Origin of the sequence: Corynebacterium sp. MSK039 (assembly GCF_030232315.1) — a bacterium.
Lineage (GTDB): Bacteria > Actinomycetota > Actinomycetes > Mycobacteriales > Mycobacteriaceae > Corynebacterium.
In genome coordinates this window covers 1-57,671 of record NZ_JASPJL010000008.1, presented here as the reverse complement: position 1 = coordinate 57,671, position 57,671 = coordinate 1, and the positions used below count along the sequence as shown (strand labels likewise).

Annotated in this window: 44 protein-coding genes and 2 tRNA genes (1 of these 46 running past the window's edge); 27 read left to right on the top strand and 19 right to left on the bottom strand. The window is 65.8% G+C overall.

Features of this window, described 5'->3' with window-relative positions; translation table 11 throughout:
• Positions 1–697, bottom strand: partial view of a transglycosylase domain-containing protein gene (locus QP997_RS07055; RefSeq protein WP_284846681.1) — the 5' end (the start) only. 1,544 nt of this gene lie to the left of the window's left edge; only the first 697 of its 2,241 coding nucleotides appear in the window; its start codon is at positions 695–697; its stop codon lies beyond the left edge, outside the window.
• A 265-nt stretch (positions 698–962) separates the two neighbouring features.
• Between QP997_RS07055 and QP997_RS07050 the strand changes: the two genes are divergently transcribed.
• From QP997_RS07050 to QP997_RS07035, 4 genes are all read left to right on the top strand, one after another.
• A complete protein-coding gene (locus QP997_RS07050) occupies positions 963–2,090 on the top strand; it encodes an inositol-3-phosphate synthase (protein WP_070761715.1) in 1,128 nt (375 codons plus the stop codon).
• Between the two features lie 159 nt (positions 2,091–2,249).
• The gene (locus QP997_RS07045; protein WP_070757888.1) at positions 2,250–2,720 is read left to right on the top strand and encodes a MarR family winged helix-turn-helix transcriptional regulator; all 471 of its coding nucleotides are present in this window, start codon (positions 2,250–2,252) and stop codon (positions 2,718–2,720) included.
• 36 nt (positions 2,721–2,756) lie between these two features.
• Positions 2,757–3,974: a universal stress protein gene (locus QP997_RS07040; RefSeq protein ID WP_284846680.1), complete on the top strand. Its 1,218-nt coding sequence runs from the start codon at positions 2,757–2,759 to the stop codon at positions 3,972–3,974.
• Between the two features lie 110 nt (positions 3,975–4,084).
• The gene (locus QP997_RS07035) at positions 4,085–4,561 is read left to right on the top strand and encodes a hypothetical protein (RefSeq protein WP_148811401.1); all 477 of its coding nucleotides are present in this window, start codon (positions 4,085–4,087) and stop codon (positions 4,559–4,561) included.
• 116 nt (positions 4,562–4,677) lie between these two features.
• Here the strand turns inward: QP997_RS07035 and leuS are convergent, their stop codons facing one another.
• Positions 4,678–7,713: a leucine--tRNA ligase gene (gene leuS / locus QP997_RS07030; RefSeq protein ID WP_284846679.1), complete on the bottom strand. Its 3,036-nt coding sequence runs from the start codon at positions 7,711–7,713 to the stop codon at positions 4,678–4,680.
• A 40-nt stretch (positions 7,714–7,753) separates the two neighbouring features.
• Between leuS and QP997_RS07025 the strand changes: the two genes are divergently transcribed.
• The 3 genes from QP997_RS07025 to QP997_RS07015 all read left to right on the top strand — a co-directional run bounded on the left by QP997_RS07025 (position 7,754) and on the right by QP997_RS07015 (position 10,338).
• Entirely contained in the window at positions 7,754–8,392 is a 639-nt protein-coding gene (locus tag QP997_RS07025) for an SdpI family protein (RefSeq protein ID WP_284846678.1), read from the top strand.
• Positions 8,393–8,487: 95 nt separating this feature from the next.
• Positions 8,488–9,288 (top strand): hypothetical protein, encoded by an 801-nt coding sequence (locus QP997_RS07020; RefSeq protein WP_284846677.1) that lies wholly within the window; start codon positions 8,488–8,490, stop codon positions 9,286–9,288.
• A gap of 36 nt (positions 9,289–9,324) precedes the next feature.
• A complete protein-coding gene (locus tag QP997_RS07015; RefSeq protein WP_284846676.1) occupies positions 9,325–10,338 on the top strand; it encodes a ribokinase in 1,014 nt (337 codons plus the stop codon).
• 194 nt (positions 10,339–10,532) lie between these two features.
• On the opposite strand, the gene QP997_RS07005 is transcribed toward QP997_RS07015, so the two are convergent.
• Entirely contained in the window at positions 10,533–10,799 is a 267-nt protein-coding gene (locus QP997_RS07005; protein WP_284846675.1) for a hypothetical protein, read from the bottom strand.
• Positions 10,800–11,118: 319 nt separating this feature from the next.
• Here QP997_RS07005 and QP997_RS07000 point away from each other — a divergent pair, with 319 nt between their 5' ends.
• A complete protein-coding gene (locus QP997_RS07000; RefSeq protein WP_284846674.1) occupies positions 11,119–12,198 on the top strand; it encodes a nucleoside hydrolase in 1,080 nt (359 codons plus the stop codon).
• Positions 12,199–12,603: 405 nt separating this feature from the next.
• On the top strand, positions 12,604–14,007 hold the full coding sequence (locus QP997_RS06995; protein ID WP_502870440.1) for an MFS transporter: 1,404 nt from the start codon (positions 12,604–12,606) through the stop codon (positions 14,005–14,007).
• 35 nt (positions 14,008–14,042) lie between these two features.
• Here the strand turns inward: QP997_RS06995 and QP997_RS06990 are convergent, their stop codons facing one another.
• Genes QP997_RS06990 through QP997_RS06980 form a run of 3 tightly spaced genes read right to left on the bottom strand, consistent with a single transcriptional unit; the run spans position 14,043 to position 17,848 of the window.
• Positions 14,043–15,575: an aldehyde dehydrogenase family protein gene (locus QP997_RS06990; RefSeq protein WP_284846672.1), complete on the bottom strand. Its 1,533-nt coding sequence runs from the start codon at positions 15,573–15,575 to the stop codon at positions 14,043–14,045.
• A gap of 32 nt (positions 15,576–15,607) precedes the next feature.
• Positions 15,608–16,216 carry a hypothetical protein gene (locus QP997_RS06985; protein WP_284846671.1) on the bottom strand — a complete coding sequence of 203 codons (609 nt, stop codon included), beginning with the start codon at positions 16,214–16,216 and terminating at the stop codon, positions 15,608–15,610.
• 18 nt (positions 16,217–16,234) lie between these two features.
• Positions 16,235–17,848 carry a GMC family oxidoreductase N-terminal domain-containing protein gene (locus tag QP997_RS06980; protein ID WP_284846670.1) on the bottom strand — a complete coding sequence of 538 codons (1,614 nt, stop codon included), beginning with the start codon at positions 17,846–17,848 and terminating at the stop codon, positions 16,235–16,237.
• A 116-nt stretch (positions 17,849–17,964) separates the two neighbouring features.
• Here QP997_RS06980 and QP997_RS06975 point away from each other — a divergent pair, with 116 nt between their 5' ends.
• Entirely contained in the window at positions 17,965–19,002 is a 1,038-nt protein-coding gene (locus QP997_RS06975; protein ID WP_284846693.1) for a bile acid:sodium symporter family protein, read from the top strand.
• A gap of 19 nt (positions 19,003–19,021) precedes the next feature.
• Here QP997_RS06975 and QP997_RS06970 read toward each other — a convergent pair whose 3' ends face one another.
• Both QP997_RS06970 and QP997_RS06965 read right to left on the bottom strand, forming a co-directional pair.
• Positions 19,022–19,594, bottom strand: a complete 573-nt coding sequence (locus QP997_RS06970; protein ID WP_070761702.1) for an NUDIX hydrolase — start codon at positions 19,592–19,594, stop codon at positions 19,022–19,024.
• 168 nt (positions 19,595–19,762) lie between these two features.
• The gene (locus QP997_RS06965) at positions 19,763–21,334 is read right to left on the bottom strand and encodes a CCA tRNA nucleotidyltransferase (RefSeq protein WP_502870439.1); all 1,572 of its coding nucleotides are present in this window, start codon (positions 21,332–21,334) and stop codon (positions 19,763–19,765) included.
• Between the two features lie 11 nt (positions 21,335–21,345).
• On the opposite strand from QP997_RS06965, the gene QP997_RS06960 reads away from it, so the two are divergent.
• The 7 genes from QP997_RS06960 (at position 21,346) to QP997_RS06930 (ending at position 33,419) form a co-directional block, all read left to right on the top strand.
• A complete protein-coding gene (locus tag QP997_RS06960) occupies positions 21,346–22,281 on the top strand; it encodes an NUDIX hydrolase (RefSeq protein WP_284846669.1) in 936 nt (311 codons plus the stop codon).
• 9 nt (positions 22,282–22,290) lie between these two features.
• Positions 22,291–25,170: a hypothetical protein gene (locus QP997_RS06955; protein ID WP_284846668.1), complete on the top strand. Its 2,880-nt coding sequence runs from the start codon at positions 22,291–22,293 to the stop codon at positions 25,168–25,170.
• Positions 25,171–25,277: 107 nt separating this feature from the next.
• Positions 25,278–29,732, top strand: coding sequence for a murein biosynthesis integral membrane protein MurJ (locus QP997_RS06950; RefSeq protein ID WP_284846667.1), 4,455 nt, complete (start codon positions 25,278–25,280; stop codon positions 29,730–29,732).
• Positions 29,733–29,848: 116 nt separating this feature from the next.
• Positions 29,849–30,535 carry an RNA polymerase sigma factor gene (locus QP997_RS06945; protein ID WP_284846666.1) on the top strand — a complete coding sequence of 229 codons (687 nt, stop codon included), beginning with the start codon at positions 29,849–29,851 and terminating at the stop codon, positions 30,533–30,535.
• 85 nt (positions 30,536–30,620) lie between these two features.
• A complete protein-coding gene (trxB, locus tag QP997_RS06940; RefSeq protein ID WP_284846665.1) occupies positions 30,621–31,685 on the top strand; it encodes a thioredoxin-disulfide reductase in 1,065 nt (354 codons plus the stop codon).
• 127 nt (positions 31,686–31,812) lie between these two features.
• Positions 31,813–32,136 (top strand): thioredoxin, encoded by a 324-nt coding sequence (gene trxA, locus QP997_RS06935; protein ID WP_284759039.1) that lies wholly within the window; start codon positions 31,813–31,815, stop codon positions 32,134–32,136.
• 56 nt (positions 32,137–32,192) lie between these two features.
• Positions 32,193–33,419 (top strand): N-acetylmuramoyl-L-alanine amidase, encoded by a 1,227-nt coding sequence (locus QP997_RS06930; protein WP_284846664.1) that lies wholly within the window; start codon positions 32,193–32,195, stop codon positions 33,417–33,419.
• An 11-nt stretch (positions 33,420–33,430) separates the two neighbouring features.
• Here the strand turns inward: QP997_RS06930 and QP997_RS06925 are convergent, their stop codons facing one another.
• From QP997_RS06925 to rpmH, 8 genes are all read right to left on the bottom strand, one after another.
• The gene (locus tag QP997_RS06925; protein ID WP_284759036.1) at positions 33,431–34,255 is read right to left on the bottom strand and encodes a hypothetical protein; all 825 of its coding nucleotides are present in this window, start codon (positions 34,253–34,255) and stop codon (positions 33,431–33,433) included.
• A 363-nt stretch (positions 34,256–34,618) separates the two neighbouring features.
• Entirely contained in the window at positions 34,619–36,046 is a 1,428-nt protein-coding gene (locus tag QP997_RS06920) for a ParB/RepB/Spo0J family partition protein (protein ID WP_284846663.1), read from the bottom strand.
• A 90-nt stretch (positions 36,047–36,136) separates the two neighbouring features.
• Positions 36,137–37,069 carry a ParA family protein gene (locus QP997_RS06915; RefSeq protein WP_371260077.1) on the bottom strand — a complete coding sequence of 311 codons (933 nt, stop codon included), beginning with the start codon at positions 37,067–37,069 and terminating at the stop codon, positions 36,137–36,139.
• A gap of 78 nt (positions 37,070–37,147) precedes the next feature.
• Entirely contained in the window at positions 37,148–37,963 is an 816-nt protein-coding gene (gene rsmG / locus QP997_RS06910) for a 16S rRNA (guanine(527)-N(7))-methyltransferase RsmG (protein WP_284846662.1), read from the bottom strand.
• A 119-nt stretch (positions 37,964–38,082) separates the two neighbouring features.
• A complete protein-coding gene (gene yidC, locus QP997_RS06905) occupies positions 38,083–39,057 on the bottom strand; it encodes a membrane protein insertase YidC (protein WP_284846661.1) in 975 nt (324 codons plus the stop codon).
• Between the two features lie 15 nt (positions 39,058–39,072).
• Positions 39,073–39,342: a membrane protein insertion efficiency factor YidD gene (yidD, locus tag QP997_RS06900; protein ID WP_083317298.1), complete on the bottom strand. Its 270-nt coding sequence runs from the start codon at positions 39,340–39,342 to the stop codon at positions 39,073–39,075.
• Between the two features lie 154 nt (positions 39,343–39,496).
• Positions 39,497–39,880, bottom strand: coding sequence for a ribonuclease P protein component (gene rnpA, locus QP997_RS06895; RefSeq protein ID WP_284846660.1), 384 nt, complete (start codon positions 39,878–39,880; stop codon positions 39,497–39,499).
• 158 nt (positions 39,881–40,038) lie between these two features.
• Entirely contained in the window at positions 40,039–40,176 is a 138-nt protein-coding gene (rpmH, locus tag QP997_RS06890; protein ID WP_012361251.1) for a 50S ribosomal protein L34, read from the bottom strand.
• A 616-nt stretch (positions 40,177–40,792) separates the two neighbouring features.
• Here rpmH and dnaA point away from each other — a divergent pair.
• From dnaA to QP997_RS06860, 6 genes are all read left to right on the top strand, one after another.
• Positions 40,793–42,553 carry a chromosomal replication initiator protein DnaA gene (gene dnaA / locus QP997_RS06885; protein WP_284846659.1) on the top strand — a complete coding sequence of 587 codons (1,761 nt, stop codon included), beginning with the start codon at positions 40,793–40,795 and terminating at the stop codon, positions 42,551–42,553.
• Between the two features lie 843 nt (positions 42,554–43,396).
• Positions 43,397–44,581 carry a DNA polymerase III subunit beta gene (gene dnaN, locus QP997_RS06880; protein ID WP_070757940.1) on the top strand — a complete coding sequence of 395 codons (1,185 nt, stop codon included), beginning with the start codon at positions 43,397–43,399 and terminating at the stop codon, positions 44,579–44,581.
• Positions 44,582–44,614: 33 nt separating this feature from the next.
• Complete coding sequence (recF, locus tag QP997_RS06875; RefSeq protein ID WP_284846658.1) at positions 44,615–45,910, top strand: DNA replication/repair protein RecF; 1,296 nt, start codon at positions 44,615–44,617, stop codon at positions 45,908–45,910.
• Positions 45,907–46,563 (top strand): DciA family protein, encoded by a 657-nt coding sequence (locus QP997_RS06870; protein WP_284846657.1) that lies wholly within the window; start codon positions 45,907–45,909, stop codon positions 46,561–46,563. Before recF ends, QP997_RS06870 begins: the two co-directional genes overlap by 4 nt.
• A 112-nt stretch (positions 46,564–46,675) precedes the next feature.
• The gene (gene gyrB / locus QP997_RS06865) at positions 46,676–48,748 is read left to right on the top strand and encodes a DNA topoisomerase (ATP-hydrolyzing) subunit B (RefSeq protein WP_070761307.1); all 2,073 of its coding nucleotides are present in this window, start codon (positions 46,676–46,678) and stop codon (positions 48,746–48,748) included.
• A 295-nt stretch (positions 48,749–49,043) separates the two neighbouring features.
• A complete protein-coding gene (locus QP997_RS06860) occupies positions 49,044–50,105 on the top strand; it encodes an alpha/beta fold hydrolase (protein WP_284846656.1) in 1,062 nt (353 codons plus the stop codon).
• A gap of 128 nt (positions 50,106–50,233) precedes the next feature.
• Here the strand turns inward: QP997_RS06860 and QP997_RS06855 are convergent, their stop codons facing one another.
• The 3 genes from QP997_RS06855 to QP997_RS06845 form a co-directional block, all read right to left on the bottom strand.
• Positions 50,234–51,085, bottom strand: a complete 852-nt coding sequence (locus QP997_RS06855) for a hypothetical protein (RefSeq protein ID WP_284846655.1) — start codon at positions 51,083–51,085, stop codon at positions 50,234–50,236.
• Between the two features lie 215 nt (positions 51,086–51,300).
• Positions 51,301–52,608 carry a glycoside hydrolase family 1 protein gene (locus QP997_RS06850; RefSeq protein ID WP_284846654.1) on the bottom strand — a complete coding sequence of 436 codons (1,308 nt, stop codon included), beginning with the start codon at positions 52,606–52,608 and terminating at the stop codon, positions 51,301–51,303.
• Between the two features lie 58 nt (positions 52,609–52,666).
• Entirely contained in the window at positions 52,667–54,013 is a 1,347-nt protein-coding gene (locus tag QP997_RS06845; RefSeq protein WP_284846653.1) for an MFS transporter, read from the bottom strand.
• Between the two features lie 137 nt (positions 54,014–54,150).
• On the opposite strand from QP997_RS06845, the gene gyrA reads away from it, so the two are divergent.
• The 4 genes from gyrA to QP997_RS06825 all read left to right on the top strand — a co-directional run bounded on the left by gyrA (position 54,151) and on the right by QP997_RS06825 (position 57,523).
• A complete protein-coding gene (gene gyrA / locus QP997_RS06840; protein ID WP_284846652.1) occupies positions 54,151–56,667 on the top strand; it encodes a DNA gyrase subunit A in 2,517 nt (838 codons plus the stop codon).
• Positions 56,664–57,245, top strand: a complete 582-nt coding sequence (locus QP997_RS06835) for a DUF3566 domain-containing protein (RefSeq protein ID WP_284846651.1) — start codon at positions 56,664–56,666, stop codon at positions 57,243–57,245. Before gyrA ends, QP997_RS06835 begins: the two co-directional genes overlap by 4 nt.
• Positions 57,246–57,348: 103 nt before the next feature.
• Positions 57,349–57,425: transfer RNA gene (locus tag QP997_RS06830), tRNA-Ile, on the top strand.
• Between the two features lie 25 nt (positions 57,426–57,450).
• Positions 57,451–57,523, top strand: a tRNA-Ala gene (locus tag QP997_RS06825).
• The last annotated feature ends 148 nt before the right edge of the window (positions 57,524–57,671 follow it).

Sequence of the window (57,671 nt, the reverse complement as noted above, 5' to 3'; positions counted from 1 at the left end):
AGTTGATGCCGTAGGCGTTGCGCCCGAAGTAGATGGTGTTGAGGTAGGCGCCGAGGATCTCGTCCTTGGACCACTCGCGGGCCATCTTGGAGGAAATCACCAGCTCCTTGGCCTTACGGGAGATGCTGAGCTCATCGCCGACCATGGCGTTTTTCACGTACTGCTGCGTGATGGTGGAGCCACCGCCGGCGCTGCTGTTGCCGGTGAGCTGGCCGAGCGCGGCGCGGCCGAAGCCGGTCAGGGAGAAGCCGGGGTTGTCGTAGAAGTCCCGGTCCTCTGCGGCGAGGACGGCCTCGCGCACGTGCTCCGGGATGTCGGAGACGTCCACGTTGGTGCGGTTGCCCTCGGGCGGGATGATGCGCGCGAGCTCGGTCTCGTTATCGGAGGCCATGATGTAGGAGACCTGGTTGTTGACCAGCTCCTCTGGCTCCGGGACCTTGGTCACGGAGTAGGCGGTGAAGAAGGCCACGACGGGCACGATGATGGCGACCGCGATGAGCGCGGTGAAGCCCACCAGGACTTTCTTGCGGAATTCGCTATCGCGCCAGTGGTTCTTCTTGCGTGCCCGCGCGACGTAGTTACCGCTGCGGACAGAGCGCCCGGAGCCGGACCCGTTCTTCTTCGGGCCTGGCTTCGCGGCGTTGTTCTTGCGGCGCGGCGGCTGAGTGTTCTTACTCAACGAGCTATGTCTCCTCATTGAAAAGGGCAGTCGATTTTCATTACTTTACGCGGTCGCCCCCGTGGTTTGCACCTTTCGCGCGCCACTTTCGCCACAGGGGTTAACTTCCTTCCCATCCGCGTGGCCCGCGCTTTCTCGGAATGTCCTGCTCTCTCGGCCCCCTCCCCTACCGTTTAGGACGTCGCCCCGGGCCAGCACTTGATCGGTTTACTGGCGGCTCTTGATCGGTCAACCGCCTTAAGCACCCCAATCGCCAAGGTCAGCGGCCTTAAGTTGTTCAGCTATGAGCAATAATTCGACTTCCCCTGCAGCGGCCGAGGGCCGCACGGTCAACATCGCGATCGTCGGCCTCGGCAACTGCGCCACCTCCCTGGTTGAGGGTCTTGAGTTTTATAAGGACGCCGCCCCGGATGCTGAGATCCCGGGCCTGATGCACACCGTTTTCGGTGACTACCACGTCGCGGACGTCAAGGTCGTCGCCGGTTTCGACGTCGACGCGGACAAGGTCGGCAAGGACGTCTCCGAGGCGCTGTACTCCGGCCAGAACCAGACGATCAAGATCGCGGACATCCCGCACCTCGGCGTCGAGGTCAAGCGCGGCCCAACCCACGACGGCCTGGGCCGTTACTACCAGGAGTCGATCGAGGAGTCCTCGGTGGAGCCGGTGGACGTCGTCGCTGAGCTGAAGAAGGCGAAGGCGGACGTCGTCGTCAGCTACCTGCCGGTCGGCTCTGAGGAAGCGGACCGCTTCTACGCGCAGTGCGCCATCGACGCTGGCTGCGCGTTCGTCAACGCCCTGCCGGTGTTCATCGCCTCCGACCCGGAGTGGGCACAGAAGTTCCGCGACGCGGGCCTGCCGATCATCGGCGATGACATCAAGTCCCAGGTCGGCGCCACGATCACCCACCGCGTTCTCGCCCACCTCTTCGAGGAGCGCGGCGTGCGCTTGGACCGCACGATGCAGCTGAACGTCGGCGGCAACATGGACTTCAAGAACATGCTGGAGCGCGAGCGTCTGGAGTCGAAGAAGATCTCCAAGACGCAGGCGGTGACGTCCAACCTGAAGACCTCCCCGCTGGCGGGCAAGGTACACGACAAGAACGTGCACATCGGGCCGTCGGACTACGTGGGCTGGCTGGATGACCGGAAGTGGGCCTACGTGCGCCTGGAGGGCTCCGCCTTCGGTGAGGTGCCGCTGAACCTGGAGTACAAGCTCGAGGTGTGGGACTCCCCGAACTCCGCGGGCATCATCATCGATGCTGTTCGCGCGGCGAAGATCGCCCTGGACCGCGGCGTTGCTGGGCCGGTTGAGGCGGCGTCCAGCTACCTGATGAAGTCCCCTCCGACGCAGCTGCCGGACGATGTGGCGCGCACCCAGCTGGAGGAGTTCATCTCCGGCGGGATCGCCTAAACCGCCTCAGCTTCTCGGCTAGGGCTTCCGCCCAGCCGGATTCACCTACCGCTGCCCCCGGGGGCCTACACGAGCCCCCCGGGGGTGTTTTCCCCGTGATAGGGGAATATCTGGTAGTCGATAGTTTTGTACGGCCAACACTCAGGTAGATTGATCTATATGCCACGTTCAAAAATGGACATTGCCCGGGATCTTCGCCCGAGCCTCACGCGTCTCTACCTGCTGTACTTCCGTAAGACGGAGCAGTCGAACATCTCGCAGGCCCAGCTGTCGATCATGATGATCCTGGACAGCGAGGGTCCCATGCGCATTTCTCAGATTGCTGCGATGGAGTCCATCCGCATGCCGACGGCGTCCAACGCCGTCAACCAGCTCGAGACGATGGGGCTGGTCCACCGCGTTCGGGACGTCAGCGACCGCCGCGGCGTGCGCGTTCAGCTCACCGACAAGGGGCGGGAGGAGCTGCACAACCAGGAGGGGGCGCGCAGCATCCAGCTCGCCAGCATGCTGGAGAACCTCAGCGAGGAAGAGCTGCAGACCGTGGACGCTTTCATCCCGGTCATCGACACCATCCTGGAGCGGTACTCTGAGGATGACGAGAGCGCTACTCCAGCCGATCCCGCGAAGTAGCGCTAAAAGCTGAATTGGGACGGGGAGCTCAACGCTGTGGCACCGAAGAAGACGAAGAAGTCCCGCACCGCTAAGAAGGCCTTCCGCCCGCCGACGCTCGCGAAGCCGGTGATCGCGCCGCGTGTGAACCGGGCGCTGCGCGTGCTGGTTGCGTGGCCGCCGCATGCCGGGAGCGTGGGCGAGGACTTGGCGCGCACCGTCGCCTGGCTCGCGCAGGAGAACCCGCTGGTCGTGCGCACCGCGACGGTGATCTCCCAGACCTGGCCGCAGACGGATGCCCCCGCCGCGGCGGCGGATCAGGCGGACCTCTACCCCACCGCCAGCTCGGACCTCTACCCCACCAGCCCGGACACCAGCGGTAGCCACGGCACGCCGGGGGCCGGGGTGGGCGCGGCTGAGGCGCTGGGCGCGCCGGTCGCCGGGTCCGCCAGCCCCACCAGCTTCACTGCGGCCCGGGAGGCCTTCAATACCTGGCTGGAGGCAGAAATGGCTGCGGCGGGCGAGTCCGCGCGTGCCGCGCTGCTGGCCGCCGGGGTGCCCGAGAAAATGCTGGACGAAGAGCAGCTCGCGATGGTCTACAGCGACCACTCCGAGACCAGCCGACTCATCGAGGCCGGTGAGGAGTTCGGGGCGGATGTGATTCTGCTGGGTTCGCAGGCGGATTCGCCGGACGGGCGCTACCGGATGGGCTCCACCGCGGATGCGCTGCTGCACTGCTCCCCGCTGCCGCTGATGCTCGTGCCGCGGAACCTGGACTTCTCCAAGGCCGGGCCGACGCGCGTGAACTGCGCTTATGTGGATACCGAGCAGTCCCAACAGGCACTGCGCCATGCCTCGGATCTCGCGCGGCGGTGGGACGTGCCGCTGCGGCTGGTGGCCTTCTCCCCCGCCGGGGTCTCGTTGGATCCCACGCAGGTGGCCTTCGGTGACGCCGTGGCTGCTGCAGGTGCCGGCGGTGCTGGTGCTAGCGGTGCCGCAGCCCTGTTGGCGGAGGCTTGGCAGGTGCAGGCCAAGGAGCTGCTGGAGCGCGGCCGTAAGCGAGCGCTGTCCCGCCACCCGGATCTGGAGGTCACCACGAAGACCGGCATCGGCGCGAGCTGGGAGGAGGCGGTCGGCGCGATCAAGTGGCGCAAGGGCGACCTGATGGTCATGGGCTCCAGCGTGTTGGGCGATTTCAACCGAGTGTTCATCGGCCCATCCACGAACCAGATCCTGCGGCACGTGCCGGTGCCGGTATTCCTCAGCACAGTCTAGTTGGCCGCGTTGGTCTTCCCCGCTCGAGTGTGGCAGCGGGGTTTAGCTTTGTGGCCGGGATCTCTTAAGGTTGGGAGCTACCAGGAGTTTCACCGAAGGAGAGGGTAATCGTGAGTACGTTAGGCCCGGGGCACCCGGAGAATCGCGCCGAGCTGCCGCCGGAGGACCTTCCGCCGCAGACCGCAGGCCGCCCGAAGCTCACCGAACTCGATTACGAGGCCGATCCCCTCGCCCGCCTGGAGCGCAATAACCGCTCAACGAAGCAGGCGATCATCTACTTCTGTGCCGTCCCGGGCATCGCTGCCGTCCTGGCATTGGGCACGGCAATCATCTCCCGCATCGTGGGCGGCCCCTATTGCGATGCCGATTCCTCCGCCTGGTTGTGCACCGAGGGCTTCCGGCTGTTCTTCCACATCGCCCCAGCTCTGGTGTGCTTTTTCGGGCTCTTCGGCGCGGCGTATATCTGCTACTACAAGTGGAAGCGCCACCAGCGCTGGCGCCCGTGGATCGCGGTGATCTGGTTCATCATGCCCGTGGCGATCGGCTGGTCGGTCAACAGCGCGGCGATGCTGATCCTCAACGCCTAAAACTCAGCGCTCCCCACGTCCCAACGGGGCCCATCCCAACGGGTCCCGAAAGGCAAAGCTCCAGCGCACCCCCCAGCCCCAGGCCGCCCGGTCCCCTCCCCGGGCGGCCTTTCGCCTTACTTCGCCACGATATTGATCATGCGGCCCGGCACGACGATGACCTTCTGCACCGTCTTGCCCTCGATGTGGCCCTGCACGGTCTCATCAGCCAGCGCCGCGGCCTCCAGGTCCTCCCGGGAGGCATCCGCGGCGACCATGATGCGGGCGCGAACCTTGCCCATGATCTGAACCGGCATCTCGATCTGGTCGTCGACCAGCCAGTCCTCTTCCCACGCCGGGTACGGCACGAAGGCCACGGAGGCCTCGTCCTGGGTCAGGCCAGACTCCTGACCGGCACCGCCAGCCAGCAGACCCGAGGCCTCCGCACCACCCAGTGCCTGCCACAGCTCCTCGGCCAGGTGCGGGGCCACCGGTGCGAGCATCAGCGCCAGCGCCTCCGCCGCCGCGCGCGGCACCGCAGCATCCGCCGCGGCACCCTGGGCGCCACCGGCACCTGCCGCGCCGTACTGCTTCGTCAGGTAGTTCACCAGCTCGATCAGCTTCGCGACGGCCGTGTTGTTGTGCAGGTTGGTGTAGTCCTCGTGGACACCCGCCAGCGCGCGGTTCACCGCACGGCGGTCCTCATCCGGCAGCGAGGCCAGCGTGTTGACGTCCTCATCGACGACCGCCTTGCCGGACGTTTCGTCCACGACCAGGCGCCAGGCACGCTGCAGGAAACGCTGCGCGCCGACGACGTCCTTCGTCGCCCACGGGCGGGAGGTATCCAGCGGACCCATGGACATCTCGTAGACGCGCAGGGTGTCCGCACCGTAGTTATCGCAGATCTCGTCCGGGGAGACGGAGTTCTTCAGGGACTTGCCCATCTTCCCGTACTCCTGCTGGACCGGGGTTTCCGCCCCGGTCTCCGGGTTGACGTGCACGAATGCGCCGTCGCGCTCCACGACCTCCGCGGCCGGCATGTACACACCGCGGGAGTCGGTGTAGGCGTAGGCCTGGATGTAGCCCTGGTTGAACAGGCGGTGGTAGGGCTCGAAGGAGCTGACCACGCCCAGGTCGAAGAGCACCTTGTGCCAGAAGCGGGAGTACAGCAGGTGCAGCACCGCGTGCTCCACACCGCCGACGTACAGGTCCACCCCACCGGACGGGTTGCCCTCGCGCGGGCCGACCCAGTAGCGCTCGTTGTCGATGTCTACCAGCGCGTGATCGTTATTGGGGTCGATGTAGCGCAGCTGGTACCAGGAGGAACCGGCCCACTGCGGCATGACGTTCGCGTCGCGGTAGTAGGTCTGGGTGCCGCGGCCATCGCCGAGGTCCAGCTCGACCTCGATCCACTCGCGGGCCTTGGCCAGCGGGGGCTGCGGCTCGGTGTCCTGGTCCTCCGGGTCGAAGGCGACCGGCTTGTAGTCCTCGACCTCCGGCAGCTCCACCGGGAGCATATCCTCCGGCAGCGGGTGGGCGACACCGTCGGCGTCGTAGACGATGGGGAAGGGCTCGCCCCAGTAACGCTGGCGAGCGAACAGCCAGTCGCGCAGCTTGAACTGCACCTTGCCGTGGCCGTAGCCCTTCTCCTCGAGCCACTCGGTGGTGGTGGCCTTCGCCTCTGCCAGGGCGAGGCCGTTGATGTCCAGACCCTCGGTGTTTGCGCTGTTCACGGCCTTGCCGGACTCGGTGTACGCGGCGGTGAGCTGGCCGTCCTCGCCCTTCTCGCCGCCGGCGACGACCTCGCGGATCGGCAGGCCGAAAGCGGTGGCGAAGTCGAAGTCGCGCTCGTCGTGGGCCGGGACCGCCATGATGGCGCCGGTGCCGTAGCCCATGAGGACGTAGTCCGCGATGAAGACGGGCACCTGCTCGCCATTGACCGGGTTGGTGGCATAGGCGCCGGTGAACACACCGGTCTTTTCCTTGTTCTCCTGGCGCTCCAGGTCGGACTTCGCGGCGATGGACGCGCGGTAAGCGGCGACGGCCTCGGACGGGCTGTTCTTGCCGAAGGTCCAGCGCTCATCGGCGTCGGCGTAGGCGGCCTGCGGGGAGCCGGCGGCGTCCTCAGCTGCGGAAACGAGGGTGTCGACGAGCTCGTGCTCAGGGGCGAGCACCATGTACGTCGCACCGAAGAGGGTGTCCGGGCGGGTGGTGAAGACCTCGATCGGGCCCGCGGCGGAAGAAAACGCGAGCTGCGCGCCGCGGGAACGGCCGATCCAGTTGCGCTGCATGGACTTGACCTTCTCCGGCCAGTCGAGGAACTCCAGGTCCTCGAGCAGGCGGTCGGAGTAGGCGGTGATGCGCATCATCCACTGCTGGAGGTTCTTGCGGAAGACCGGGAAGTTGCCGCGCTCGGAGCGGCCCTCGGCGGTGACCTCCTCGTTCGCCAGCACGGTGCCCAGGCCCGGGCACCAGTTGACGGTGGAGTTGGAGCGGTAGACCAGGCGGTAGCCGTCGATGATCTCCTGGCGCTCGGCCTCGGTCTTCTCGGCCCAGTCGGCGTGCTCGGCCTCGAGCTTCGGGATGAGCTCGGAGATCGGGCGGGCGCGGCCCTTCAGCTTGGCTGGGTAGCCCGGCGCGGGGTCGGCCTCCGGGTCGAACCAGGAGTTGTAGATCTTGAGGAAGATCCACTGGGTCCAGCGGTAAAACTCGCGGTCGGTGGTGGCGACGGCGCGGCGCTTATCGTGGCCGAGCCCCAACCGGCCCAGCTGGCGCTCCATATTCTCGATATTCGCCATGGTGGTGGTGCGCGGGTGGGTGCCGGTCTGGACGGCGTACTGCTCGGCGGGCAGGCCGAAGGCGTCGTAGCCCAAGGTGTGAAGCACGTTCTTGCCGGTCATGCGCTGGAAGCGGGCGTAGACATCGGTGGCGATGTAGCCCAGCGGGTGGCCGACGTGCAGCCCGGCACCGGAGGGGTAGGGGAACATGTCCTGCACGAAGATGCGGTCTTCCGGCAGCTTCTGCCCGTCGGTGGCGAGGTCGCCGACGGGGTTGGGGGCGTTGAAGGTGCCGTGTTCGGCCCAGTGCTTTTGCCACCGCTGCTCGATATCCGCGGCGAGCGCGGGGGAGTAGCGGTACGGGGTCTGGTCGGACGTGTCAGCTGGGGTGTTCATGGTTGGTCATTCTAGTAGACGGGGTAATAGACTGAACCGCATGATCGTGCTCACCATCCTGCTGGTTATTCTCGCCCTCGCTGTCCTGACGGTGGGGCTGCTCGGGTTTATGGAGAAACTGCCTGGTAACGGGGTGGTTGGGCTGCGTATCCCGGAGGTTCGGAAGTCCCCCGAGAACTGGGTTTTGGCGCACAAGATCGCGGGCCCGGCGTGGATGGGTGCGGGTGCGGCGCTGCTGGGGTCTGCGCTGCTGACGACGGGGATCGGCGGCTGGATGTGGCTGGTCTTCGCGCTGTTGATCGTGGGGGCACTGTTCCTGATTGGGATGGGTTCTGCGATGGCGGCGTCCACGATGGCTCGCCTGGAGCACCTGCGTGGTCAGGAGGCCGAGGAGGCCCGGGCCGCTGAGGGTTGCTGTTCTTCTGGTTCTTCTTCCAACGACGACGCCTCGGCCGGCGGTTGTGAGCCGACGGCGGAGGAATGTGCGTCGGGGAATGCGTGCGGTAGCTGCTCGCTGAATGGCGCATGTGAGGGCGGGGGAGCAGCCTTCGACGCTGGTCAGGGTGCCGGTGCTGGCGCTGGTACTGGTGCTGGGCAGGGCGCGCAGCAGGCGGCGGCGAAGCCTGCGCTGGATCTGGATGCGGCCCGCCGCGCGGTGGCGGAGCAGGACCGCCGCTAGGGGAGCTTTTCTGCGGGGGATCATTCGCACTTAGACCCCTGCTGTCGCGCGTTTCCCCCGTCCGACGCTTGAGCGCTTTAGGTAAAATTCCGCCCATGGCCAGTGCGTATCATCCGAACACCCAGGCTGAAATCAACAAACTCTTCTCGCTACAGAAGCAGTACGCTCTCGAGCGACGCTTCAGCGATCTCGAGAGAAAGAAGAACGCCCTCGCGCAGTGGAACCCCCTTAAGGTCGCAGAACGGCGGTTCCCTTTCTACGCCGTCTTCGTAGGTGTAATCACGTCCGCCACAGCGATGTACACCGTCCACCGGTCGCTGGTAATCATCGCCATCATGGGTAGTGTTGCGTTATTTCTCGGCCTGTTCCCGGGTAAGATCAGCCCGCTGTTGGTCGTTGAGGCGCTCGGTCTCGGCTTCATGTTCAAGTACGGCATGAAGAGTGGCATCACGATGACCGTGGTCTTTCTTATCCTTACTGCGCTGGCCTACCTGGCGGGCAAAATCTCACTGCGCACCATCTTCGCTGAAAAAATTGCTGAGCAGGAGAAGTCTAAGCAGCAAACGATCGCGAAGATCGCTCAGAAACAAGAGGCCCTTCAGGACCAAGGCGCTCCGCTAGCCCAGCGGAATAAGGCTTTCGATATCTTCACCGGCGCATCACGAACCCCGGAGACTGTGCAGGACATCATCGATGTTCTAGCCAGCGGGGGCGCCTACGACATCGACGCCGCAGTGCGCGCCCACAACGAAGACATAGAGCGAGTAAATGCTCTGCGTGCAAAAGAGCAGCGCCGCATTAATGAACAAAACAGGCTGGCGGCAGCACTCCAGCGCATGGCCTTCTGGAACTCGATGCAGCTGGACGCAATTGAGGACGAACTGCGACGTCGCTAAGAGAGGTTGTCCGCGGCGTCTTCTAGACTGTGGGGTATGAACCCCGGTAAGACCCCGAGCACCGCGCCCATCGACGCGAAGAGCAACGCGGCACCTGCCGTCCTCGTGTGCGGCAGCATCAACGTCGACACCTTCGTTGGCCTCGATGAGTTCCCGCACCCCGGCGAGACCATCATCGGCCGCCGTGGCCTGCAGGGGCTCGGCGGCAAGGGCGCGAACCAGGCCGTCGCCTCCGCCCGCATGGGCGTGGAGACGATCCTGCTGGGCGCAGTGGGGGAGACCAGCGCTGATAACCCCAGCCAGCCGCTCGACCCGCTGGCGCTGCTGGCGATCAAGGAGCTCGACGAGCACGGCGTGAACACCGCCCACATCGCCCGCACCAACCAGCCCACCGGCCAAGCGTTCATCATGAACGACGCGTCCGGCGAGAACATCATCATCGTCACCTCCGGGGCCAATGAGCTGGTCAGCCCGGCTGAGCTGACGGACCTGGCCAAGAAGCTGGCCGATGAGCGCCCCATCCCGGTTGTGCTGGCCCAAGGCGAGCTCACCCCGGAGCACTCCGCGGAGCTGCCCGCGTTGGCCGAGGCCATCGGCGCCCGGCTGATCCTGAACCTCGCCCCGGTGACGACGAAGGACGCCGACCTGGTCGCGGCGTCCGACCCAATCATCCTCAACGAGCTGGAGGCCGCGGACATCACCGGGCTGCCCCGCGAAACCCCCACCGAGGAGCTCTTCGCCGCGCTCAAGGACGTCGCCCGCACCTGCGTGGTCACCCTGGGGCCGGCGGGCGCGGCCGTCATCGACGGGGACGGGGTCACGCGCGTGCCCGCCCCGCAGATGGAGACCATCGTGGACACCACCGGTGCCGGCGATGCGTTCTGCGGCACGCTCGCGGCGGCTGTGGCCACCGGTTCCTCCCTGGTGGACGCCACCCGCGTGGCTGTTGCGGCCGGATCCTTGGCGACCCAGAAGGCCGGCGCGGCGGCGTCGTACGCGACGGAAGCAGAGATCCGCGACCTGGCGGCGGAACAGGAAAACCGCAGCTAGAGGCCGAAAGTGTAGCCCTGGACTAGGATCACCACGCCCAGACCTTCCATGCAGCCTTCAGGCCATCGACCAGCGGAATCAGACCGAAATAGAGGATCGCGCTGGGCGGCAGGAAGGCACCCGCACCGGCGACGACAGCCAATCAATCCCAATCGCCATCTGCTTACCCCAAATACTCAAAGCAGAATGCCGATCTAACCGCCTGTATACCTTTTATCTTCAAGGGGAGATAATAGGCTGAAAAAATCTAATGTCTGAGAATTATTCAGCGCATACAGCACGCAGCTATACACTTCGTCACTCAGTTCATCTAAATCTGAAACATTGGCACTCGCGCTGAATGAGATAGTGACCGTATTAACCTCAGTCGCATCCGGACTTCTTCCATCATCCCCCGTCGGAAGCTCTAAATTATATTCATTCTCTCGGTCAACCCCTTGAACGCAGTCAATTATTTCCATTACCATGGGACTATTTTTCAACGCCCTCAGTAACCGTGACTTGATTACGCTAAACCTTTGTCGGGAGCACCTAACGTTGAGCTCTTCTTCAAATAATTGCGTCGTCAACTCCCTCAGTCCTTAATACAGTGAGCGCAGCGAGAGGACGATGATGTCGTCGATATTCGTCACGGCGAAAAGGCCAACAGCCTGGGCGATCGTTGCGAACAAGGGGGCTTCCTAGGGTCGGGCGCGGAGTATGCGCGGGGCGTGAAAGTGCGTGAGGAATATCCTAGCTTTCGCTCCGCTACCTCCCAGGTGTGCGTGGCACACTTGAGGTATGAGCACTTCTGCAGCCAATAACACCCAGCCCCGCAAGATCATCCTCGACTGCGACCCCGGCCACGACGACGCCATCGCCATGCTCCTGGCCTGGGGAAACCCGAACCTCGAGCTGCTCGCGGTCACGACTGTCGCGGGTAACCAGACCCTGGAGAAGGTCACCAAGAACGCGCAGGCGCTCGCGCGCGTCGGCGGGATCACCGGCGTGCCCTTCGCCGCTGGTGCGCACCGCCCGCTGGTGGGGCCACAACTAATCCCGGATGAGATCCACGGCGAGTCCGGCCTCGACGGCCCGCAGCTGCCGGAGGCTGGCGTGGAGCTGGAGGACACTCACGCGGTCGACCTGATCGCGCAGGTCATCGAACGGGAGGAGCCGGGCACCGTCACGCTCGTGCCGACCGGCGCGCTGACCAACATTGGGCTGTTCACACGCCGTTACCCGGAGCTCGTCTCCCGCGTGGCGGGTGTGACGCTGATGGGCGGCGGGCACCACACCGGCAACATGACCCCGTCCGCGGAGTTCAACATCCTCGCCGACCCGGAGGCCGCCGCGATCGTCTTCGACGCGGAATGGCCGGTCACGATGGTTGGTTTGGACGTCACCCACAAGGTGCTCGCGGTTCCGTCCCGCATGGAGCAGCTCAAGGCCGTGGGCACGGACGTCGCGCAGTTCATCGCGGAGCTCGTGGAATTCTTCGGCGGCGCGTACATGAAGGAGCGCCGCTACCCGGGGCCGCCGATGCACGATCCGCTGGCCGTTGCGGCGGTGGCTGACCCGGAGGTGCTGCGCACCGTGGCGGCCCCGGTCGTCGTGGAGACCAAGGGTGAGTACACCCGCGGCATGACCGTGGTTGACCTGCGGCGCACCTGGGGCGCGCAGGATCAGACTGCTGAGCAGCCGGGCGATCCTTCCGCGCTGTGCCGCACGGATGATTACGCCTGCGCGGGCATGGATACCTATGGCGAGCACGTGGAGCCGGTGCGCCACCGCGTCGGCGTGGACGTGGACGTGGATCGCTTCTGGGATCTGCTGGTTGATGCGCTGACCCGCATCGGTAACACCGGCTTCCGGGGCTAGCGCGGGGAGCGGGGCCGGGGGAGCGGGCCTGGCTCCCGCACCCGCGAGCGGGGCACCCCCACGCCCGCGCGCTAACACGTCCCCACGCCCGCACTCTCCCGCACCCCCCGCACCCCCTTCACGTTTTGCAGAGTTTGAGGTCGGTTTTGGGCGGATTTCCGGCAACAAACTCTGCAAAACACACAATCGGGGAGCCCGCGCACGCGCTCGCTCGCACCCTCCCGCACCAACCAGCGCGCACGTGCAGCCAACATCACAGGAAAAAGTGTGGACTCGCACGAATCGCCCACTTATCCTGCATATATGAACGCAAACACCCCCCGCTCAGGCGGGCCTAATAACCCCGCCACCGCGACCCCGGTCATCGACCCGGTGGATTCGCGCAAGGGCGGCCTGCCACTGCTCATGTTCGTGCTCATCACCGCGGCGGTGGCCTTCCAGCTCAACGCCTCGATGCTCTCCCCGGTGCTGCGCACGATGGCCACGGAGCTCAACACCGATGAGTCCGCGGTGGGCCTGACCCAGACCGCCTTCTTCACCGGTGGCGCGATGTGCGGCCTGTTCCTCCCGCGCCTCTCGGACATCGTGGGACGCCGCCGCATCCTGGTCATCATGCTGGCCGTGATGTCCCTGGGTGGCCTGCTGGCCGCTCTCGCCCCGAATATCGGTGTGCTGATGCTGGCCCGCGCGCTGCAGGGTATTTCCGGCCCGACCATCCCGATGACGCTGATCATCCTGCGCAGTCAGGTTAAGGACGAGGTTCGCCTCGGCACGCTGATGGGCCTGATCGCCGCGATCAATGGTGGTGTGGCGGGTATCGACGTCCTGCTCTCCGGCTGGATGGCTGAGCACTGGGGCTTCCGCTCGGTGTTCTGGCTGATCTTCGCGATCGGTGCGGTGGCCACTGCAGTGGTCGCGATGTTCGCCCCGGAGTCCAAGCCTTCCGATAACGTCCGCATGGACTGGATCGGTGCGGCCGTCCTGGTGGTGTCGGTGCTGTCCATCACGCTGGCCGCCAACGAGGCCGGTAAGGGTGCGGCCGCGGACTGGCTGTACGTCATCGGCCTGGTGGCCGCTGGTCTGATCGTGTTTGCCATCTTCTGGCGCTGGGAGACCCGCCAGGAGAACACCGCTGGTGCGGCTCCGCTGGTTGCCCCGAAGTACCTGCGCCGCCGCGAGACCTGGGGTCTGCTGCTGACCACCGTCCTGACGATGACGGGTGTGTTCGCTGCCGTCAACGGTGTGGCACCGTCCTTGGCACAGAACGCGGAGGCTGGTTTCGGCATGCGCGCGACGATGGCGTCCCTGCTGCTGTTGACCCCGTACGCACTGATCGGTTGGGCGGTGGGCCCCTTCGCAGGTCGCCTGGCGCCGAAGGTGGGTTATGCGAACCTGCTGCGCCTCTCCAATATCGCGTCCATGCTGCTGCTGTTCCTGCTAGCTTTCGTGGGGACGCGCTCGAAGATCGTGCTGATCGTGGGCGTGATCCTGCTGGGCGTGACCTACGCAGGCATCGGCAATATCGTGCTGAACAACCTGGGTGTGGTGAACTCGCCGCAGGATAATCAGGGCTTCCTGCCGGGCATGAACTCCGCAGCCTTCAACCTGGGTGCGGGTATCTCCTTCGCGGTGCTGCCGGTGTTCCAGGTGGTGGGCTCCCCAGAGGGCTCGGATTCCGCCACGGGCTACACCACGGCCTTCCTGGTGGGTGGCATCATTCTGGGCCTGGCTGCGCTGACCAGCCTGTTTATCCCGAAGACGACCACGGCAGAGCAAGAAGCCGCAGCGCAGGAAAGCGCCACGGCTTAAGCATCCGAAAGGGTTCACGGGGAGGGGCAAGCGCCCTATTTCTCGCGCTCCTCCAGCGCCTTTTGAGCATAGGATTCCAGCGAAGTCCCCAGCAGCCCGAACTTCGCGAGCTTCACCGGCGCCGGCTGCTCCGCGAAGTAGGCCTGCAGCATCTTGCTGAACTTCTCGTACTTCTTCTCCGTGTACGGGTACCAGTTCGCCTCCAGGCCAGCGCCCTGGGAGCCGTCCTTGTCCACGATGACGGACTTCGGGTTACACCAGCCGCGCAGGCCCTCGGCACCCTTGTGGCGGCCCATCCCGGAGTCACCCACCCCACCGAACGGCAGCACCGGGGTGGCCTCGGTGGCCATGACGTTGTTGATGGACACCCCGCCGGCGCGCAGCGCCCCGGCCACCCGGCGCGCCCGGTCGATGTCCGCGCTCCACACGGAACCAGTCAGCCCGAAGGGCGTGTCATTCGCCCGGTCGATGACCTCCCGCTCCGAGCTGAAGCTCAGCACCGGGATCACCGGGCCGAAGGTCTCCTCCGTGACAACCAGCGCGTCCTCCGGCACGTCGACCAGCAGGATCGGCGGGATCAGCGCGGAACGGCCGTCCCAGTCCTGCCCGGTGAGCTGCCGCGCACCACGCGAAACCGCGTCCTGAACCTGCTCGTGGACCCGCTCGACCTGGAAGTCGACGGTCATGCGGCCCAGGTCGTTGTTGCGGGCGTCCGTGTCCGCCTGCGTGAGCAGCCGCGCCTGCCGGACCAGCTCGGCGACGAACTCCTCCTTGATGCTCTCGTGGACGTAGAGCCGCTCCACGGAGGTGCAGGACTGCCCGGTCGCCGTCAGACCACCGAACAGTGCGCCGGCGGCGGTGCGGGGGATGTCGACGTCCTCGAAGACGATCATGGGGTCCTTGCCACCGAGCTCGAGCTCGACGGGAATGAGCATGTCGGAGCACTGCTTCATGATCTTCCGGCCGGTCGCGCACGAGCCGGTGAACATGACGAGGTCGGGGTGCTGGTCGATGACCTCCGCGCCTGTGGCACCATCGCCGTAGACCACCTGCACCCAGTTCGGGGCGATGGCGGCTTCCTCCATGAGGGATTCGATCAGCCCGGCCAGTGGGGTGTGCTCGGAGGGCTTGTAGACGACCGCGTTGCCGGCAGCCAGCGCGGCGACGATCGGCACAATCGCCTGGAAGAAGGGGTAGTTCCAGGGCGCGATGACGAAGGCCACGCCGAGTGGTTCGTACCAGATCTCGGACTTCTTACCCATCATCGTCAGCGGGGTCTCGACCTTCTGCGGGGCCAGGACTTTCGCGGCGTTCTTTTCGTGCCAGCTGATGACGTCCAGCGCGCCGAACATTTCGGACATCAGGATGTCGCTGCGGGACTTGCCCGTTTCCTCCCGGACGCGGTCGACGATCTCCTCGGTGCGGTTGACGATCACCCCGCGCAGGAGGCGGAGGTGCTCGAGCCGCTCCTCGACGCTCAGGGCGCCGATGGATTTCTGTGCTTCGCGTGCTCTGTCGACGACGCCCTCGACCTGGGCGTATTCGGATTCTGGGATCTGTGTTGCCATGGTGTGTGCTCCTTGTGTTTTCTGAGCGCGGGTTAGTCGCGTGGGTTCTGCGCGTCGGTGGCGGCGAGGGCGGCCTCGTAGGCCTCCTGGTTGATGGCGGTCTCGTAGCCGATGGCCTGGTGGATGTTCGGCAGCTGGTTGGGGTTGCTGCCCCGGGCGATGAGTGGGGAGTCGGTAAGTTCCTCGCCGAGGCGTACCCCGAGGTTGGAGTAGTAGAGGCTGTGGACGACACCCTTGATACCAAGGTTGGCCATGCGCATCAGCCCGGCGAGTGGCTCGGGGAACTTGGCGTTCGCGTTGGCCATCGCCACGATCAGGCGGACTAGGGGAGTGGGCGCGTAGGCACAGACGGAGGCGAGGACGAGGAAGGCGGTGCGGTCGTCGTCGTACATGTAGGAGAGCATGCGGTCGATGCCGGCGGCGCATCCGGACTCGGAGAAGGACGGTAGCGCCCCGCCGCCGGAGTTCAGGGGCCGGGACGGCAGGGAACCAGACGCTGCGGTCGGGGACCCTGCGCGTCCGGACGCGGCCTTGTGGGCCGGGACGCCGGGGGTGACGACGTCGCCCAGGCGCAGCAGGCCCTTCATCTGCGTGGCGGTGAGCAGCTCGGTGGAGCGGGGGTTGAGGTTCTTGCTGGTCATGTCTGCTTTCTTCCTTCCTTAGCTCGCGGCGATGATCTGCTCGGCGGCCTTGAGGGACAGGGCGGCGATCGTGAGCGCGGGGTTGATGCCCGGCGCGTTCGGGAAGATCGAGGAGTCCGCGGCGTGGATGCGCTGGCTGCCGTAGAGGGTGAACTCGGGGGAGACCACGCCCTGCTTGGCGCTGGCACCCATCCCGAGCCCGCCCATGAGGTGCAGGCCAATGCCGAACTGGCCGTGGAGGATTTCCTCCGCGCCGGTGGCGTTGAAGATGTTGCGGATGGCGGCCATGCCGGCGTCGCGGCGGCGAGCGTCCTCCCGGTTGAGCTTCTTCTTGATCACCGGGTTGCCCTTGCGGTTGATGGTGATTTCGCCGGGGTTGGTGTCGCGCACGCAGACCTCGATGCAGCCCAGGCGCGGGAAGTCCTGCATGATCTCCGCGTGGCGGGCGCCGAAGCCGGGCAGCAGGAGGGCGATGTTGCCGGGGCCTGCGAAGACGTTCTCCAGCTTGAAGCCCTGGCGGCGGAAGCTTGGGTCGTTGGACTTGTAGTTCTGCAGGGGACCGGCGAAGGCACGGACGTCCTCGGCATAGCGGCCGAGGTTCATGTACTGCGGGTGGGTGAAGAAGTTCTTGCCCAGCCCCGGCAGTTGCTTGCCGTAGCCGCTGCGCAGCAGCAGGGCGGTGTTACCGATCGCCCCGGAGGCCAGCACGACGCGCCGGGCGGTGAAGGTGCGCTCCACGTGGGGTTCGAAGTAGGTGGGTTTGCCGAAGCCGCGGCGACCCTTCGGGGTGGCATCCGCGGGCACGCGGGTGGTGACGGTGACGCGGTCCGGGTGCTCGGTGATCGTGCGTGCTTCGGCGCAGTCGATGAGGTGGAAGCCGTGCTTTTCCGCTGTTGGCAGGACGGTGATGGCGGTGGACTGTTTGGAGTCGATGCCGCAGCCGCTGAGGCATTCCACGCAGCAGTTGCCCTCCTCGAAGCGGCAGTCGGCTTCACCGCGGCGCAGTGGGGCGTAGCGGTAGCCGTTGGCGTCGAAGCCGTCGGCGAAGTTCTTGGCGTTGTTGTTGCGCCACTCTTCGGGCACGTTCTTGAGGCTCATGTTTCCCTCGGCCCGGTCGTAGTAGTCGGCGAGGTGGTCCTCGTTGAGCCAGGAGACGCCGGACTGGTCGCGCCAGGAGGAGAAGGCGACGTCGTCGAAGCGGTCCATGAGGGCCTGGTTGACGATGGACCCGCCGCCGACAGCTTTGGGGCGGAGCAGGCCGAGGCCGGCGTCGGTGGTCAGTTCCACGCCGCCGCCCCAGAAGAGCTGGGAGCTGGAGTCGATCTCGGTGCGTGGGTAGGTGTGCCGGTCGTAGCGCTTGCCGGCTTCCAGGCCGAGGACGCTGAGGCCAGCGGCGGCCAGCTCGCGGGCGATGTTGAGCCCGGAGGTGCCGGCGCCGATGATGATGACGTCGTAGGTTTCTTGCGCCGCGGCGGTCGGGTCAATCCTTTCGGCGCTCGCGGGTGTGGCGCCTGCGACTGTCGCGGTGGCGGCGGTCGTGGTGCCTGCCGTGCCCTGCGGTCCTGCGGACGGGTTCTGTGGTGCGCGGCCTGGTGCCGTGCCGGTGCTGCGGTCCCCTGGGTTATTCATCATGATGGTTAGTTAACCCGACGAAACACTCTGTGTATTCTATATTTGTGAAAAAGTCTTAAAGCTGCCCGCGGGGTGCAATTCTCCCCATGGCTGACGCGTCTGTGACGCGGGCTACAATGCCAAGAATGAGCGCCGATAACCCCGCCCCGAGCAAGCAGACGGTCCTGCAGAAGATCCTGGGCTACCGCCCGGACTTTTTGATTGTGTTGATCGTGCTCGCGGTGATCGCGGCGGTGATCGTGCCGCTGCGGGGGCAGGGCGCAGAGATCGGCAACTGGGTGGTGACCCTCGCCATCGCCTTCCTCTTCTTCCTCTACGGTGCGCGCCTGCACCCGCGGGAGGCGCTGGAGGGCCTGATGCACTGGCGGCTGCACCTGCTGATCGTCGCTTTCACCTTCGCGATCTTCCCGCTGATCGGCGTGGCGCTGCGCCCGCTGTCCGGGCTGATCGGCCAGGAGTTGTACCTGGGCATTTTGTTTTTGACGTTGGTGCCCTCCACGGTGCAGTCCTCGGTGGCGTTTACGTCGATCGCCCGGGGTAATGTGGCTGCCTCGATTGTGGCGGCGAGTGCCTCCAGCCTGCTTGGTGTGGTGCTCACACCGCTGCTGGTGCTGTTGTTGATGTCCACCGCAGAGGGTGGTTTCCATATCGACGCCAGCACCTTCTACAAGATCGGTCTGCAGCTGTTCTTGCCCTTTGTGGTGGGGCAGCTGTTGCGGCCGTGGGTGAAGGATTTCGCGGCCTCGAAGGCGACGAAGAAGGTGGACCAGATCTCCATCGGCCTGGTGGTGTACGTGTCCTTCTCCGAGGGGATCGTGGACGGGATCTGGTCGACGATCAGTTGGGTCAGCGTGGTTGGCCTGGTGCTGGGCTCGGTGGTGCTGGTGTACCTGATGCTTTCGGCCTCCTCGTTCGCGGCACGGAAGCTGGGTTTTAACTATGAGGACCAGGTGGCGATCCAGTTCGCGGGCACGAAGAAGTCGCTGGCCTCTGGTTTGCCAATGGCTGCGGTGATGTTTGGCGGGGGAAGTTTGGGGATGATGATCCTGCCGCTGATGATCTTCCACCAGGTGCAGCTGATTATTTGTTCCTTCCGGGCCTCCAGCTATGCCGCGAAGTATGAGGAAGCCCCGGAGCGCGCCACGACCTGGTAGCGCCGGGATCGCAGCAGCCTTAGCTGCGCTTGAAGTAGCCGATGCGGGGCCGGAAGCCCTGCGGGTGCTTCAGCTGCGCGACGGCGTCTGCGATGATGAGGCGGAAGCGCGGCTTCATCGGGGGCAGTTGGGCCACAGAGAACCAGCCGACGTCGGTGGATTCTTCGTCGCCGACGATGGGCTCAGCGAGTGAATCGTAGTCGGGGAGTGTGGGGTCGAGGGGGTTGGCGTCCTTATCGGTGAGGACGCACCGCATCGCAGTATCCATGTATGCGGTCTGGTCCCCGTTGGGGTAGGTGACCTGGTCGGTAGCGCCGACGCCGAGGAGGGCGGCGACGGTGACGTACAGGCCGGTTTCCTCTTTGACTTCGCGGATGGCGGCGACGTGGGGTTCCTCGCCGGGGTCGACGATGCCGCAGACGGGTGTCCATTCGCCGTTGTCGGCGCGTTTGACGAGCAGGACTTTCGGGACTTCCCAGAGTGGTGCTTCGGGCGGAACTTCTTTGAGGACGATCGCGGTGATGCCGGGGAGCCAGAGCGGGTCGTTGCCGATTTTTTCACGCAGGTTGAGGATGAACTCGGGGGTTGCCATGCCTGCAGTGTAGCTGGGTGGGCGGTGCGGTTGGGCGCTTAAAAATGACACATGGCAGCAGATCAGCTTGGGCGGAAATTTATAACGCGCTGACCCGGCGGAGCATATTCGGGCTCATCCGGCCTGAAACTAGATCGTTTTCGCAGCTAGAGCTGACGCTAACCTTCGCTAGCCCTGCTGCGCGTCCCACCAGGCCCGCAGCTCCGCGATGGCTTCGTCCCGGCCCAGCGGCCCCCGGTCCAAGCGCAGCTCCTTCAAAAACGCCCACGCCTGACCCACCTCCGGGCCCGGCTTCAGACCCAGGATCTCCATGATCTCATTACCATCCAGGTCCGGGCGCACCGCGGCGAGATCCTCCTTCTCCTTGAGTTCCTGAATCCGCCGCTCGAGGTCGTCGTAATTACGGCGCAGCCGCGCCCCCTTGCGCTTATTACGAGTCGTGCAGTCAGCCCGCACCAGCATGTGCAGCTTCGGCAGCAGATCACCCGCATCCGTCACATAGCGGCGGACCGCCGAATCCGTCCACGCGCTATCCCCATAGCCATAGAAACGCATGTGCAGGAATACCAGCTGGGAAATATCCTTCACCAGCTGCTTAGAAAACTTCAGCTGCCGCAACCGGCGGCGCACCAGCTTCGCACCCACCACCTCGTGCTGGTGGAAAGTCACCTGGCCAGAGTCCGTGAACGCGCGGGTATCCGGCTTCCCGCAGTCATGCAGCAGCGCGGCCCAGCGCAGCTCCAGGTCCGGGGCCACACCGTAGTTCTGCTCCTGCACCAGCGCATTACGCAGCACCGTCAGGGAATGCCAGTAGACATCCTTGTGCTGCTTGTGCTCGTCCTGAGTCATCCGCAGCCGCGGCAGCTCCGGGAGGACGAAATCCGCCAGGCCGGCCTCCACCATCAGGTCCAGGCCCTCCCACGGGGTCGTGCCGAGCAGCAGCTTATTCAGCTCCACGGCCACGCGCTCCACCGTGATCCGCTGGATCTGATCCGCCATCGTCGCCATGGCCTCAGCCACCCTAGGGGCGACCGCGAAACCCAGCTGAGAGACGAAACGGCAGGCCCGCAGCATGCGCAACGGATCGTCCCGGAAGCTCACCTCCGGGCTATCCGGCGTGTCCAGCACCCCGGCGGCCACATCAGCCAACCCACCTAGCGGGTCGCAGAACTCATGCTCCCCATCTGCGGAGAGCTTCAGCGCCATCGCGTTCGCGCGGAAGTCGCGGCGCACCAGATCGCCCTCCAGGGTGTCGCCGAAGGTGACCTCCGGGTTGCGGGACTGGCCGTCGTACTGATCCGCCCGGAACGTGGTGATCTCCACCTCCAGGCCACCGACCAGCGCGGACACGGTGCCGAATTCGATGCCCGTATCCCACACCGTCTCGGCCATCGGCTCCAGGATCCCCATCACCACATCCGGGCGAGCATCCGTGGTGAAATCCAGGTCGTGGCTGAGGCGTGCGAGCATCGCATCGCGCACCGAGCCGCCCACCAGGTAGAGCTCGTGGCCCGCCGCCTCGAAGGCCTTAGCTAGCCGACGCAGCGTGGCGTCATTGCGGCGCAGGGACTGCCACGCGGCCCCCAGCATCGCCGCTTCCTTGGCCTGCGTGCCCCCGGTTACCTCGGCAGCGCCCGCCCCAGCGCCAGCCCCAGCACCGGCCGCCGTCGCACCGGCTTCCGCGGCAGCGCCAGCCGTCGCGCCATCTGCAGTCTCATTCGCCCTCGTAGTCACGCGCAATACCTTACTTCATGGCCCAACACCCCAACACCGCGCCGGTCACCCACCCGGCAGCCACCACCGGCACGCCCAACCCCCCGCCAGCGGTTCCCCCAAGCCCCGGCCAAGCAGCTACTATAAACAGAATGAACACGAACGACAGCGCCACCACGAGCAGCGGTTCGCCCCGCAGCACGCGCCGCCGTTCGCAGCACGACGAACAGCCGCAGCGCGAAAACCAGCGCCGCCCCAAAAACGCCAAGAACGCGAAGAACAACCGCAAGGGCAAGGGCCGCGGCAACCAGCAGGGCCAGGCGGCCGAAAACAACCGCACCAGCACCCGCAACAACCGTGGCTCCAACCGCAGCAACCGCTCCGGGGCTGGCCGCAACCACCCGAAGCGCACCGGCACCCGGCGCGCCAAGCAGGGCAAGCAGAACCGCACCCACCTGGAGCACTCCGACCTGCCACTCTCGGTGGAAACCTCCGCCGGCGGGCTTGTCCTCACCGGCCTGGCCGAAGCCGTGCGCCCCAATGGCAGCGTGGACATGTCCAAGATCTACGCCGCCCTCATCGGCCGCGTCGACCGCCGCGGGCGCCTCCTGTGGTCCATGCCCAAAGGCCACGTCGAGGAGCACGAATCCCACCGCAGCACCGCCGAACGCGAAGTGTGGGAGGAAACCGGCATCGCCGGAACCGTCATCGACGAGCTCGGCACCATCGACTACTGGTTCGTCTCCGAGGGCACCCGCATCCACAAGACCGTCCACCACCACCTGCTGCGCTACGTGGACGGCGAGTTCAACGACGAAGACCCCGAGGTCACCGAAGTCACCTGGGTTCCCGTGAATAACCTGGTCGAACGCCTCGCCTACGCCGACGAGCGCCGCCTGGCCCGCCGCGCCCTCGACACGCTGCCGAATCACGCCCGCGCGGAAGCGGAAGCAGGCCGCGCCACCCCGCGTTAGGAGGGCTGCATGGCTGCCAAAATCCGCCCCGCCACCGCCCTCGCGCTCGGCTCCCTCCTCTGCGCCGGGTGGGTCACCGCCGTGCCCGGCCCGTTCGCTGGCTCCGCCCTGCCAGCCGCGTCTGCACTGCCCGCAGCAAAGGCCATGCCTGCCGCGGGCGCCCAAACCCCCGAGCACACCAGCACCTTCCACCACGCAGAGGCCACGGACTGGGCCAACCCGAACGCCCGCTCCACCGACCCCAATCGGGGCATTAACCTGCAGGTTCGCAACATCAGCCCGCGCTTCCTCAACCCAGCGGACACCGACCCTCAGACCTACACCCTGCGCATCCGCAACACCAGCCCCGGTACCATCCGGGGGCTCACACTGAGCCTGAAAACCGCGCCCGCCGCCGGCAGCCCCGCCCAGGTCCGCACCTCCCTGCTCTCCAATAGCGGCGAGTACCCGCACAGCTCCCCGGCGCGCCCACTGCAGCGCAGCAACGGCGCTGAGGTCTCCCTGGGGCCGGGCGAAACCGCCGACGTGGACGTCCGCCTCTTCCGCGACCCTTCCTTTCAGGACGACGACGCCACCCCACACCCTGAGAACCCCACCGGCGAAACGGCGGGCCCAGCTGGGGCCTTGGCGCCGATGAGCTTCGGGCTGCCGGGCGCCGCGCAGGCCGGAACCTACCCGCTGATGTTCACCCTCGGCGGCACGCCCGGGGCCGCTGATGGTGCCGATGGTGGGGGAGAGGCCGCTGGGGAACAGGCAGCGCAGGGGGCGGAACTGCTCGCGGTGACCCGCGCGACGGCCGTCGTCACCCCGGAAGAAGATAAGGAAGAAGGGGAGGGCAGTGGCACCTCCGGCACCCCGCTGACCTTCCTGTGGCCCATCGGTGGCGAAACGCACGCCACACCCGGCGCGGTCGGGGACGCCCCCGAGCCCGCCGAGCTCTACCTCAACGAGGACTCCCTCGGTGAGCAACTGAAGGAAGGCGGGCGGCTACGCACCCTCCTCGACAGCTACCGCACCGCACTGGACGGCCCACAGGGCACCAAGATCCGCGAAGCCAGCTGCCTGGCGATCGACCCCGACCTCCTGCAGGCCGTGGAGCGCATGGCCGGCGGCTACCGCGTGGGCGGGCGTGTCCCAAAGCCCGTCGAGGAGCGCAAGCGGCTCCGCGACTCCTGGGGAGACATCTTCAACACCAAGGACCGCTCCGAACCCGGCGCCCACGATAAGGCCGCCGCTACCTGGCTCAGCGACCTGCGCGACACCACCAAGGAGAGCTGCACCGTCGCGCTGCCCTACGGCGGGGCGGACATCAACACCACCACCCAGGCGACCGGGCCCACCAACCCGGAGGCCGCGGCAGGGCAGGCCAATGGCGCCGCTGCCAGCGGGGATGCGGCCGGTGATGCCGCTGGAGCAGATACCGGCGTGGCCGAGGAATCCACCAGCGCGGCCTGGCTCAGCATGCACGCCCTCGGCCGGGGTGCCGCCACCATCCACGAGATCCTCGGCACCACCCCGGTGGCCAATATCGCCATCCCCAGCAGCGGCTACCTCACTCCCGAAGCACTGCCGTACCTCGCCGCCGCGAAGGTGGACCCCGCCTCGGAGGAGGCCGACCTCTCCCGCCGCTTCGAGAACACCCTCAAGGGCCAGGCGCTCCTGCCCACCCTTGACCCCAAGGCACCGGTCACCGCGCTCGTCGCGAATAACACCGTGCTCACCCAGCAGCCCGCCCAGACCCCCGAGACCTCGGGGGAGGAGGCCGGGGACGCGCACGACCCCGCAACCCAACAGGCTGACCAGCAGTGGAACGACCGCCTACTGAAGCTCAACGAGGCCGGCAGCCTCCGCGCGCTGCGCTACTCCGGCGACCTCGGCACCGTCCTGGCCGCCACCGGCGCCCACCCGGACACCACGGGTTACTCCAACCCCCAGTCCCGCTTCGACGCCAACGCGGACTCCGAGGCCACCCGCATGTCCAGCGCCCTGGCCGTGCTCCAGCAGGAACTCGCCAGCCCCGAGCCGATCCTCGCCGTCCCGCCCGGCCAGTGGGAGGTCAACGGGCAGGACGCTACCGCCCTGCTGGGGTACATCGAACAGGCCTTCGCCACCGGGCAGGCCACCCCGGCCTCCCTGGCCGATGCACTGCGCCCCCGCGGCCTGAAGAACTCCGAGCTGGCACTCGGGGAGGTCACCCAGCCCTTCGCCGACCCCGGGAAACCCACCGAGGCACTCGCGCCACAGCTGGCGACCCTGGCCGACCGGGTCCGCAGCCTCACCCTGATGATGGCTAACTCCCGGAAGATCGCGCTGACCCGCGAGCAGTTCACCCGCCCGATCCTCGCCGATCTCGCTCGAGCCACCAGCAACTACGGCACCCGCAACCCCGCCGAGCAGGACGGGGCTAGCCAGCGCGCCGCCGCCCGCGTCGCCGGTGCGGCAGAGACCGCGGACACCCTGCGCAACTCGGTGACCCTGCTGCCACCCGGCAACGTCTTCACCCGAACCTCCGAAGCCGCACCGCTGATCGTCGCCGCCCAAAACGGCCTACCGCTGCCTGTGCCGGCGAAGATCCGCTACCGCGACACCCTCGACGAGCACGCCGGGCACCCCGCCACCATCCTGGAATCCGAGTCGCAGATGATCCCGGCGCGCGGCTCCCTGACCGTGCCCATCGACCTCGGTGCTGCGGATAGGCGCAGTGACCTCGACCTGTGGCTCGCCAGCCCCAAAAACAAGCGAATCAGCGACTCCGTGCAGGTCAGCGTGCATTCCAGCCCCAATATCCCGCTGGATAAGATGATCCTCCTGCTCACCATCATCGCGGGCGCGGGCATCGGCGGGAAGATCCTCCTGGACCGCAGGCGCCGCCGCACCCGCCGCCGCTAGGGCCGGCGCCAAACGCCATCACACACCGTGTAAAACCCATCACAGGCAGCGAAAACCCGCCCATAGAACGCGTTTCTAGTTAGGAAACGCACCCAATCTCGGCGAAGATGGATTCTGTGACTAACCCAGACGTTCCCGAGGATTCCGCTGACAGCGCAGGCCACGGCAGCACGCCACCGGCCAAACCGCCCGTAGGCCAGCGCGGCCGCTTCATCGAAGCCCGCCCACCCGCGCTAGCCCCCCAGGCGCGCGAAGAAGCCGACGCCCCGGAAACAACGGACGACTACTCCTCACTGAGCGTCGCCCCCTCCCAGCACGGCCAGGAACCCGAAGACACCACCCCCGAGGCCCCAGCCGCCCCGGCCGTGGACTTCCGCCGGCCCGCCTCGGAGATCCACCTGGCCAACGAGCGCCACGCCTATGACCACTACGAGTTCGGCCTCTCCGGGGAACTCGGGCACTCCGCCGACCCCGGGGCAGACCCCGCGGGCCGCCAGTACCGCGCCAGCTCCCAACCGACCCGCGCCCGAGCACTCGCCGACGCCGGGGTCGGCGCCAGCAGCACCGCCGGGGCAGGCACCCGAACCGCAACCAACACAACGGCAGGCACCAACGCCCCCGAACACACCGCGACCCCCGCAGTCACCGCAACCACCGGCGGCGGCGACGTCGCACCGGAGGAAGACACCCCCACGGACCGCACCGCGGCAGCCGCGGCGGAACAGGACAAGCAGAACGAACAACCCTCGGACGCCGACGTCGTCCGCACCGGCGGCTCCATGGCCATCGCGACCCTCCTGTCGCGCATCACCGGCTTCCTGCGCACCGTCCTCATCGGCTCCGCGCTGGGTGCCGCCGTCGCCTCCGCGTTCAACACGGCGAACACCCTGCCGAACCTCATCACGGAGCTCGTCCTCGGCGCGGTGCTGACCTCCCTGGTCGTCCCCGTGCTCGTCCGAGCCGAGAAGGAAGACCCCGACCGCGGCGAAGCCTTCATCCGAAGACTGCTGACGATGACGTTCAGCATCACCGTCATCATCACCCTCCTCGCCGTTCTCGGCGCCCCCTGGCTGATCAGACTCACACTCGACCAAGACGGCCAGGTCAACGTCCAGATGGCGACAATGTTCGCCTACCTGGTGCTCCCGCAGATCTTCTTCTACGCCATGTTCGCCGTGTTCATGGCCGTGCTGAACACCAAGGGAGTATTCAAACCCGGCGCGTGGGCGCCCGTGGTCAACAACCTCGTGACCATCACCGTCCTCGGCGGCTACCTGCTGCTGCCCGAAGACACGAAGCTCCAGCCCACCGACCACGTCACCATCACCGACCCACACGTGCTGCTGCTGGGGCTCGGCACCACCCTCGGCGTGGTCTTCCAGGCGCTGATCATGGTGCCCTACCTCCGCAAGGCGGGCATCAACCTGCGCCCCCTGTGGGGCATCGACGAGCGCCTGCGGAACTTCGCCAGCATGGGTGTGGCCATCGTGCTCTACGTGGCGATCTCCCAGGCCGGTTGGGCGATCAATAACCAGATCGCCTCCAGCGCGTCCGGGGACGCCCCGACGATCTACATGAACGCCTGGCAGCTGTTGCAGATGCCCTACGGCGTCATCGGCGTAACCCTGCTGACCGCCGTCATGCCACGGCTATCCCGCAACGCCGCCGACGGCGACGATAAGGCCGTGGTCCGCGACCTCACCGTCGCCACCCGCCTGACCATGTTCGCGATGATCCCCATCATCGTGTTCATGACCGCATTCGGCGGAATCATCGGACCGGCCCTGTTCGCCTACCGCTCCTTCTCCATGGAGACCGCGAGCGTACTGGGTTGGACCGTCTCCTTCTCCGCCTTCACGCTCATCCCGTACTCCCTGGTGCTGCTGCACCTGCGCGTGTTCTACGCCCGCGAGGAGGTCTGGACCCCGACCTTCATCATCGCCGGCATCACGATCACCAAGATCGCCCTGGTTTCCATCGCGCCGTTCATCGCCACCGAGCCGCGGCTGGTGGTGGTGCTGCTGGGTGCTGCCAACGGTTTCGGCTTCGTCACCGGCGCGATCATCGGCGTGCTGCTGCTGCGCCGCTCCCTGGGCAACCTCAACTCCGGCGAGGTCATGCGCACCAGCCTCTGGGCCTTCGGCGCCTCCCTCGTCGGTGCGCTCGTCGCCTGGCTGGTGGACCTGGCTCTCACCAACACGATCATCACCCCCGGCCAGAACCCGGGCTTCCTGATTCGCCTGCTCATCACCGGCCCGGTGTTCCTCATCGCCACCGGCGTGGTCATGGCTCGTTCCAAGCTGCCCGAGGTTCTCACCGTCGGCTCCGCGCTCTCCCGCGTCCCCGGTATCGGCCGTTTCTTTTCCGGACGTCAAGCCGAGGAGGAACTGGGCTCCGCCGCAGAACGCATGGTTCCCGCCCCGCTGGGCCCCGCAGAGGCCGCCCGCGAGGCTGCCGTGGCCAACTCCCTGTTGCCGCCCCTGCCGCCACTATCCGCAGGGCGCGTGCGCGGGCCACGCCTGGTGCCCGGCGCGCCGATCCTGGACGGGCGCTACCGCCTGCTCGCCGACCACGGTGGCTCCACCGCCGCCCGATTCTGGCAGGCCCAACGCACCGCCACCGGGGAAATGGTGGGTCTCACCATCCTCGACCCGCTGGCAGCCGTGCGCCAGGGCAAGCGCCCCGGCGAGTACGTGCCGAACCAGTCCCGACTGGTGATGCAGATCAAGCAGGAAATGTCGCGGAAGTCCCGGGCCATGATGGAGGCCCAGGAGGCCGCCCTCGCACACGCCCTTGAGAACGCCGACGACGGCGCCGAGGGCGAGGAGGCGAACCCGCTGGCCGGGCTCGCGCAGATCCAGCAGGTCATCGACAGCCCCGGCAGCGTGGTCGTGGTGTCCGACTGGACCGACGGCTCCGCGCTCTCCGCAGTCGCGGACTCCAGCCCGGACCCGCTGGCCGTCGGCTTCGCCGTTGCCGACCTCGCCGAGGCCGCCGCGGAGATGCACGACCATGGTCTGGCCCTGGGCGTGGACCACCGCGACCGCATCCGCATCAGCACCGCCGGGGGTACTGTCCTCGCCTTCCCCGGCTACCTGCCGAATAACTCCTCCGCGCAGGACATGCAGGGCATCGCCGCCGTCCTCGAGCTCCTGCTGGCCAACGTGCCGGTCTCGGAGATCCCGAAGGAACTGCTCGCCGAGTCGCTGGCCGCCAGCGACCTCAGCACCGAGCAGCGCGCCGCCGTCATCAGCGGCGGGGCGGCCAACCCGGCCACCGCACGCAGCGAGGACACCGACGAGGAGGCAGACGCAGACCGCAACGAAGGCGACCACCGCGACGAGGGCGACGTCCCACCGAATCCGGCGGACCGCGACCCCCGCGAGCTGGCGACCAGGCTGCGCTACCTCACCTCCGGGGAGCTGGCCATCAACCCGGACGAAGCGCCGACCCCGCAGGTCCAGAAGACCGGCTTCGGTGTGCGCCAGGCGCGCCTGCAGCACGTCGCCGTCATCGGCGGCATCGCCATCGGCTCCGCCCTGCTCATTGCCGCGCTCGTCGCCAGCCTGCTCAGCGTGGTCGGCGGGGGACGGGAGGACTCGCCGCTGTCCACGGACTCCATCCGCTCCGGCGCGGAGGGCATCATCAAGCGCGAGCCGACGATCGTGCCGATCCGCAACGTCCGCGAATGGATGCCCACCGGCGCGAAGGGCACCCTCGACGCACCCGAGGACGCCCAGCTGATCACCGACGGGCGCGCGGCGACGAAGTGGCAGTCCGACTCCTACCTCAGCCCACTGGGACGCACCCCGGAGGCCACGAAGGAGGGCATCGGCCTGCTCGTGGACCTGCCGACCGACACCCGCATCCACGCACTGCAGCTGGAGGGGCTCGCACCCGGCATGAAGGTGGAGCTGCGCCGCGTCGACGAGGCCACCGCGCCGACCGACCCAGCTGCACCGAGCGGGGCAGCCATCCCGAACAAGGCGGGCGCCAAGGCCTCCGCCCAGCCGACCGCCTCGGAGGAGCCGAGCGCCGCGGAGGCCACGCCAGAGAGTGAGGCGACGGCCACCCCGACCAGCGGAAACCAGTCCGCCAACCTGCGCAAGGTCCCGCTCACCCTGGACGAGACCACCTCGCTGGGCACCGTGACCGCCACCGAATCCACGATGAACGTGGAGTTCCACGGCGAGGACGGGCAGGACGTCCTCGTGGGCCAGGGTGCGAACCAGAAGCTGCTGAAGGCCCTGGCGGAGGCCAAGGCCAAGGAAGCAGCGAAGGCTGGCGACGCGGATGAGGCTTCGGAGGGGGCCGAGTCCGAGACGGAGCGTGCCGAGAACGCCGAGAAGAAGGAGCAGGGCACCAAGCCGATGAAGCAGCTGCTGATCTGGATCACCCAGCTGCCGGAGGCCGATGGCCGGGCCACCCTCGGCGAGCTGCGGGTCATGGGCACCTGGCAGGGCCAGAACCGCGTGGATGAGACCAGCACCGCGCCAAGCAGCCCGGCACGGAACAACTCAGCACGGGGGAACGCACGCGCTTATCCACAAGAGCGGAGTTAACCCTGCTGAGCTGTCCACAGCTTTGAGCGTCCCGGCGCCATCAACATCACGATGGCCGGGGCGCTCATTAGTGTCTAAGCCACGATCCAGGCTCACCAGGGGAAAGGGGAGGGGCCATGACGGCACCAGTCACCGACACACAGCACACCAACACGCCGGATAGGGCGTTGGACGCTACGGCGGCCACCACGGCGACCAGCACGTTGGCCAGCACACCGAGTAACGCGGGGGACGTGACGCACACCAACGCGCACCGCACCGACCGGGAACTGCTCGCCGAGCACATCGCCGGCGACCCACTCGCACTCCACACGCTGCTAGCCCGCCACGAGGTCCGCATGCACTGGGCAGAACGCGCCGCGGGCGTCCCGGAGAGTGAACTGGCGGACGTCCACCAGGAGGCCGTCCTGAAAATCCACCGCCGTGCCGCCACCTTCCGCAACCGCTCCAGCGTCGTGACCTGGATGGTGACCATCGCGCACCGCACCGCCCTGAACTTCGTGACCGCTCAGCACCGGCGCGGGCACCGCCACCGCGAGGACATCAGCGACTGCGAACGCGACCTGCCGACCTCGCACGTCGCACCGAACCGCGAGCTCAGCGTTGACCTACACAACGCGTTGGCCAGCATCCCGATCCTGTTCCGGCAGACCGTCGTGCTGCGCGGAATGCTCGGCTATTCCATCTCCGAGATCTCCACGATGCTCGACGTCGCGCCCGGCACCGTGAAATCCCGCTACTCGCGGGGCCGCCGCCTGCTGCAAGACCACCTCGTGCTCACCGACTATGCCGACCACCCCTGAGCTGGGAATATATCCCGTGTCTGGTGGGTTAGATAAAGTGCGTTAGGAAAGCGAAACCCACTTCAAACAACACGAGCGAGGTCACATGTCTCAGCCCTTCCTGCAGGCCAACGTCGGAATCGGCGTGAACAAGGCGGGCGACGCCGCGGACGCAGCCACCCCAGCCGATACTCCCGATACCTCCGCCAGCTCCGGCGGCACCCACGACCCTGCGGAGAAGATCCACAACGTAATCATCGTGGGCTCCGGGCCAGCCGGCTACACCGCCGCGATCTACGCCGCCCGCGCCGAGCTCGAGCCGATCGTCTTCGAGGGCATGGACTTCGGCGGCCTGCTGATGCAGACCACCGAGGTGGAGAACTTCCCGGGCTTCGCCAAGGGCATCCAGGGCCCAGAGCTGATGGACGAAATGCGCAACCAGGCGGAGCGCTTCGGCGCCGACCTGCGCATGGAGGACGTCGAGAAGATGGACCTGACCGGCGAGATCAAGAAGGTCTGGGCAGACGGCGAAGAGTACCAGGCACGCGCCGTCATCCTCGCCACCGGTGCGGCACCGCGCTACCTGAACATCCCGGGCGAGCAGGAGATGATCGGCCGCGGCGTGTCCGCCTGCGCCACCTGCGACGGCTTCTTCTTCAAGGACCGCAAGATCGCCATCGTCGGCGGCGGCGACTCCGCGATGGAGGAGGCAGACTTCCTCACCAAGTTCGGCGAGACCGTGACCCTCATCCACCGCCGCGACGAGTTCCGCGCCTCCAAGATCATGCAGGAGCGCGCCCGCCAGAACCCGAAGATCGAGTTCCTCATGAACTCCAAGGTCACCGCCGTCCACGGCGAGAACGCCGTGACCTCCCTGACCATCGAGGACACCGTCACCGGCGAAAGCCAGGAGATGGAATTCGACGCCCTCTTCGTCGCCATCGGCCACGACCCGCGCGTCGGTGTCTTCGAGGGCCAGGTGGAGCTGAAGGAGGACGGCTACGTCAAGGTCGACGAGCCCACCACCGCCACCAGCCTGCCGGGTGTGTTCGCCGCCGGCGACCTCGTGGACTCCCACTACCAGCAGGCCATCACCGCAGCTGGCAGCGGCTGCCGCGCCGCCCTGGACGCGGAGAACTACCTCGCCGCACTGCCCGCCGACGAGGGCTAAAACTCCACGCCACAGCACGCTGCTGGCCTCCCGAGCTTTTCCGGGTTTCACGGTATCCTGGGACAAGGAAAACTCCGGTGGATCACCACCCCAAGGACCACCCAACCCCCGGAAAGGCAGGGCCAGCATGTCGAACATCATCACGGTCACGCAGCAGACGTTTAAGTCCACCGTTGTCGAATCCGACCTGCCGGTACTCGTCGATTTCTGGGCCCAGTGGTGCCAGCCCTGCCTGCGCATGAACCCCACCCTCGAAGAACTTGCCGAGGAGATGGACGGTCGCGCCGTCGTCGCGAAGGTCAACGTCGACGAAGAGCGCGCGCTCGCAGCGATGTTCCAGGTGATGTCCATCCCAGCCCTCATGGTCTTTAAGGACGGCAAGAAGGTCGCGGAATTCACCGGCCTGCAGCAGAAGGGCACCCTCGTCGAGAAGCTGGAATCCCTCGCCTAGACCGCGGGAAACCCTGGACCACCAGCAACTGTTCGGAAAGTAGGACGCAGCGAGCCGTGACGGATAAACAACACGCCGAGAACCGCGCACCCCGCGTGGGCCAGCAGAATGTGCTGCTCACCGTGGGCGATAAGAGCCCCCGGGTCGCCGAGGTGCGCAGCGCACTGGCCCGGCTCGGCATGCTCTCCGATTACGGCGCCGCCCTCACGGCCTCCAATAACCAACAGTGGTCCGAGGAAGAGGAATTCTTCGACGCCCTCCTGGCAACCACCCTGCGCGCCTTCCAGCAGCAGCGTGGCATCATCGCCGACGGCGTAATCAACGAGACCACCCTGCGCGCCCTGCGCGAGGCCTCCTACAAGCTCGGCAACCGGGTGCTGAGCCTGCAGGACCCACAGTACGTCGGCGACGACGTCTCCGAACTCCAGTCTCAGCTCTACGACCTGGGCTTTTACACCGGCCGCGTGGACGGGCACTTCGGCCCGGACACCCACCAGGCCGTCACGCAGTACCAGTTCGAGTACGGGCTGAACGCCGACGGCATGGTCGGCCCGGACACCCTCCGCGCACTGGCCTACCTGGGCCGCCGCATCACCGGTGGCTCCCCGAACTCCATCCGCGAGAAGGAGATGATCCGCGCCGCGGGTCCGCAGCTCTCCGGCAAGCGCGTGGTCATCGATCCAGGCTGCGGCGGCGACGACCAGGGCACCGCCGTGAAGGGGCCCTACGGCACGATCACCGAGCAGGAGATCCTCTGGGACCTCGCCAACCGCCTGGAGGGGCGCATGATCTCCGCGGGCATGGAGACGATCCTCTCCCGCAGCCGCACCGCAAACCCCAGCGACACCGAGCGCGCGGATCTGGCCAATGCCTTCGGCGCGGACCTGGTGATCTCGCTGCGCACGGATCACTACCCGAACGAGCGCGCGAACGGCGTGGCCAGCTTCTACTTTGGCTCCGAGAACGGCTCGAGGTCCATGGTGGGCGAGAAGCTCTCCGGCTACATCCAGCGCGAGATCGCCGCCCGCACCGACCTGCTGAATTGCCGCACCCACGCCCGCACCTGGGACATCCTGCGGCTCACGAAGATGCCGACCGTGCAGGTCGTCCCCGGTTATCTGACGAACCCGGCGGACGCAGCGGCGCTGACCTCGCCGGAGGTGCGCGACATCATCGCGGAGGCCATCGTCGTCTCCGTGAAGCGCCTGTACCTGATGGACCAGGACAGCCACCGCACCGGGCAGTTCAGCTTCACGGAGCTCCTGCGCATCGAGCAGCAGTAGGGGAGCGGGGCCTAGAAGGCCTCGCCCTCGTGGTCCAGGAAGAGGTTATACGCACCGGAGACCTCACGGCGGTAGCGCGGGTAAAGCTCGTGATCGTCCACGCGCTCGAACTCGGCCTCCTCAACCACATCCATGGAGAGCATCGGAGCGACGCTGAGGGCGTCCTTCAGCAGGTTGCCCGTGTGCAGGGCCTCCGGCGTCTGCCAGCCACGATAAGCCTCCGGCACGTAGCTGGGAGCGTTCTCGATCCGCAGGCTGGGGTCCAGGCTGGACCGGGAGCTCGCCGCACTCGACGGGGAGGGGAAGGACGGCGTCCCGCTGTACTCCACGCCCGCATCCCGGGCCACGCCTCGGGATTCCTGCTCCTGCTTGCGCAGAAGCTCGTCGAGGGCGTCCTCGTCGCGGGCGAAGACCTCCACGGCGCTGAACCCGCGGCGGCCGGCCTCCACGAGGACCGTCTCGATGAGGCGGTGCTCCAGGTAGAGGCCCATGAAGGCATCCTCGACGTATACATCGCTCAGCAGGAGCGCGTCGGAGGACACAGAGGAGGGCAGGCCCTCCACTCCCGGCAGGAAGCGCGTTGGGGCGAAGAAGACGGTCGCGGCGGGTTGCAGCTTGCGACCGGGCACGCCCGTGCCCACGAAGGCGGTGAAGCCGCAGGTGCCCCAGCTCATGAGGGTGCGCTGGATCCACAGCTGCTTGTCGAAGGCCGGGTCCTCGGTATGGGTCGGCCCATACAACGGATCCCACGGCAGCGCCCAGAACGTGCTGAGTGCGGCATCTTCCGTGATTTGCTCCGCGTTATCAAAGCTCAGAGCGCGGATTTCAACCTCCACGGTCTCTCCCTCCCTGATGAGCTTAAGCCGGTCGGCTCAACTATCGCGTGATGATGTGTCTGTACGGGAATGCAACGCCGTAAACCTCGTGGGCTCGACCCGCGTGGGCCGGGTGTTGCTTCTGGGGCCTATTTTAGGACGGCGGTTGGCCCCATGAGGGAATTTAGGAAATCGGCCCAAAAAACTTGGATTGTTTCACGTGAAACAATTTCGTGCGGCGCTGGGCGGATTGCGACGCTGATCGTCGTTCCGACGCACCGTCACGGCGGGCTACGACGGTCGCGCCAACCTGGTTTAACTCACCGGGTGCCGTTGTCGGCAGCCGCCACTTTTGGCAGCCACGGGCGCCGCCGAGTACCGAAACTACTGCTCGCCGCCGCCGAGGATCTCGATGATGCGGTCGAAGTCTTCCTGGCCACCGAACTCGACGACGATGCGGCCGCGCTTCTTGCCCATCTGGACGCTGACCTTGGTCTCCAGGGTGTCCGCGAAGTCGTCCACCCAGCTGTTGACGTAGTCCGGCAGGGGAGCAGGGGTGCACTGCTTGCGCTCCTGCTTCTGCCCTTCGCCACGGTTCATCAGCGTGACCGCTTCCTCCGTGGCGCGGACGCTCAGGCCCTCGGCGACGATGCGGTCAGCCAGCTGTGCCTGCGCTTCCTCGCCGCCCTTGAGCCCCAGCAGGGCACGGGCGTGGCCTGCACTGAGCACGCCTGCGCTCACGCGCCGCTGCACCGCGACGGGCAGCTGGAGCAGGCGAATCATGTTCGCGATCAGGGAGCGGGAGCGCCCGATGCGCTTGGCCAGCTGCTCCTGGGTCACGCCGAACTCCTCCAGTAGCTGCTGATAAGCGGCCGCCTCCTCAAGCGGGTTCAGCTGTACGCGGTGGATGTTCTCCAGCAGGGCATCGCGCAGCATCGCGTCGTCCTGCGTCTCACGGACGATGGCCGGGATCGTCTCCAGGCCAGCCTTCTTGGAGGCTCGGAGGCGTCGCTCACCCATGATGAGCTCATAGGGAGCAGGCGCTCCGCTGACCGGACGAACCACAATAGGCTGCATGAGCCCGAACTCCCGGATGGAGTGGACCAGCTCGTTCAGCTGCTCCTCATCGAAGACCGCACGCGGCTGCTTCGGGTTCGTCGTGATCGCGTCGAGGGGGAGTTCCTGATAGGTCGCGCCAAAGCTATCCACATTGGGGACGTCCGGGCCGCCGGACTCGCCGTGAGGCTCAGCCGAGCTCTGCGGTGCGGTCGAACCCTCCGGTGCGGACGAGCTTGCGGTGCGAGACTGGGAACCGCTCTTCTTCTCGGCGCCGTCCTTCGAAGCGCCAGCCTTCACAGGCTTCGAACCCTTGGTCCCCTTGGCATCCGAACCGGTGGCTCCGCCCGACCCCGCGGAGGCGGATTTTTGGGTCTGTTCGCCGGAGTTCTCGCCCATACTGGAGGTTGGGCGATTAACGTCACTGTGACGAATATCCGCTCCGCCATGTCCAGACGCCGATCCGGCGCCGCCGCGAGCAGCATCGCCGGAATCCTGACCCGCGTTCCGGCGGGCCGCTGCACCGCCCGCGCCACCGCCGCCGAGAATCACGTCGGCCGCGCCGTTGCCCAGACCCGGGCGGGATGGCCCGGTCGGGATCAGGCTCGCGAGACCGCGACCGAGTCCGCCGCGTCGGGTGGCCTCCCGGTCGGGGAGGGCCGCGGGCATCGCCGGCTTACGGGCAGCGCCGCGCGGCGCCTTCGCGCCACCCTGAGCGCTCGAAGCCTTCTTAGATGCCGAATCCTTCTTAGCCACGGTCTTTACCTTCAATCCAAAGTTGTGATGATGGGGGAGGCGGGGTCTGCCCGGAAATCGGGCATTGTTTCACGTGAAACATTCGAGGGTTTAGATGTTGTGCAGCTCCGGCGCGATGCCGATCGGGGCGGTCTCCTCGCTCGGGAGGTAGTCGCCACGCTTGGCGAACTCGACAGCGGCGTCAAAATAAGCCAGGGCGCCGCGCGAACCACCGTCGTACTGGAGAACGGTCTGGCCGTACCCCGGAGCCTCGGACACCTTGACGGACCGCGGGATGTGGTTATCCAGGACCACGGAGCCGAAGTGGTTCCGCACCTCGTCGGAGACCTGCTCGGAGAGCTTCGTGCGGCCGTCGTACATGGTCAAGAGGACGGCGCTGATGTGCAGGTTTTTGTTGAGGTTCTCGCGGATCATCGAGATGTTGTTGAGCAGCTGGCCTACGCCCTCGAGCGCGTAGTACTCGCACTGGATCGGGATGAGGACCTCATCCACCGCGGTCATCGCGTTGATGGTGAGCAGGCCAAGGGAGGGCGGGCAGTCGATAAACACGTAGTCGAAGCCCTGTTCGGCCAGGAAGTCATCGTTGATCGCATCGACCAGGCGGTATTCGCGGCGAACCATGGACACCAGCTCGATCTCAGAGCCGGCAAGGTCGATGGTGGCCGGGATCGTGTAGACGTTCTCGTTCACCGGGTTCTGCTGCATCACCTCGGCAGCGCTCATCTCACCGATCAGCAGTTCGTAGCTGGAGGGGGTGCCCATCCGGTGCTCGGCGTCGAGTGCGGTGGAGGCGTTGCCCTGCGGGTCCAGGTCGATGACCAGAACCTTGAGGCCGTGCAGCCCCAGCGCCCAGGCGAGGTTCACCGTGGAGGTGGTCTTACCCACCCCGCCCTTCTGGTTGGCGATCGTGATCTTCCGGGGCTTCTCCGGCTTCGGAAGTTTCAGGTTGTGGGCGTTCTGCATTTTGGCAGCCTGGCGCGCGGCCTGCGCGATCGGGGTGTCATCCCACTGCATTGGTGCCACTACCTTTCCTCCGTCCGTCGCGATCCTTGCGATCGCGGCAATGTTTCACGTGAAACAATTTCCTTTGAGGCGCTAGCTCTAGCGCGCCTTTTCCACAATGACGGCGAAGGTGGATTCCTCCAGCACGCCCTTGCCCAGCTCAACCACGGAGCGTTTCCCTCCGCCAACCTTATCAATCTGGGCCTTATCCCGCTCCAGCTCTTCAGCCACGGAGCTGCCCTTCAAAGCGCGCATCTGGCCGCCCACACGGGCCAGGGGGAGGGACCACTGGCACAGCCGACCCAGGGGGGCGACGGCACGCGAGGTCACGACGTCCGCGCCCGCAAGCTTCCGGACGATTGCCTTTTCTTCCGCGCGCCCACGGTGGACCTCGACGTTGTCCAGGCCAAGGTCCTCGACGACCTCTTCCAGGAACTTCGTGCGGCGCAGCAGCGGCTCCAGCAGCTGCACCTTCACGTTGGGACGTGCGATGGCCAGCGGGATACCTGGGAGGCCCGCACCGGAGCCGACGTCGATGACCCGCTCGCCGTCCTTGATGATCTCGGCGAGGACGGCGGAGTTCATGATGTGGCGATCCCAGATGCGGGGCACCTCGCGGGGGCCGATGAGGCCACGCTGGATGCCGGCGGTCTCAAGCCACTGGGCGTAGCGTTCGGCCAGTGGAGCGCGGTCGCCAAAGACCTCAGCCAGGTTCTCCGGGCGCAGCCCATCGACCTGCAGCTCGCCCCCGTGGTTATCCGGCGTCAGGGACGTGATCTGCTGCTCACCGGTAGAGTCGCCGGCAGCCGCGGCACCCTTATTGAGGTGCGCAGCGGCCGGGTTGGGGGACTGGTTTTTCGAAGCGTCAGAATCACGATGTTTCACGTGAAACATTCTAGTGCCTTTCCACGACAACCCAACTCCCTCCCAGAACGGGTGGGGAAGAGAACCACGGGAGGGTGGCGACGTCCTAAAAGGGCAAAGAAAAAGCGCCACACGGCGAACCGTGCGGCGCTAGGGGCGGAAGGCTGGAGCTACTTCTTCCGCTTCTTATTGTTCTGCGGCTTCGCGCCCGGCTTCGGGGCGGAGGTGCGGCGAGCCTCGAGCTTCGCCTGGCGCTCCTCCTCCTCTTCCTTATCCATGATGCCGAACAGGATGCGCTGCTGGACGAAGGTCCACAGACCGTTGGTGAACATGTACAGAGCCAGACCAACCTGCCAGAGGAAACCACCGGCCAGGATCAGCAGCGGCATGAACCACAGCATGATGCGCTGCATCATGTCCATCTGCATCTGCATCTGCTGAGCCTTCAGGTCATCAGCTGCCGGCTTCGGGTTATTCGCCTGACGCTTCTTGTTGCGGTTCAGGGACAGGCGAGCGGTGAAGTGCATGATCACCGCAGCGCCCAGCATCAGCGGCAGGACGACGGCGATGATGTTCGCCTTCGTGAAGTCCGGGGCGATGCCTGCCGGGGAGAAGGCGCCGTAACCGGAGGGGTCCATGGAGATGTAGGAGGACAGCGGCGCACCGAACAGGCGGGCGTCGAGGAAGGACTGAACCTCGTCCACGCCGAAGACGTAGTTCGGGGTGTTACGGGTCTCCTCGATGCTCATGCCCAGCTGGCCAGTGCCCGTGCCGGTGCGGTTGAAGGAACGCAGCACGTGGAACAGGCCAATGAAGATCGGCATCTGAACCAGCATCGGGAGGCAGGCCGCCATCGGGCGGACACCCATCTCCTGCTGCGCCTTGCGCACCTCAACCATCAGCTTCTGCTGATCATTGGCGTACTTGCGCTGGAGTTCCTTCATCTTCGGCTGGAACTCCTGCATCTTGCGCGAGGAGCGGAGCTGGTTAGCGGTGGGCTTGACCAGCAGGATACGGATAGTCACCACGAGGAAGACGATGGAAAGCGCCCACGTGATGCCCGCGGCCGGGTCGAGCACATAGCCAAACACTTTGTGCCAGAACCACAGGACCGCTGAAATCGGGTAATAAATAAAATTCAGCACGTCTGGAGGGATCCTCTACTTTTCGGACGTCTCAAAATCTTGCGGAGTCTCTTCAGGCTTGGGCTTAGCCCTGCGCTTGCGGGGCGGAACGGGGTCCCACCCGCCCGGATGCCAAGGGGCACAGCGCAACAGCCGACCTATTGACAGTAACAGCCCCTTGAGCAGACCATGCCTTTCCAACGCCGTGAGAGCGTAATTACTGCAGGTCGGCTCGAAGCGGCATGATGGCCCCATTTTAAGGGGCGAAAGGAAATCCTGATAGGCCAACACCGCTCGGCGAGCCAGCGCGGCACGGCCAGTGACGCGGCGACGCGCGGTACGGCTGTCGGCGCCGGGCTTGAAGTCAGCCTGGGAGCCCGGATTGCGGTGGGATTCGGCTCCGGGCTGTGAGCTGTGCTCAGCGGATTGCCCACTGCCCCCAGTAAGCGAAGCACTGTGCTCAGCGGGAGAGCCGGGAGAGGCAGCGTCGCACATCGGCCTCCAACTCCTTACTGCTCGCTTTCGCGCTGGCGGGAAGGGCGCGCACCACCACAAAGCTGGTCTCCTGCAGCTGCGGGGACGCCGCGGTGGCGTCGTCATCGATGATGGTGGCCAGGACGGCGCGCAACTTCCGGGAGACAGCGTGGCGGACCACGGCGTTGCCGACCGCCTTGGAGACGATGAGGCCCGCGCGCGGTCCGCCGGTTAGCTCCAGCGGCGCGTTGGGGCCAGGTTCCGGGGTCCAGAGGTGGACGACGACGGTGCGGCTGCCCTTGCGCGCACCCTTCTTCACCACGGTGCTAAACAGCGCGGAGGAGCGGAGACGGTGTTCCGGTGCCAGCATGGGCGGCTCCTTCGTGGTCGGGTGGGTGCACGCGGGACTGAAAGCAGATTGCCCCGCATAAGGGTGAAATTACAGCAAAAACGGCGCCCACCGAGTGGCAGGCGCCGGAGCTTCCCACGTGGTGGGAGAGTGCGCGGCCAGGCTGGCCGCCCGCTCGATTAAGCGGTCAGGGACTTGCGGCCCTTACGACGACGTGCGGACACGATCGCGCGACCTGCGCGGGTGCGCATGCGGGTGCGGAAGCCGTGCACGCGTGCGCGACGGCGGTTATTAGGCTGGTAAGTACGCTTCGACACGGTACTTCACTCCTTAAAACTACGCGCGGAGGCGAAGCGCTGCGGCACCGTGATTAGGCGATGGCAGGGAGTATTCCCTGCCACTGCGCCCGTGCGGTGCGCTGTACGCCACGCTGTCCACGCCGGTGGACTTGTGGTTGCCAGGGCTTCGGCGCCACGTGTGGAATGTGGGCGACGCAAAGCATCCGGCCAAAACGGCATCCGATACAAGGTCGGCTGTTGCCATAGACCGTTTAAGAATACTCAGCGGGGGAGCCGAAAACCAAATCTTCGCAGGATGACAGGCGTGTCATTTAAATCGCGGCTCGTGGAAAACTCCGCGCAATGCTGCGCTTTTGTGGATTGATCATCACACACGGTGGAATGTCAATCCACACAGCTTGTGGATAACTTCTCCACCCCCGAAGGTTAAAGCACTGGTTTAGGGTTCGTTTGCGCAGGTCAACAGTATTTTCCTTGAAAATTAGAAGTTATCCACAGGAGCGGGGTAAATTGGGGACAACTCAATGGACAAGTTATCCACAGGTGTGGACAGCTCTGTGGAAGCCCAGAACACACGCCAAATCCGGCTGTGGGTAAAAATGTGGGTTCAGTGTGAACTCACGTGTAAATTGAAATGTCCTTAACGGTTACCCCCGACCCCGGAAGAGAAGAAAAAGGCTCGCGCATGACACACGCCCCAGATCCCGCGGATCCCACAAAATTCGCCACCATCTGGCACGGCCTCGTCGACGCGTGGATCGAGGGCGACGGCACTCAGTTCCCGCCGCTCTCCGCCTCCTCCCGCAGCGTGCTGCGGCAGATCCAGCCCGTCCTCTTCATCAACGGGATCGCCGTGATGACCACGCCAAACGAGTGGTCCAAGGGGGTCGTGGAGGGCGCGCTCGCCGAGCCGATCGAAAAGGTTCTCGGGGATATCCTGCAATCCCCAGTCACCCTCAGCCTCTCCATCCGGGAAGCCGAGCCGGAGGACGCAACCCCGCCGGCCAGCGCCAACACCGCTGGTAACGCTGCCGAACAACAGGCGCCAGTCGCCGACTCCGCAGCACACACCCCGGCACCATCCACCCCAGCTGCTCACTCGACAACAGCGCCCGCGCCGGCAACCCCCACAGCAACAGAGGCCCGAGCAACACAATCCACGGCGCCATCCCAGCCCTCCGCACCCGCGGAATCCCCACAGCACGACCCGAAGCAGGACGAGCACACCCGCATCCTCGCCGCCGAGCGCCTGGCCCAGCAGCACCAGGGCGCCAACCAGCCAGAATCCCGCAACGAGGCCTTCGTGCCGGCCGAGGCGTCGTCGTCCCCAACCGCGGACACAGACGAGGGCGACCGGGACTCGGACACCCTGCTGAACAAGAAGTACACCTTCGAAAGCTTCGTCATCGGCGGCTCCAACCAGTTCGCGCACGCCGCCTGTCGCGCCGTCGCCGAAGCCCCAGCTCGCGCCTATAATCCGCTGTTCATCTGGGGCGAATCCGGCCTCGGCAAAACCCACCTGCTGCACGCCATCGGCCACTATGCCAAGGAGCTGCAGCCGGACATGCGCGTGCGCTACGTGTCCAGCGAAGAGCTGACCAACGACTTCATTAACTCCATCGCCAACGACCGCCGCGAGGAGTTCAAACGCGAATACCGCAACCTGGACATGCTGATTGTGGACGATATCCAGTTCCTGCAGGGCAAGGAGTCCACGCAGGAGGAGTTCTTCCACACCTTCAACGCGCTACACCAGGCGAATAAGCAGATCGTGCTTTCCTCCGACCGTCCACCACGCCAGCTGACCACCCTCGAGGACCGCCTGCGCACTCGTTTCGAAGGCGGGTTGATTACGGACGTCCAAACCCCCGACCTGGAAACCCGCATGGCGATTCTGTCCCGCAAGGCGGCCGCGGAGGGCACCACGCTGCCGGAGGACGTGCTCGAGCTGATCGCGAGCCGGTACGAGACCTCCATCCGCGAGTTGGAGGGCGCGCTGATCCGCGTGACGGCCTATTGCTCCCTGGGCAAGGAGCCGATCACGAAGCAGGCGGCGGAGATCGCGCTGCGGGACATCATGCCGGTCGACGATGTGCAGATGACCCCGCAGGTCATCATCGATGTGGTTTCCTCTTACTTCGACCTGACCGTCGATGAGCTGGTGGGGAAGGGGCGCACGAAGCGTTTCGTGCAGGCGCGCCAGATCGCGATGTATCTGTGCCGTGAGCTGACGGATCTTTCGCTGCCGAAGCTGGGGCAGGCTTTTGGCGGCCGCGACCACACGACGGTCATGCACGCGGAGCGGCGCATTCGGGAGCAGTTGACGGAGGATCGTGTCACCTTTAACGAGGTCCAGGAGCTGACGCAGCGCGCGAAGGCCGCGGCGCGGGGTTAGTCCTTCTTTCTCGAGCTTTCTTCGTGGAGTTCCGCAGGTTTCGGGACGTCAACGCGCCCGTCAGGGTTACTGCGGGCGGTTCTTGAGGCAGTTCTTGGGGTGGGGCCTTCAATTTTGGGACGTCCGCGCGGGGCGGGGGAGCCGGATTCTTGGATTTTTGTGGCTGGCACACCGCGTTGTGCTTGGGGGCGGAAACGCAAATTCTTGGGGGTAACGCTGGGGGCTCGGGGGATTCTCGTCCACAGTTGTGCACAGTTATCCACAGCATTCGGTGGATAACTCACCCGGAATGTGGATAAAAATAGGTCCTTGACCATGATTTTCGGAAGTTATCCACATGTCCACAGGGTTTTCCACAAGCGTAATTACAAGTTTGTGTTTCCGGGTGGATTAAGTTGAGGTTCAAGGTTGAAGCTCGTGACCTGGGGTTTCTGTGGATAACTACCCAGATCTTGGGAAACCGCAGGTGGATGGGCTGTGGATAACTCGCGAGTGACAAAAGTTATCCACAGTTGGGCACAATTATCCACAGAGTCGTCCACCCGAACCCCACACCCCGAATCGGCCCCCGGCGTGGGTAAATGACATGTTTTCCACAGTTTTCACACCCCCTACTAACACTGCTGAACTTCCCAATTGGCAAAAAGAGAAGAAATTGGTGGTGTGCATAGTCCCGGTCTGCCCGGCGAAGCCGTGCCAAGCCTCGAAGGGGAGCGAATAACAAGCAAAGGGAACTTTCTTCGGCCGTGTCCGGTGCGTCGGCTAGTCTTGAGACTCGAAGAAAAAGACAAAGTTTTGAAGCACGTTCAAGGCGATGAACGTTGACCGGAGGGACAGCTCAGCATGGAGCAAGAAAATGTGAGTTTCTCGGTTGCGAAGGATGATTTCGCATCTGCACTGGCATGGGTCGCCCGTGCGCTGCCCACGAAGCCAACCCAGCCGATCCTGCGTGGCGTGATGATCCTCGCGGATGACGATGGCCTGGAGCTGTCGGGCTTCGACCGGGAAGTCTCCACCCGCGTGCGCGTGAATGCCAATGTTGACGAGCCAGGCCGCATCCTCGTGGCCGGTAAGTTGGCATCCGACATCGTCGGCGCACTTCCGGGTAAGGAAATCACCATGGAGTACTCCGGCTCCACGGTCCTGGTCCGCAGCAGCAGCTCCCGCTTCGAACTTCCCGCGATGACCATCGAGGATTACCCAGTCCTGCCGGACATGCCGGCCGTGACCGGCACCATCGACCCGAATCTCTTCACCGAGGCCATCAGCCAGGTCGCCATCGCCGCGGGTAAGGACGACACCCTCCCGATGCTCACCGGTATCCGCATGGAGATCGAGGGCGAAAATGTGGTTCTCGCAGCAACCGACCGCTTCCGTCTGGCTGTTCGTAGCTTCCAGTGGAACCCGGCTGCGGCTGATGCCACCGCTGAGCTGCTGATCCCGGCCCGCACGCTGGCGGACACCGCCCGCACCCTGGATCACAGCCTCAACGACCCGATCGAGATCGCCATCGGTTCGGGGGAGGACATCGGTGCGGACGGCCTGCTCGGCATCGTCACAGATGCCCGCCGCACGACCACCCGACTGCTGGATGCGGACTTCCCGAAGTTCCGCCCGCTGCTGCCGGCCCGCCACAACGCGATGGCCTCCGTGGAGATCGCCCCGCTGCAGGATGCGATCCGTCGTGTCTCCCTGGTCGCGGAGCGTAATTCCCAGATCCGGATGCACTTCGAGGAGTCCACGCTGACGCTGTCCGCCGGAGGCTCCGATGTGGGTCAGGCTGAGGAAGTCCTGAACTGCGCCTACCACGGCGAGCCGCTGACCATCGCCTTCAACCCGGCGTACCTCAAGGACGGTCTGAGCGCGATCCACACCGAGCGCGTGGTCTTCGGATTCACCCAGCCCTCCCGCCCCGCGATCCTCATCCCTGCCCCGGCCGAGCTGCCGGAGGCCGAGGAGGACGGCACCTTCCCGGACCCGGAGACCAACTTCAAGTACCTGCTCATGCCGGTGCGCCTGCCGGGCTAAAGCCGGCGCGAACCCTCGGCATAGAGTGGAATCATGTTTGTCCGCAGCCTAGAACTCCACGACTTCCGGTCGTGGCGGGAACTCTCGCTGCAGCTGGACCCGGGTGTCACGGTGTTCTCCGGGCCCAACGGGCACGGCAAGACCAACATCGTCGAGGCCCTGGGCTACCTGGCCCACCTGGGCTCCCACCGGGTGAACACCGATTCCGCGCTGGTTCGGGAGGGCCAGCAGATCGCCCGGGTCTCTGCCACGGCGGTGAACCACAACCGCGAGCTCACCGCCCACATCGCGATCCGTGGCCACGGATCCAACCGTGCCCACATCAACCGCACTCAGCTGGCCACCACCAGCGAGCTGCTGGGCATCGTCCGCACCACGCTGTTCTCCCCGGAGGACCTCGCCCTGGTGCGCGGCGAACCGGAGCAGCGCCGCAAGTTCCTCGACGAAATCATGGTCGCCCGCTACCCGCGGCTCGCGGCGGTGAAGGCGGATTACGATAAGTCCCTGCGCCAGCGCAACGCTCTGCTGCGCAATAACGCCTACGCGCTGCGCATCGCCCCCGAGAACGACACGGAGCGCCTCTCAGCACTTGCCACCCTGGACGTGTGGGACGCCCAGCTGGCCGCGTTGGGCGGGCAAATCATGTCCGCCCGGGTGCAGATCGTTCACGACCTCGCACCACACGTCGCGCAGACCTACGCCAGGCTCGCCCCCGAATCCCGGCCCGCGCACATGGCGTACACCTCGACCGTGGACGCGGACCTGGCCCAGGTGGGTGTGCTGCTGGGGGAGGCAGAGCTCGAACGCGACCCAGCCGCGGAGCTGGCGCTGCTCTCCCCGGAGGTCGCGGAGGCCACGTTGCTGCAGGCCTACGCCCGCAAGCGCACCCAGGAGGTGGACCGCGGCACCACGCTGATCGGCCCGCACCGCGACGACCTCGTGCTCATGCTGGGTGCCCAGCCCGCCAAGGGCTTCGCCTCCCACGGGGAATCCTGGTCCTTCGCCCTGGCGCTGCGGCTCGGCGCGTTCTTCATGCAGCGCGAGGATGGCGTGGAACCGGTGGTCATTTTGGATGACGTTTTCGCGGAGTTGGATTCCTCCCGACGTCAACAGCTCGTCGGGCTGCTCACCGAAGCCGAGCAGGTGCTCATCACCGCGGCCGTGGGTGAAGATATTCCGGCTGAGCTGCGGGATATCGCCACGTTCCATGATGTTCGCGCGGTGCATGTCACCGAGGAGGGCCAGCAGCGGCGGATCTCCGTGATCGACGAGACCATCCCCCGCGATAGCGTCCTGGAGCAGGCTGCCGACGAGGGTGAGCAGGCGTGACGGAACACCAGCCACGCGAGCAGCAGCCGCCTGAGAATCCCAACCGCGAGGAGCAGTTCCTCGACCCCGTCGCCCAGGCCCTGGAAGCCATCAAAAAAGCCGGCGGCAAGCCCGCGACCGGCAAGAACGCCGATCTTCCCCGCATGGCGCGCAGGAATGGCTGGAACCGGGGCCGCCGCGGCACGCTCGCGGAACCTGCCGCGGACTCCGGCAGCACCGGCAGCGCAGCGCGCACCAGCTCTGGCGTCCAGCGCATCAAAACCCGCATGGACGGCCGCGCCGACCGCAGTTACCGCGACCCCGGCAGCTTCGCCGCCCTGCTCAGCCGCGAAATCCGGCGTCAGGGCTGGGAGGAAAACGTTGGTGTCCGCCGCCTCATGCAGGACTGGGAACACCTCGTCGGCCCCAAGATCGCCGCACACACCCGGCCGGTGAAATTCGACGAGAAAAACAAATTCCTCCACGTCCAGAGCGACTCCACACCCTGGGCGACCCAACTCCGCCTCATCCAGGCAACCATCCTGAAGAAAATCGCCCAGGAGCTGGGGCCGGACGTCGTCGTCGAACTAAAGATCCACAACCCGGACTACGGGCCGCGACAGACCGGCCGCCTCCGCGTCCAGGGGCGGGGCAAACGTGACGATTACGGCTGAGCGCCACGGTGCGCCACGCAGCTCGCCCGGGCAGCCAGAAACTGTATTTTCGCAGGAAAAGCCGGTAGACTGGTGGAGTTAATTAGTGGCACACGAAGGAGTTTTACCCACCGTGGGTGCACCAGAACCGCAGAACACGCCAGCTCCGCACGAGCACAAGCCGGGTGACTACGACGCATCGTCGATCACCATCCTCGAGGGCCTCGAGGCCGTCCGGAAGCGCCCGGGCATGTACATCGGCTCCACGGGAGAGCGTGGCCTCCACCACCTCATCTGGGAGGTCGTGGACAACTCCGTGGACGAGGCCATGGCGGGCTACGCCAAGAAGGTCTCCGTCACGCTGAAGGAGGACGGCTCCGTCGAGGTTTCCGACGACGGCCGTGGCATCCCGGTGGAGATGCACCCTTCCGGCGCCCCGACCGTGCAGGTCGTCATGACGCAGCTGCACGCCGGCGGTAAGTTCGACTCCGATTCCTACGCGGTCTCCGGTGGTCTGCACGGTGTTGGTATTTCCGTGGTCAACGCCCTGTCCACCCGCGTGGAGACCCGCATCGTCCGCGACGGCTACGAGTGGTACCAGGAGTTCATCAACGCGGTGCCGCAGGAGCTCGTGCAGGGCAAGAAGAAGCGCGGTTCCGGCACCACCCAGCGGTTCTGGCCGGACCCGGAGATCTTCGAGACCGTGGAGTTCAACTTCGACACGGTCGCCAAGCGCCTGCAGGAGATGGCATTCCTGAACAAGGGCCTGACCATCACCCTCACCGACGAGCGCCCGCAGGCCATCGAGGCCGAGGAGCCGGAGGAGGGGCTCGAGGACCTCACCGAGCAGGCTGAGGCCCCGAAGTCAGCTGAGGAGCGCCAGGCGGAGGAAGAGGCCAAGAAGAAGAAGGGCCCGCGCACCAAGACGTACCACTACCCGGAGGGTCTGAAGGACTACGTCGCGTTCATCAACCGCAAGAAGCAGCCGATCCACCCGACGATCGTCAGCTTCGACGCCAAGGGCGAGGACCACGAGGTCGAGGTCGCGCTGCAGTGGAACGACGGCTACCAGCAGTCCGTCCACACCTTCGCGAACACCATCAACACCTTCGAGGGCGGTACCCACGAGGAGGGCTTCCGCGCCGCGATGACCTCCTTGATCAACCGCTACGCGCGCGATCAGAAGCTGCTGAAGGAGAAAGAGTCCAACCTCACCGGCGACGACGTCCGTGAGGGCCTGGCTGCCGTCATCTCCGTCCGCGTCGGTGACCCGCAGTTCGAGGGCCAGACGAAGACGAAGCTGGGCAACACCGAGATCCGCGGCTTCGTGCAGCGCGCGATCAACGAGCACCTCTCCGACTGGCTGGACGCCAACCCGGCCGAGGCGAAGGTTATCGTGCAGAAGGCTGTGGCCTCCGCGCACGCTCGCCAGGCGGCCCGCAAGGCCCGTGACCTGGTGCGCCGCAAGTCCGCCTCCGATATGGGCGGGCTGCCAGGCAAGCTGGCCGACTGCCGTTCCAAGGACCCGATCAAGTCCGAGCTCTACGTGGTGGAGGGTGACTCCGCAGGTGGTTCCGCGAAGTCCGGCCGTGACTCGATGTACCAGGCCATCCTGCCGCTGCGCGGCAAGATCCTGAACGTCGAGAAGGCCCGCATGGACCGCGTGCTGAAGAACGCCGAGGTGCAGGCGATCATCACCGCGCTGGGCACCGGCATTCACGATGAGTTCGACATCAACAAGCTGCGCTATCACAAGATCGTGCTGATGGCCGACGCCGACGTGGATGGCCAGCACATCGCAACGCTGCTGCTCACCCTGCTGTTCCGTCTGATGCGTCCGCTCGTCGAGGGTGGCTACGTGTATCTGGCCCAGCCGCCGCTGTACAAGCTGAAGTGGGGCAAGGGCGAGCCGGGCTATGCGTTCTCCGACCGGGAGCGCGATGAGCAGCTGGAGAAGGGCCTGGCAGAGGGCCGCAAGATCGACACGGATGATGGTATCCAGCGCTACAAGGGTCTCGGCGAGATGAACCCGAAGGAGCTGTGGGAGACCACGATGGATCCCACCACCCGTACGCTGCGCCAGGTGTCCCTGGAGGACGCGGAGGCTGCTGACGAGCTGTTCAGCATCCTGATGGGCGACGACGTTGTCGCCCGCCGTAGCTTCATCACCCGCAACGCGCGCGACGTCCGTTTCTTGGACGTCTAGCGTCCGGGTTCCGGTCTGGGGGCGGTCGGCGCCGGCGTGGGGGCTGGCGCCGGACAGGCTGGGCTCGGTCAGGAGTCCGGTGCCAGCTCGTGACCCAAGATTAGGGGGCCTAATCTTGGGTTCGGTGGGGGTGTATCCAAGATTATTGGGCGAATCTTGGGTGTATAGCGTGACCGAAAGCTCTTCTTTAGTCTCTGCCGGGTGGAGGGCCCCCAACGAGAACTCGAGGCACCAGGCCCACAGCATTATCTTGATATAGCCAAATGTGTTCGGGGCCACACATATCATGTGACGGGTGAGCAAAAATAACGAAGTTTCCGTCGAGGACGTGCACCGCCAGTGGGTGCACGTGCAGATGGCGGACGGCACCACCACGGCCGTGCGCATCTTCACCCCACCGCTAGCGGGCAGCGAAGCCCCAGCTAACCCGGCCTCTGCTGTGACTCAGGCCGGCGCCGAGGCTGGTGCCCAGGCCGGTAGCAAGCCCGGCAGCTCCGCCACGAGCGCTGAACCAGCCGAGCCACGCACCGCCGCAGAGAGCGGCCATGATGGCAAGAGACCCCTGGTCATCCTGTGGCCGGGCTTCGGTGTCGGCGCCCGGTATTACGAGCCGATCGCCAAGGAACTCGCGACCCGAGGCTGGATCGTCGCCATCGGCGAGCTACACGGTCAGGGTGAGTCCACTGCCGCCGCCAGCCGCACCCAGGATTGGGGGTACCACGACCTGGCGAGCTCCGATTTCCCGCGCACCATCCGCGCGGTCAAGCGCCGCTTGGAGCTGGGGGAGAAGTACCCGACAATCATGCTGACCCACTCGATGGGTGGGCAGATGGCCGCGGTGTTCATGGCCCGTCCGGAGGCCAAGGAGCTCAACGTTCTGGGCTACATGGGTGTTGGCACCGGCACCCCGTACTACCGGGGCTTCACTGGGCGCACCCGCATCGAGCTCAAGCTCGGCTCCCTGCTGATGAGCGCGATCGTGTTGGCCCGCGGCTACCAGCCGGAGGGCCTGCTGGATATCGCCAATTACGGCCGTCAGGCGCGCAACCACATCCTGGAATGGACCAAACTCGCGCAGCGCAATAGCTTTAAAAACCTGCACGGCCAGGACATGGACTACGTCGCGGCGATGAAGGATACGTATACGACTATCCTGCTCACGCGCTTTTCCAACGACGACGACTGCCCCCTCGACTCCGCGAAGAATCTTGCGCTGCTCTTCCCGCAGGGCTGCGTCGCGGTGGAGGAGTACCCCGCGGAGGTGGAGCAGCTCGGCCACAACCGTTGGGCGCGCCAGCCGCAGGTCGTGGCCGACCGCTTTGAGCGCTGGGCCGCCACGGTCGAGGCCACTGCCTAGGCCACGGTCGAGGCCTAGCGTCGAGGACTAGCCCCGAGGGCTTCAAGGTCCTAGTCAGTGCCCGGCACCCTCAAGGCGAAGCGCCCGAGGCCGCGCCCAAGGCGTAGTCCAGCAAGCGCGGTCGGCGCTTAGTTTTCCTCCGGCGCGGACACCGCCGGGTTCGCGAGCGTGGCGTTGTGGCCCATCAGCACGGCCGGGCCTTCCAGGACCACGCCTGGTCGCATGTGCTTCTTCAGCTCCTCGGTTGCCGGCAGGCAGGCGGTCAGCGCGAAGCCGCGGGCATTCGGGGTGTCCTGAATGACGAAGAACTGCTTGCCAGTGAGCTCATTGGTCGCGCCCCGGATCCCGGCGACGGTGATCCGCACGTGGTTCCAGGGGTTTATCGCGTTGGTCTCGCCGTCGAAGAAGGCCTGCGCAGCTGGGGAGATCAGCCGCGGCTTCGTGATGACACCATCCTCGCGGACGTGCTCCGGGTGGGCCTGCCGCCAGGCCGCCTCGCTGGGATAGAGGTGCATCTTGCCACCACCCAGCGCTGCGGTGAGGCAGAAGTTCACCAGCGGGATCATGCCGTCCTCGTCGGCGTTCGCGGCGATCTTGCCCTCCTTGACCACCTCTGGCCCGGAGATTGTCGAGTAGGAGAAGAAGTCATCAACGGCGCAGGTCACGCGCGCGGCGATCTCGCCTTCGGTGTTGAGCACATCCACGAGCGCGACCGTCGGGGTGATGAGACCCACCCGCGCGGCCGTGGTCTCGGGGTGCATGAGGGAGACCGCGACGGTGGAGTTCTTGTCCCCCATGAAGCGGATCATCCGCGCCCCGGAGGGGTCGATGTACGGGGAGATCATCTTGTAGCCGTGCGCGTTCGCAAGCCCCTGGTTCTGCTCCTCGAAGGACCGCTGAATCATCTGATCCAGTGGTTCCCCGTAGAAGCCGAGGGCTGCGAATTCCGCCTGTGGGGTTGGGAGGACGTTCTGAGCCATGCTGTTCGCCTGCACCTTGCCTTTCGTGTTCTGGCTGGGCTTTTCAAGCCGGCGGTATCTTCTCCCTCCATTCTGGCAGAGGCGGGGGCGGATTGTTTCACGTGAAACATTCGGGACGCCAACGGGGCGACGTCCTAGAAAAACGGCGACCCTGACGGCTGCCGAGAGAGACGGGGGCGACGTCCGCCTCTGGTTGCGGTGGTCCGAAAATGGCCCTACCCGATGCGGTAGCGCTGGGGGTCGACGAATTCCCGCTTCGCCTCGCCCGAAATTCCGCCCTCGGCGATGATCCGGCGCACAAACTCGGCGCTGAGCTTCGGCGTGCGGGTCTGCGTGGCGTAGTCGTTGTGCACCAGGCCGAAGCGCTGCGCCTCGCCGTCCGCCCACTCCCAGTTATCCACGAAACACCAGTGGTAATAGCGCTCAAAGGGCAGGTCAGAGGCACTAATCGCGGCCAGATGGTCGTAGATGAAGCGGCAGCGGAAGTTCTCCAGACTCGTCGGGCTGCCGTTATCGCAGGTGCCGTTCTCCGTCACCCAGATCGGGGCGGGGTAGCGCTCGTGCATCCAGCCGGCGCACTCGATCAGGCCCTCCGGGTAGATCTCCCAACCAAGGTCATTGACCGGCTTGCCGGGCAGCGTGCCGTCTTCGAAGCCCGCGGACGCCGTGCGCGAGTAGTAATTCAGCCCCAGGTAGTCGTAGTACTTGCCGGGAGAAATATCCGAAGGCTGGCGGCCCAGCACGCCCCGGAACTTCCCACCAAGCATCGCGTGGCTGAGCTCGTCCTGGAAGAGGAAGGCACTGGACCGGGAGGCCAGCCGGTGCAGCGGATTACGCTCCTGAGCAGGCACGAAGGCCCGCATGTGGTGCGCGAAGCCCACCCGCGCGCCCGACTGAATCCCGTGGATCAACCGGTATGCGCGGCAGTGCGCGATCGCCATGTTCCGCATCACCTTCAACGCCAGCCGGTAGGACTTCTTCGCCGGCGGTGCCTCGTGGAAGAGGAAGCCGGAGGTGGCGTAAACATTCGGCTCGTTGATGGTGACCCAGTCCGTGACCAGGTCGGATAGCCCCTTGACCACGTGGCCCACGAAGCGCAGCCAGTGCGCGATATTCTCCGGCTTCTCCCATTCGCCGAGCCGCTGGAACCACAGCGGGTTATTGAAGTGGTGCAGGGTCACCAGCGGCACCATCCCGCGCTCCTTGACCAGCGCGATTTCCTCCCGGTAGCGGTCCATCGCGGCGGTGTCCCACTGCCCGGGCGCGGGTTCGATGCGGGACCATTCGATGCCCATCCGGTAGGTCTTGAGCCCCAGGGAGCCCATGAGTTCGGTGTCCTCCCGCCACCGGTTCCAGTGGTCGTTGGCGCGCAGCGGGCTGGTGCCGTCGGCGATGGTGCCGGGGTGTTGGGCCCACTCGTACCAGTTGTTGTTCCGGTCGCCACCCTCGATCTGTAGGGAGGACGTCGCCGTCCCGATCATCAGCTTGCCCAGCGGTAGGAAGGTGGTGGGGGAGGCAGGCATCGTGTTCTCCTTCGGTTGTGGGTTGTTTTGTTCAGCGGTCGCGCGGAAAGTTTTGCGCTTAGCGGGTGGATTGGATTTTTAGGACGAGGACGCCTCCGACCAGGCACATCGCACCTGCCAGGAGATAGAGCCCCGTGTAGCCCCCGAGCAGGGCGAGAGCGATCGCTGCGATGGAAGGGGCCAGCGTGTTCGGCAGCAGGACGGCGAGGTTCATCAGGCCCATGTGGGTAGCGCGCTCCTGCTCGGTGGGGAGCACGGCGTTGACGAGGGCCTGGTCGATGGCTTGGTACACGCCCCAGCTGAGCCCCAGGATCACGGCACCGACGACGACCATCGTGAAGGAGCTGGTGAAGGCCAGCACCGCGCAGGCGACGGCCACCCCAGTGGCGGAGAACAGGATGAAGGGCTTGCGGGCGCCGAGCTTGTCGGAGAACCAGCCAGACCACAGAGCGGTGGCGACCACGCAGCCGGCGAACACAGCCGTGAGGATCAGCACGCCGAGCTCGGGGTCGTGGAAGCCGATGCGGTCGCGCAGGTAGTAGAGCAGGAAGAATAGCGCGATCGCCTGGGCCAGCATCAGCAGCAGGCGGGTGATGAACATCCAGTAGAAGTCCGGGGCGTCCTTCGGGTTGGGGACGACGCGCCGGGCAGCCGCGAGGCCCGTGGGTGCCGTTCCCGTGGCACCGGCTTTCGGTTGGTCAGCTGCGTGTTCAGCGCCGTGTGCGGGGCTGGCCGCCGGGCTTGTGTTCGGGCCCGCTTCCGGGTCGGCGGAGCCCGCCAGCCAGGGGAGTGGCTCCCGGTCGCGGCTGAGGAAGGGCACCGCCGTCGTCAGCAGCACGGCGATGACAGCGGCGTACGCCCAGGGGCGGGGGAGCGCGACGGAGAGCGCCGTGCCGAGCACGATGCCCAGGGTGTACGTCATACCCATCACGCCGGAGACGGTGCCGAACTGCCGCTCGGTGACCTGGTCGGGGACGATGGACTGCGTTGGCGTCACTGCCAGGGCGATGGCGAACTGGAAGACCATCCACGCCGCCAACAACAGGCCGTAACCCAAGGTGCGGGAGTCCCCGGGCAGCGTTGCGGTCCATCCCGCGACACCGAGTGCTACCGAGGCGATCGTGATGCCCGCGATGATCCACGGGGTGCGGCGGCCCAGCGAGGAGCGCGTCCGGTCGGAGAAGATCCCGGCGAGCGGGGAGGCGAGCAGGCTGACAAGCCCGCCGGCCGTCATTAGTAGCGCGAGCTGGCGTTCCTTATCCTCCGGGAACCACACCAGGATCTGGGCGGAGAGCAGAAGATTCGTCGGGGCTGCCCAGGCGATGTTCTGGCCGAGGTACATCAGGCCAAAGCGCGAGATCCATCCCCGGGAGACTTCTTGCTTGGGGCTTTGCACAACAGTCACGGGGAAAATCATAGTTTTCGCAGCAAACGTTTTTGGGCTTTTAAGAATCCCCGCCACTGGTCCGTGCGCTCAAAAACTGTGCGCTGACGTGGTAGAATGGTTGGGTCTATTCCAAGTAGAAAGGTTCACCAACTCCAGTGAGCGACGATACTAACGGTGGAGATAACCTGTTCGACCGCATCGAACCGATCGACTTGCAGAAGGAGATGCAGAACAGCTACATCGATTACGCCATGAGCGTGATCGTGGGCCGTGCCCTCCCGGAGGTTCGGGATGGCATGAAGCCGGTACACCGGCGCATTCTCTACGCCATGTTCGACAACGGCCACCGGCCGGAACGCGGATACGTCAAGTCCGCGAAGCCAGTGGCAGAGACCATGGGTAACTACCACCCCCACGGTGACTCCGCGATCTACGACACCCTCGTGCGCATGGCCCAGCCCTGGTCCATGCGCTACCCGCTCGTCGACGGGCAGGGTAACTTCGGCTCCCGCGGTAACGACGGTGCTGCAGCAATGCGTTATACCGAGTGCCGCCTCACCCCGCTGGCGATGGAGATGGTCCGCGACATCCGCGAGGACACCGTCATCTTCCAGCCGAACTACGACGGCAAGACCTCCGAGCCGACCGTCCTGCCCTCCCGTGTTCCGAACCTGCTGATGAACGGTTCCGGCGGCATCGCCGTCGGCATGGCGACCAACATCCCGCCGCACAACCTCAACGAGCTCGCGGACGCCATCTACTGGCTCCTGGAGAACCCGGAAGCCGAGGAAGCAGAGGCCCTCGAGGCCTGCATGGGCTTCGTGAAGGGCCCGGACTTCCCGACCGCCGGCCTCATCGTCGGCGAGAAGGGCATCGACGACGCCTACCGCACCGGCCGCGGCTCCATCCGCATGCGCGGCAAGGCCGAGATCGAGGAAGAGGGCTCCCGCCAGGTCATCGTCATCACCGAGCTGCCGTACCAGGTCAACCCCGATAACCTGGTCAGCTCCATCGCCGAGCAGGTCCGCGACGGCAAGCTCAAGGGCATCTCCAAGATCGACGACGAGTCCTCCGACCGCGTCGGCCTGCGCATCGTCGTCACCCTGAAGCGCGACGCCGTGCCGCGCGTGGTGCTGAACAACCTCTACAAGCACTCGCAGCTGCAGACCAGCTTCGGTGCGAACATGCTGTCCATCGTCGACGGCGTGCCACGCACCCTCCGCCTGGACCAGATGCTCTCGCTGTACGTCAAGCACCAGATCGACGTCATCGTCCGACGCACCCAGTTCCGCCTCCGCAAGGCCGAGGAAGACGCTCACATCCTGCGCGGCCTGGTCAAGGCACTGGACGCATTGGACGAGGTCATCGCCCTGATCCGCAACTCCGCGACCGTGGATATCGCGCGCGAGGGCCTGATGGACCTGCTGACCGTCGACGAGATCCAGGCCAACGCCATCCTCGCGATGCAGCTGCGCCGCCTGGCAGCCCTGGAGCGCCAGAAGATCATCGACCAGCTGGCCGAGCTCGAGCGCATCATCGCAGACCTCGAGGACATCCTCGCGAAGCCGGAGCGCCAGCGCGCCATCGTCCGCGATGAGCTCGCCGAGATCGTCGAGAAGTACGGCGACGAGCGCCGCACCCAGATCGTCTCCGCCACCGGCGACGTCTCTGAAGAGGACCTCATCGCCCGCGAGAACGTCGTCGTGACCATCACCTCGACCGGCTACGCGAAGCGCACGAAGGTGGACAGCTACCGCAACCAGCGACGCGGCGGCAAGGGCGTGCGCGGTGCCGAACTGCGGCAGGACGACGTCGTCCGCCACTTCTTCGTCTGCTCCACGCACGACACCGTCCTGTTCTTCACGAACATGGGCCGGATGTACCGCCTGAAGACCTACGAGCTGCCGGAAGCGACCCGCACCGCACGCGGCCAGCACGTCGCCAACCTGCTGGAATTCCAGCCTGGCGAGCAGATCGCGCAGGTCATTCAGATCCAGTCCTTCGAGGACGCCCCGTACCTGGTGCTCGCCACCGCGCAGGGCCGCGTGAAGAAGTCCCGCCTCACGGACTACGCCACCACCCGTTCCTCCGGCCTGATCGCCATCAACCTCAACGAGGGCGACAAGCTGATCGGCGCGCAGCTGTGCTCCGCCGAGGATGACCTGCTGCTCGTCTCCGAGGAAGGCCAGGCCATGCGCTTCACCGCCGACGACGAGACGCTGCGCCCAATGGGCCGCGCCACCGCCGGTGTGTACGGCATGCGCTTCCGCGGTGAGGACCAGCTGCTGGCCATGACGGTCGTGCAGGAAGACTCCGCGCTGTTCGTCGCCACCTCCGGTGGTTACGGTAAGCGCACCCCGATGGAGGAATACCCGGCGAAGGGCCGTGGCGGCCTGGGTGTTGTGGCCTTCAAGTACCAGAAGTCCCGCGGCAAGCTGATCGGCGCGCTGACGGTCACCGAGGATGACGAGATCCTCGCGATGACCAGCGCCGGTGGCGTGATCCGCACCGAGGTCAACCAGATCCGCGAGACCGGCCGCTCCACCATGGGCGTGCGCCTGGTCGACCTGGATAAGGGCGTTGAGCTCGTCGCCGTCGACCGCAACGTCGAGGAAGAGGCGGAAGAAGAGGTCGCCCAGGTCGAGTCGAAGCCGAAGGACGCTAAGAAGTGACCCCCGAGGGCACTGAGAAAGTGACCTCGGAGGCTAGCGACCAGGCGGCTGACGCGGTCGAGAAGGATTCGGCACCGGCCAAGGACACGGCCGGGGCTGAGAAGACGGCGGCCGAGACTACGGTGACCGGAAAGGCGGCGTCGGAGAACGCGACGTCCTGGAAGGCGCGGGCTCCGCGCGGACGGGAACTGACGCTGACGTCCATCGACGTGCGCTCCGCCGGCCGGCTCGGCCTGGCGGCTGGCTGCGTCACCTTCGTGGTGTGGGTGCTGGCCTGGATGCTTCTGTGGCTCGTGCTGGCGGTGGCTGGCGTGTGGGGCCGCATGAACACCCTGCTCGCCGACATCGCTGGCTTCGGCGGGATCTCCGGCTGGGGCGTGCTGGGCGCGGTGGCGCTCGTCGGCGTTCTGGAGTTCTTCGTCGTCTGGGGCATCGTGCCGCTGACTGCGTTGGTGTACAACGCGGCGGCGGACGTCCTCGGTGGGCTGAAGCTGCGCGTCGCGGGCGCGGAGGACGCAGCGGCCGTCCCGGACAACTCGACCGCGCCGAAGACGTCGAAAGCATCGGAAGGGGCCTAGCTCAAGGGCCTGCGTTCCGGCGGAAGAAAACTTCATAAAACAGGGACTGACCTGGCGATTTGGTTTATATCGCATCGCATGGATACACTAGTCCCTGTTCGAAGGGCCTATAGCTCAGGCGGTTAGAGCGCATCGCTGATAACGATGAGGTCGGTGGTTCGAGTCCACCTAGGCCCACCATTCGAACACACTTCGAATGAAGTTCGGGGCATTAGCTCAATTGGTAGAGCATCTGCTTTGCAAGCAGAAGGTCAGGAGTTCGATTCTCCTATGCTCCACAGCACGAACCCCAGGTCGCAAGGCCTGGGGTTCCTTTGCGTCTGGGGGATGATGGAGGGGTGAGGGTGGCGGGTTAAGGGTCAAAAAGTGTGTCTGGCCCGGCGTGTCGTGGGGGTTAGATTTGGCCTTTTTGGATGCCGATTGAGT

Bases quoted from the DNA above. Each gene is read 5' to 3' on its own strand.
- QP997_RS07050 (WP_070761715.1), top strand. From the start codon at position 963: ATGAGCAATAATTCGACTTCCCCTGCAGCGGCCGAGGGCCGCACGGTC.
- QP997_RS07045 (WP_070757888.1), top strand. From the start codon at position 2,250: ATGCCACGTTCAAAAATGGACATTGCCCGGGATCTTCGCCCGAGCCTC.
- leuS (WP_284846679.1), bottom strand. From the start codon at position 7,713: ATGAACACCCCAGCTGACACGTCCGACCAGACCCCGTACCGCTACTCC.
- QP997_RS07025 (WP_284846678.1), top strand. From the start codon at position 7,754: ATGATCGTGCTCACCATCCTGCTGGTTATTCTCGCCCTCGCTGTCCTG.
- QP997_RS07020 (WP_284846677.1), top strand. From the start codon at position 8,488: ATGGCCAGTGCGTATCATCCGAACACCCAGGCTGAAATCAACAAACTC.
- QP997_RS07015 (WP_284846676.1), top strand. From the start codon at position 9,325: ATGAACCCCGGTAAGACCCCGAGCACCGCGCCCATCGACGCGAAGAGC.
- QP997_RS07005 (WP_284846675.1), bottom strand. From the start codon at position 10,799: ATGGAAATAATTGACTGCGTTCAAGGGGTTGACCGAGAGAATGAATAT.
- QP997_RS07000 (WP_284846674.1), top strand. From the start codon at position 11,119: ATGAGCACTTCTGCAGCCAATAACACCCAGCCCCGCAAGATCATCCTC.
- QP997_RS06995 (WP_502870440.1), top strand. From the start codon at position 12,604: ATGTTCGTGCTCATCACCGCGGCGGTGGCCTTCCAGCTCAACGCCTCG.
- QP997_RS06990 (WP_284846672.1), bottom strand. From the start codon at position 15,575: ATGGCAACACAGATCCCAGAATCCGAATACGCCCAGGTCGAGGGCGTC.
- QP997_RS06985 (WP_284846671.1), bottom strand. From the start codon at position 16,216: ATGACCAGCAAGAACCTCAACCCCCGCTCCACCGAGCTGCTCACCGCC.
- QP997_RS06980 (WP_284846670.1), bottom strand. From the start codon at position 17,848: ATGATGAATAACCCAGGGGACCGCAGCACCGGCACGGCACCAGGCCGC.
- QP997_RS06975 (WP_284846693.1), top strand. From the start codon at position 17,965: ATGCCAAGAATGAGCGCCGATAACCCCGCCCCGAGCAAGCAGACGGTC.
- QP997_RS06970 (WP_070761702.1), bottom strand. From the start codon at position 19,594: ATGGCAACCCCCGAGTTCATCCTCAACCTGCGTGAAAAAATCGGCAAC.
- QP997_RS06960 (WP_284846669.1), top strand. From the start codon at position 21,346: ATGGCCCAACACCCCAACACCGCGCCGGTCACCCACCCGGCAGCCACC.
- QP997_RS06955 (WP_284846668.1), top strand. From the start codon at position 22,291: ATGGCTGCCAAAATCCGCCCCGCCACCGCCCTCGCGCTCGGCTCCCTC.
- QP997_RS06950 (WP_284846667.1), top strand. From the start codon at position 25,278: ATGGATTCTGTGACTAACCCAGACGTTCCCGAGGATTCCGCTGACAGC.
- QP997_RS06945 (WP_284846666.1), top strand. From the start codon at position 29,849: ATGACGGCACCAGTCACCGACACACAGCACACCAACACGCCGGATAGG.
- trxB (WP_284846665.1), top strand. From the start codon at position 30,621: ATGTCTCAGCCCTTCCTGCAGGCCAACGTCGGAATCGGCGTGAACAAG.
- trxA (WP_284759039.1), top strand. From the start codon at position 31,813: ATGTCGAACATCATCACGGTCACGCAGCAGACGTTTAAGTCCACCGTT.
- rnpA (WP_284846660.1), bottom strand. From the start codon at position 39,880: ATGCTGGCACCGGAACACCGTCTCCGCTCCTCCGCGCTGTTTAGCACC.
- dnaA (WP_284846659.1), top strand. From the start codon at position 40,793: ATGTCCTTAACGGTTACCCCCGACCCCGGAAGAGAAGAAAAAGGCTCG.
- dnaN (WP_070757940.1), top strand. From the start codon at position 43,397: ATGGAGCAAGAAAATGTGAGTTTCTCGGTTGCGAAGGATGATTTCGCA.
- recF (WP_284846658.1), top strand. From the start codon at position 44,615: ATGTTTGTCCGCAGCCTAGAACTCCACGACTTCCGGTCGTGGCGGGAA.
- QP997_RS06855 (WP_284846655.1), bottom strand. From the start codon at position 51,085: ATGGCTCAGAACGTCCTCCCAACCCCACAGGCGGAATTCGCAGCCCTC.
- QP997_RS06850 (WP_284846654.1), bottom strand. From the start codon at position 52,608: ATGCCTGCCTCCCCCACCACCTTCCTACCGCTGGGCAAGCTGATGATC.